This is a genomic window from Pseudonocardia sp. HH130630-07, assembly GCF_001698125.1.
Taxonomy (GTDB): Bacteria; Actinomycetota; Actinomycetes; order Mycobacteriales; family Pseudonocardiaceae; genus Pseudonocardia.
The window spans coordinates 4,496,106-4,553,325 of sequence record NZ_CP013854.1 but is presented as its reverse complement, the minus strand read 5'-3'; the positions used below and the strand labels follow the sequence as shown (position 1 = coordinate 4,553,325).

Here is a 57,220-nt window from a genome sequence, read left to right as displayed (position 1 = left end):
GGCGGCGATCGCGCACCAGGCGCCGATCCCCAGCACGACGATCGTGATGAGCACGACCGGCCAGGGATCGCCGCCGGTGGCGATGAGCAGCGAGGTCGCGAGGTAGGGCCAGACGCCGACGACCATGCTCGGCAGCTGCGCGGCCAGGGACAGGCCGGTGTAGCGGGTGGTCGTGCCGAACAGCTCGGAGAACATCGCTGGCTGCACGCCGTAGAGAGCGCCGATCCCGATGGCGTAGGCGACGATCATCATCGCGATCACCAGCGGCACCGAGTTCGTGTCCAGGATCAGGAAGATCGGCCAGGTCATCACCGCCCCGACGGCGGCGCCGATGAGGTAGACCGGCCGTCGTCCGATGCGGTCGGACAGGCGTCCCATCCCGTAGTAGGTCCCGATCGCGACGCCGGCGGCGATGCAGCTGGCCCACAGCACGTCCGAGCGGTCCAGGTCGGTGTAGTTCTCGGCGTAGGTCAGGACGAAGGTCAGCAGGATGTAGCCGTAGATCGCCTCGCCGAGCCGCAGGCCCATCGCGATGAGCAGCGGGCGGCGCTCGGTGCGCAGCAGCGTGCGCAGCGGGACCTGCTGCTCGACCGGTGTGGCGCCGTCGGCCTTCGCGGCCTCGGCCGCCTCCTGCGCCGCGACGAACGCGGGTGTCTCGGTCAGCCGCATCCGGATGAACAGCCCGACGAGCACCAGGACGATGCTGGCCAGGAACGGGATCCGCCAGCCCCAGCTGAACAGCTGCTCGTCGGGCAGCAACGTGACCAGGCCGAAGACGCCGGTCGCGGCGACGAGCCCGACCGCGTTGCCGATCTGCGGCGCGCTGCCGTAGGCCCCGCGCCGCCCCTCGGGGGCGTACTCCACCGCGACCAGTGCCGCGCCGCCCCACTCACCGCCGACCCCGAAGCCCTGCACGATGCGCAGCAGCACCAGCAGGATCGGGGCGAGGACGCCGATCTGGGCCGTGGTGGGCAGCAGCCCCATCAGGAAGGTGGCGACGCCCATCATCATCAGCGTCGTGACCAGGGCACCCTTGCGGCCGAGCCGGTCCCCGATGTGGCCGAAGACCAGACCGCCGACGGGACGGGCGAAGAACCCCACACCGAACACGGCGAACGCGGACAGCGTTCCGGCCAGCGGGTCCTCGCTCGGGAAGAACAGGGTCCCGAAGACCAGCACCGACGCGGTGCCGAAGATGAAGTAGTCGTACCACTCGATCGCCGTGCCGATCAGGCTGGCGAGTGCCGCCCGGCGGGCGACGGCGGTGCGTTCCGCCGTCGTCTCCGGGGGCCGCGCGGCCGCAGGTGTGGTGCTCACGAGGACTCCGTTGTCGAGCGTGGACGGGTGGACGTGCCGGACGGATCCGACCAGTTGTCTAGTTCGCTAGACTCATCGAGTCTGACCACAGGACCCGGCGGGCGTCAAGGCGCACCCCGGGGCCTTGACGGCGCGACCGGTGCCGTGCCTGAATCGAGTTGAGTAGACGTCTAGCTTTTTGCGACGAGGAGGTCGCCGTGCCAGAGGATGACCCACTCCCCGGTGCCCTCGAGGGCCTGCGGGTCCTGGACCTCTCCCGCTTCATCGCCGGGCCGCTGTGCTGCCAGATCCTGGGCGACATGGGCGCGGAGGTCGTGAAGGTCGAACGCCCCGGCGGCGAGGACGGCCGGCGGCACCGGCCGTTCGTCGACGGGCACAGCCTCTACACGATGATGTTCAACCGGAACAAGCACGGGATCACGCTGGACACCCGGCATCCGGAGGCCACCGCGATCCTGGAGGGCCTCGTCGCGCGCAGCGACGTCGTCGTCGAGAACTTCCGGCCCGGCACGCTCGACGCGATGGGCATCGGCTGGGAGCGCATCCACGAGCTCAACCCGCGCACCGTGCTGGTGTCGATCTCCGGCTACGGCCAGACCGGTCCGAACCGGGACCGGGCGCTGTTCGACGCGATCGCGCAGGCCGGCTCCGGTCTCATGAGCATGACCGGTTCCGCGGACGGCGAGCCGACGATGGCCGGCGCGTTCCTGGCCGACCACACCGCCGGGTTCCACGGCGTGATCGGCGCGATGACGGCGCTCGCCGCCCGCGCTCGCACCGGTGCCGGCCAGCACGTCGACATCGCCTGCATGGACACGCTGTTCGCCTGCATGGGCACGCTGCCCAGCGCCTGGGCGATGCTGGGCGAGACCGGCGGGCGCACCGGCAACCGGGACCAGATCACCGTGCCCGCGAACACCTTCCCGACCCGCGACGGGCACGTCTACCTGCACGCCAGGACCGACGCCCTGTTCCCGCGGCTGGCGGCGGCGATGGGCGATCCCGCGCTCGCCGAGGACCCCCGGTTCCGCGGGCAGGCCGACCGGCTGGCCCACGTCGAGGCGCTGGAGGACATCGTGCGCGGCTGGACCCGGCGGGAGCCGACCGAGGAGATCTCCACCCGGCTGGCCGCGGCCGGGATCCCGTCGTCCGCGGTCGCGACGGTCGCCGAGGCCACCGACTCCGCGCAGGTCAGGGCCCGGGAGATGATGATCGAGGTCGAGCACCCCGAGCTCGGCACGCTCACCCTGCCCGGCATGCCGATCAAGCTCGGCGCCACCCCGGCGCGGGCCCGCAAGGCACCCCCGACGGTCGGGGAGGACAACACCGCGGTCTACGGCCGGTTGCTCGGGCTCTCCCCGAGCGGATCCGCGCACTGCAGGACGCCGGCGCGATCTGATCCCGGCCCGCCGCACCCGAACACGAGAGCGAGGAACACCGGACATGACCTGGCGCGATCTGACCGACCCCCGCGTGGTGGCCGACGGTGTCGATCCCGAGGCCGGGCTCAAGGAACCGGTCTTCGAGAACCTGGATATCCCCGAGGCGCTCGGCCCGGTCACCCTGGTCGTCGACGACCACAAGATCAAGCGCTACGCCTTCACCCAGGACGACCACCACCCGTGGCACCTGCACGACAGCCCGTTCGGCGGCCGGATCGCGCACGCCGGGCTGCTGTCCAACGACCTCGTCCAGCTGTTCACCACCCGCTACGCCGCGAGCCGCACGGTCGGTCTGCACACCGAGGAGCAGCTCTGGTTCGACAGCCCGGCGTTCCTCGGCGACGAGGTCACGCTGTCCGGCACCTACGTCGAGAGCTACACCCGGCGCGGGCAGGACTACGTGGTGATGGAGGCCGCGGCGACCGGACCGGACGGCCGGAGCGTCCTGCGCCACCGCGGCGTGGAGATCCTCCGGACCCGGCCCGGCGACGTCGCCGGCCGCGGGGCCACCGGGTCGTCCGGATCGGGGCGGGTGAGCGGCACCGCCGACCCCGGCCTCCCCACGGCCGTGCCCGGCACCCCGACGGTGCGGCCGGGCGCCGCGCTGCCCGGGCTGGAGGTCACGATCACCCAGGAGCAGGCGTCGGTGTTCTCGCGCACCGGCGAGTACGTGCGCAACGTGCACAGCGACCTCGACGTGGCCCGGGCCGGTGGCCTGCGCATCCCGATCGTCCAGGGTCAGCAGCAGTGCGGGCTGGTGACGGCCATGCTCACCCGGTTCTTCGGTACGGCGCTGTTCGGCGGCGGATGGCTGCGCGTCAAGTTCGTCGCCCCGGTCGAGGTCTTCGAACCGCTGCGGGTCGGTGGCGTCGTCACCGAGGTCACCCCGGCCGGTGACGGCGGCACCACGATCGCCGCCGAGGTGTGGGTACGCCGCGCCGACGGCCGGCTGTCCACCGTCGGCTGGGCGAGCGCCACCGTCCCCGCCGCCTGAACCGTCCTTCTCCCGACCCTTCCCGACGAGGAGCACACGCATGACGACCACCGCACAGCCCGCCACCGTCGGCGGCACCACGACGCCGTGGTGGACGGGCACCAAGCAGGCCCTGTTCGAGAACATCGAGATCGGCGAGCAGTTCGGCCCGTTCGAGATCACCGTCGACGACCGGCTGGTGAAGAACTACGTCTTCGCCCAGGACGACCCGGCCGCCGCGGCCCTCACCCACGAGGGCGCGCCCGCGGCACACCCCGCGCTGCTGTGCAACGAGCTGCTGTTCCTCTTCTACGCCGGCTACGACGGCAACACCGCCGAGGGCCTGCACACCCACGAGGACATCGCCTTCCACTCCGCCATCCGGATCGGGGAGACCGTCACGATCGGCGGCCGCTACGTCGAGACCTACGAGCGCCGGGGCCAGGGCTACGTGGTGATGGAGGCCGCGGCGCACGGCGCGGACGGACGCCCGCTGGTGACCCGCCGCGGCACCGAGATCATGCACACCCGGGCGGCCGACGTGGTCGGCGGTTCGCGGGCCCCCGCACCGGCCCGGATGGTGACCGGCGAGAGCCGCGACGCCGAGCCCGCCGCCCGGGCGTCGTTCGACCTCCCCGAGCGCACCCCGCTGGTCCCGGTCGCGACCCGGATCTCCCAGGAGCAGATGTACGTCTTCTCCTGGGGCGGGCGGGGCTTCTCCAACATCCACACCGACGCCGCGGGCGCCCGCAAGGTCGGGATGGACCGGACCGTCGCCCAGGCCATGCAGCAGGTCGGCTACCTGAGCCGGATGTGCACCGCCTTCTACGGTCCGTCCTTCGTGACCGGCGGGCACCTGTCGGTCAAGTTCGTCAACCCGTTCTACGTCGACGACCTGGTCACCGCCCGTGGGGCGGTGCTCGGCCCGGTCACCCACGACGGCGCGCGGCACCTGGAGAGCGAGGTCCGGGTGGAGAAGGAGGACGGCACGCGGACCGCCGTCGGATGGGCGCACGCGCCGGTCGACGGGGGCTGAACGATGTCGTCCGCACCGGAACGCGCCACCGGCGCGACCACCACCCACCCGGTCCGCCGGGTCGCCACCGCGAGCCTCGTCGGGACGATGGTCGAGTGGTACGACTACTTCATCTTCGGCACCGCGTCGGCGATCGTGTTCAACCGGATCTTCTTCCCCGAGCTCGATCCCGCGGTCGGGACGCTCGCCGCGTTCGCCACACTCGGCGTCGGGTTCCTGGCCCGCCCGCTCGGCGCCGTGGTCATCGGCCACTTCGGTGACCGGGTCGGCCGCAAGTCGATGCTCGTGCTCACGCTCACCGTGATGGGGCTGGCGACGTTCGCCATCGGCCTGCTCCCGACCTACGACACGATCGGCGTCTGGGCCGCGGTCCTGCTCGTGCTGTTGCGGCTGGTCCAGGGATTCGGCGTCGGCGGCGAATGGGGCGGCGCGGTGCTGATGGTCGTCGAGCACGCGCCACCGCGGCAACGCGGGTTCTGGGGCACGTTCCCGCAGATCGGCAACGCCCTCGGGCTGATCTCGGCGACCGGCATCTTCGCGCTGTTCGCGCTGTTGCCCGAGGAACAGTTCCTGTCCTGGGGCTGGCGGGTCCCGTTCCTGCTCAGCGCCGTGATGCTGGTGGTCGGGCTGTGGATCCGGCTCGCGGTGGCCGAGTCGCCGTCGTTCGAGCGGATGAAGCGCGAGCAGCAGGAGGTGAAGCTGCCGATCGTCGAGGTGTTCCGCACCCAGTGGCGCAGCATCCTGGTCACGATCGGGCTGCGCAGCTCCGAGGGGATCTTCTCCTACATCATCCTCACGTTCGCGCTGTCCTACGCCACCGGGAACCTGGACCTTCCCCGGACGCCGATCCTGCTGGCCACCACGGTGGCCGCCGCATGCATCGCGGTCGCGTACCCGCTGTTCGGACTGCTCTCGGACCGGGTCGGGCGCAGGCCGGTCTACCTGTTCGGCGCCGCGTTCACCCTGGTGTTCGCGTTCCCGTTCACGTGGATGCTGGAGAGCGGCTCGATGACGCTGCTGTGGCTGGCGATCATCGTCGGCTACGTCCTGGCGATCGGGTCCACCTACGCCGTGCAGCCGGCCCTGTTCTCCGAGCTGTTCACCACCCGGGTCCGCTACACCGGGATCTCGGTCGGGCAGCAGCTCGCCTCGGTCGTGACCAGCGGGCTCGCGCCGACCGTCGCCGCGGCGCTGACGCTGTGGGCCGGTGGGGCTCTGTGGCCGGTCGGGCTCTACGTCGTCGCCTCCGCGCTGATCACCCTCGGGACCGTCGCCGCGACCCGCGAGACCTACCGGCACGCGGTCTGACCGGCCCCCCGGTCCGGGGATGCGCGTCCGCGCACGCTGGGTCATGCTCTCGGGTCGTGACCGCCGACGCGCCCGGGGACCTGATCCCCGTCCGGGTCCGGATCGGGCTGCGGCCCGATCACATCCGATGGTTCCGGGCGGTGCCCCGGACCGGTGAGTGGGTCAACGTCGCCCCGCCCGGCATGACGCGGGACGACTACGAGGTCGAGTGGGTCCTGCACTGGGCCGTCGACCCCGACGACGACGAGGACCCCGCCGTGACGATCGAGGTCCAGCTCGTCGATCCGCAGGACTGAGGCACCGCGGTCGGCGGCGAGGGCCGGTACGGGATCGGTCGGGTACCGGCCGTCGCCGGTCGGCCCGTGGTGGCCCGATCCTCGGCTGCGTCCGGTGCCACCCGCGGCACCGGACGCAGCCCGGGATTCGATCACCACCGGTCACGGTCCGCCGGACGTGTTCGGTGCCCCGGCTCGGCGGCCGCGGCACCCCCCCGGCCGACCGTCACGACCGGGATGCCGGTGCGCCGGGCGATCAGTGGCCCGCGTCGTCGGCCGCGGCGAACCCGTGGCTGACGATCGGAACGATGCTCCCGGTGCGCAGGGCGTCGAGCACGAACCGCTCGTGCGGCACGGTCGGCGTCGGGAGTGCGGCGAGCGGGAACCAGTCCAGTCCCGCGGTCTTCCCGGACTCGGCCGCCCGCGGCTCCCCCGACCAGCGGCGGCAGGAGAGGAAGAAGTCGACCCGCTCGTCGACGGCCAGCCCGGTGCCCCCGGTCCGGTGCATGGCCGTCACAGCGACGAGATCGTCCCGGTCCACCACGACACCGAGCTCCTCGCGCGTCTCCCGGACGGCGGCCGCGAACACGTCCTCGCCCTGCTCGACGTGGCCTGCGGCGGCCGCCGCCCAGTACCCGTCGCGGTAGCCGGTGCCGGCACGCAGCTGCAGCAGGACCTCGGTCCGCGCACCGTCACCGCGCAGCAGCAGGACGTAGGCCGCGGGAACCACCTGGAATCGACCGGTCACCCGACCGACCCTAACCACGGGGCCACCCCGGCCCTACCGGCCCCGGCGCGGTCAGGCGTCGACGACGCCCAGCCAGCGGGCGGCGCAGTCCGGGCAGGCGCCGTACCCGGTGCCGGCCCGATGGGTCTGCCGCAGGCAGAACGCGCAGTGCACGAGCTGCCGGCGGGCCGTGCGCAGCAGCCGGTCGCGGACGGCCCGAACCCCGGTCGCGGCGGCGCCCTCCGGATCGGTGCAGCCGGTGAGGTCCGGGACCTGCTCGGCGTCGACCGGTCCGAGGACACGCACCACGCCGTCGTCCCGTTGCTCGTTGCGGGGCTCGGGCCGGGCCAGCCGGGGCCGGCCGGCCGGGTCGATCCCGAGCAGCAGCTGCGGGGGCTCCCCCGCGACGAACCACTCGACGTCGTCGCCGCCGGGCACCGGCAGGCCGGCCGCGCGCAGGTCGGCATCGGTCCAGCCACCGGCGCGCAGCTCGGCCGGGCTCAGCCCGAAGTGCCGCAGCCCGTCGGCCGGGAGGTCGAGCGCCGTCAGCTCCGCGGGGGACGGCACCCCGACGAACACCCGGCCGCGGACGGCATGCGCGGGGTCCCCCGCTCCGTCGCCGGGCCCGGCCGAGCCCGACATCCGGCGCCACGGGGCCCCGACGACGACGGCCAGCACCCGCGGATCGACGCCGAGCCGCCCGGCGACCGGCCCGGTCAGGTCCTCGGCCCCGTCCTGCGGACCCGCCGACGCGCCGCGGGGCGGCACCGGCGCACCGGTACCGCCCCGCGGAACGTCTCCGCCCGTGCTCAGCTGCATCCGCTGGTGGAGCCGCAGCCCTCGCAGAGGTAGCAGGACCCGGCGGGACGCATCTTCGTCCCGCAGGTCATGCACAGCGGGGCGTCCGCCGCCTTGCCCAGGCGCAGCTCCAGCAGTTCGGTGGAGCTGCCGACCTCGGCCGGGGCCGGCTCGACACCCGGCTCCTCCCTGGTACCCGCCGTCGGCACCGACGACCGGAACTCGTCGATGTCCAGCTTCTCGGTGCCCTGGCCGTAGTCGTTCTCGACCTGCGCGGACCGCTCGTCGGAGGAGAAGATCCCCAGCTGGACCCGCTTCTCGTAGGGCAGGTGGTCCAGCGCGAGCCGGCGGAACAGGTAGTCCAGCACCGAGGTCGCGATCCGGACGTCCGGGTCGTCGGTCATGCCCGCCGGCTCGAACCGCAGGTTCGAGAACTTCGAGACGTAGAACTCCAGCGGGATGCCGTACTGCAGCCCCACCGAGATCGACATCGAGAAGGCGTCCATGACACCGGCGAGCGTCGAGCCCTGCTTGCCGAGCTTGACGAAGATCTCGCCCAGCCCGTCGTCCGGGTAGGACCCGGCCGTGAGGTAACCCTCCGCGCCGCCGACGGTGAACGAGACCGTCTCGCTCGGGCGCTTCTTCGGCAGCCGCTTGCGGATCGGCCGCTGCTCGACGACGACGGTCGGCGCGGCCTCGGCGGTCTTCGACGCCGAGTCACCCTTGCCCGCCGAGAGCGGCTGGCCGACCTTGCAGTTGTCCCGGTAGATGGCCAGGGCCTTGAGGCCGAGCCGCCACCCCTCCAGGTAGATCCGCTCGACGTCGGCGACGGTGGCCCGCTCGGGCATGTTCACCGTCTTGGAGATGGCACCGGACAGGAACGGCTGGGCCGCCGCCATCATCCGGACGTGACCCATCGGGGCGATGGTGCGGTCCCCCATGGCGCAGTCGAAGACCTCGTAGTGCTCGGGCCGGATGCCGGGCGCGTCGATGACGTGCCCGTGCTCGGCGACGTACTCGACGATCGCCTCGGCCTGCTCGGCCTGGTAGCCGAGGTTGTCCAGGGCCCGGCGCACGGTCTGGTTGACGATCTGCATGGAGCCGCCGCCGACCAGCTTCTTGAACTTGACCAGCGCCAGGTCCGGCTCGATGCCGGTCGTGTCGCAGTCCATCATCAGGCCGATCGTGCCGGTCGGAGCCAGCACCGAGGCCTGGGCGTTGCGCCAGCCGTTGGCCTCGCCGATCTCCTGGCACTGCTTCCAGACCCCGGAGGCCATCGTCTGGATCGCGTTCGACGCCGGGAAGCTGCGGATCTGGTCGTTCGCCGCCGCGTGCTTGCGGATCACCCGCTGGTGCGCCTCGGCGTTGCGGGCGTACCCCTCGTACGGGCCGACGATCCCGGCCAGCTCCGCGGACCGCTTGTAGGCGGCCCCGGTCATCAGCGAGGTGATCGCCCCGGCCAGTGCCCGGCCGCCCTCGGAGTCGTACGCGTGCCCGGTCGCCATGAGCAGCGCGCCGAGGTTCGCGTACCCGATGCCGAGCTGGCGGAACTTCCGGGTGGTGTCCGCGATCGGCTCGGTCGGGAAGTCCGCGAAGCAGATCGAGATGTCCATCGCGGTGATGATCAGCTCGACGGCCTTGGCGAAGGTCTCCGCGTCGAACCGGTCGTCGGTGTCGAGGAACTTCAGCAGGTTCAGCGACGCCAGGTTGCAGCTGGAGTTGTCCAGGTGCATGTACTCCGAGCACGGGTTCGACGCGGTGATCCGGCCCGACTCCGGGCAGGTGTGCCAGTCGTTGATCGTGCTGTCGTACTGGATGCCCGGGTCCGCACAGTTCCAGGCCGCCTCGGCGATGCCGTGGAAGAGCTTGCGGGCGTCGGTCCGGTCGATGATCTCGCCGGTCATCCGGGCACGCAGACCGAAGTCCGTGCCCTCCTCGACGGCCCGCATGAACTCGTCGTTGACCCGCACCGAGTTGTTCGCGTTCTGGTACTGCACCGACGTGATGTCGGAGCCGCCCAGGTCCATGTCGAACCCGGCGTCGCGCAGCACCCGGACCTTGGCCTCCTCCTTGGCCTTGGTCTCGACGAACTCCTCGATGTCGGGGTGGTCGACGTCGAGCACGACCATCTTCGCGGCCCGGCGGGTCGCCCCGCCGGACTTGATGGTGCCCGCGGAGGCGTCCGCACCGCGCATGAACGAGACCGGCCCGGAGGCGGTGCCGCCGGAGGACAGCAGTTCCTTCGACGAGCGGATGCGGGAGAGGTTCAGCCCGGCACCGGAGCCGCCCTTGAAGATCAGGCCCTCCTCCCGGTACCAGTTCAGGATCGACTCCATCGTGTCGTCGACCGAGAGGATGAAGCACGCGCTGACCTGCTGCGGGCTGGGCGTGCCGACGTTGAACCAGACCGGCGAGTTGAAGCTGAACACCTGGTGCAGCAGCATCCAGGTCAGCTCGTGGTCGAAGATCTCGGCGTCGGCGTCCGTGGCGAAGTACCCGTGCTCGACGCCGGCCCGCCGGTAGGTGCCGACGACCCGGTCGATCAGCTGCCGCAGGCTGGACTCACGCGTCGCGCTGCCCACCGCACCCCGGAAGTACTTGCTGGTGACGATGTTGGTGGCGTTCAGCGACCAGGCGGTCGGGAACTCCACGCCGCGCTGCTCGAAGTTGACCGTGCCGTCGCGCCAGTTCGTCATGACGACGTCCCGGCGCTCCCACTCCACCTGCTCGTAGGGGTGCACGCCCTCGGTGGTGAACACCCGCTGCACGGCCAGGCCGCGCCGCTTGGCACCGGCCTTGCCCCGGCCGCGTGCGACCTTCGCAGCCGCAGTGGTGTCTGTCGTCGGGCCCCCGACGGTCTCGGTCATGAACTGCCTCCGCACATCCGAAATCTGACCGTTCCTTCCTCACCCGCGCGCTGGGGAGCGCGGGCCCCGGCGGTGCTCAGACGAGCTGCACCGCCGGTCCACCCGGTACGACGACCCGTGACCGCCGGCCCGGCACCGCGCCCCCTGCGCCCGTGCCGACCCGTACGACGGGACCCCGGTCAGCCGTCCGGGTCACCGGCCCGGTCGTCGGCTGCTTCCCCGGCAGCCGCCGAACGCAGGTCGGCGATCTCCTTCTCGAAGTCCTCGATCGAGGAGAACGAGCGGTAGACGCTCGCGAACCGCAGGTAGGCGACCTCGTCGAGGTCGCGCAGCGGACCCAGGATCGCCAGCCCCACCTCGTGGCTGGGGATCTCGGCCGCTCCGCGGGCGCGCACCGTCTCCTCCACCTTGTGGGCGAGCTGCTGCAGGTCGTCCTCGTCGACCGGACGGCCCTGACACGCCCGCCGCACCCCGCCGACGACCTTCTGCCGGCTGAAGGGCTCGCTCACACCGCTGCGCTTGACCACGGCGAGAACCGTCTCCTCGACCGTGGTGAACCGTCTCCCGCACGCGGTGCAGGACCGGCGACGGCGGGTGCACGTCCCGTCGTCGGCGGTCCGGGAATCGATCACCCGCGAGTCCGGGTGACGACAGAAGGGGCAACGCACGACGTGTCCCACCCCTCTCCCGTGGCCTACCGGAGACGCTGCGTAATGATCCGAACCCCCAACCAGTGGGAGAACGACGTCAATGTAACCCCTACATCTTGGGGTCCGCCATCCCAGGGGGTGCGTGTCGCGCAGCTTCGCCCGATCGGGACCGGAAGCCTCGCACACCGGCCCTCCGCGTCGTCGGCACCGGTACCGACGCCCATCGGGGCCGATACCCGCAGTTCAGGCACACGGACCGGCGCGCGGGCACCGGCCGGGCACCGGGCACGCGCACGGCAGGCGGTGTCGGCGGTCCGTGACACGCCGATCGCCCGCGGCAGACGGCACCCGTCGACAGGCGCCGCCGACGTGGTGACGGAGGACACGGGTGGCGACAGCAGCCACCGGGCGATGCGGGCACCGGCAGTACGAGCACCGGGCCGCACGGATCACCACGCCGTGCAGGTGAACGGACCGCACAGACAACCGAGCCGTGCCGGCGGCGGGCCGTGCAGCCGTGCCGGCGGCGGGCCGTGCGCATGGCAGGTCGCGGGGACGACCGGACCGCCGGGGATGGCCGGGCCGGGCGACTACCGGAGGCCGGCCTGCACGGTCACCCCGGCGCCGGACTCCGCTCCGGCGTTCCACCCGGCCGAGACGTCGGCGAGGAGCCCCAGAGCCAGCACGACCGTGGCCGAGCAGAGCACGGTCGCCACCGCCGTCAGTGCGCGACCCGTACGGCCGGTCGCACGCGCCCGGGACCGGCGACGCGGCGACACCACGCACGGGCGGCGCATCGGACGGACCGTGCGCGGCGCCGGGACCGCCGGCTGCGACTCCTGCAGCACCGGCTCGGCACCGGATCCGGTGACCACCGCCCGCGACCGCACCCGCACGCCGCCCGGTGCCCCACCCGGCACGTCACCCTCCGCCCGGCGCCCGGCACGGGCCCGGCCGGCCGGGTGCCGGGCCAGCGCGGCGCGCAGCCCGGCAGCGTCCGCTCCGGCCACCACACCGCCACCGGACCAGCGCGCGGCGGCCCGCTCCGCCGCGGACGGCCGGACCGCACCGTCCACCGGGGTGACCGCCGAACGGGACCGGACACCCTCGGCGGCCGCACGGGACCGGACCGGGCAGGCCGACCCGGCCGGACCACGCCCCCGGCCGGTGGCCCCGGTGCGCGGGGCCGCGACCGGCGCCGCCTGCCGCGTCGCCCGCCCGGCCCGGGCCGACCGAGCCGTCTCCGCCGACCGCACGGTCTGGGCCGACCCGGCCGTCAGCGGCGCGTCGCACACGTCGAGCTCTCGCATGGATCCTCCTGCTCGTCGAGGATCACCCCGCCCTGTCGCGAGGTGATCGCCGTCGGCGGCGGCCACACCCGGCCGCGCCCTGCTCGCTCCCCCGACCGGCCCTTCCCCGGGACCGGTCGAACGGGCGTACGAACTGTGTAACACCGGGCACCGACAAGAACTGCGGACCGACCGGCCGCGGTTCGAATCGATGTTCGATCGAACACCTGTGCGATGTTGTACCGCCGCCGACCGACGGATTCCACGACACGCCCGTGGCCGACTTCGAACGCATGTTTGGCGGACGGCCCGGTGTTGGCTACTGTTCGACGCGGTAGATCCTCGAGGAGGCGAGTGCGATGGCAGCGGACGAGTCCGACGGCGGTGCGTCCGCCGGGCCGGGTTCCGCGAACGTGCGGGAGTTCCCCGAGCCCCCGGCCGACGCCCGCGGGCTGACCCCGCGACAGCGGAAGGTCCTGACGGTGATCCGGGACTGGGTGGACCGGTACGGGTACCCCCCGAGCGTGCGCGAGATCGGCGACGCGGTGGGGCTGACCTCCACGTCGTCGGTGCACCACCAACTGCGCACACTGGAGCGCAAGGGGTTCCTGCGGCGCGACCCGAACCGCACCCGCGCGGTCGACGTGCGGAGCCCGGAGCAGTCGGCCGCCGGGGACGGCACCGACGCCGACACCGAGGCCGCCCGCTCGGAGCGACCCGCACCGGCGTTCGTGCCGCTGATCGGCGACATCGCCGCGGGCGGGCCGATCCTGGCCGAGCAGGCCGTTCAGGACGTGTTCCCGTTGCCACGGGAGATCGTCGGTGAGGGCACGTTGTTCCTGCTCAACGTCAAGGGCGACTCGATGGTGGACGCCGCCATCACCGACGGGGACTGGGTCGTCGTCCGGCAGCAGCCGGTCGCGGAGCAGGGCGAGGTCGTGGCGGCGATGATCGACGGCGAGGCCACGGTGAAGACGTTCCGCCGCAGGGACGGGCACATCTGGCTGATGCCGGCGAACGACGCCTACGACCCCATCCCCGGTGACGACGCGTCGATCCTCGGCCGGGTCGTGGCCGTACTGCGGCGGCTCTGACGCCGGGCCGCGGCCGGGCGGCGACAGTTCCGGAGCCGGGCCGCGGCGACGTCAGGACGGGGTCGTGGGCGAGCGCCGGCTCCGGAGCCGGGCCCGTTCAGCGGCGCCGGCGGCCGTGCAGGGCCATCGCGCCGACCCCGGCCACCAGCAGGACACCGACCACGCCGGCCCCGGCGGCCGCGGGCAACCAGTCCGGGAACGTCCGGACCGGGGGCGCCTGCGCCGGTGGGGCGACGACCGGGGCGTCCGGTGCGGTCGCCGCCGCCACCGCCCCGGCGGCCGTCCGGATCCCGGCGGGCGCCGTGCCCCGGGCCTCGGTGCCCGACAGCAGCGTTCCGCCCCGGTCCAGCGCGAGTGCCTCACCCTGCGCCTCGTCCGGCAGGGGTACCGGCAACGGGGACGTCTGCAGGGCCGCCACGAGATCGTCGCCGGTGACGCGGCCCGCGGGCAGCGGGAACAGCCAGGCGTCGGTGTAGGTGCGCAGGGCCGCGGCCCGGCCGTCCGGCGCGTCGGCCGGGCTCACCGCGCCCCCGGTGACCGTCCGTGTCCCGCCGCGGCCGAGCGGACCGCCACCGGTGGCCGAATACGGCAGGACGACCTCGGCGACGCGCTCCAGTACGACCGGTCCCGGACCGCCGTCGAGCGGCCGATCGGGGCGGAACACCCCGGCGGCCCCGGTCCGTTTCTCGACGATCAGCGGGACCCCGTCGTCGGCGACGAGGACGGCCTCGGCGTCGCGCGGGCCGTCGGCGTAGCGCAGATCGTGTGCCCGCGCGGGCCCGGTGGACGGCACCTCCACCAGCCGGACGGTGTCCCGCTCACCGCGGTTGTCCCCGGTGTCGGCCAGCCAGAGCGTGCCGTCCGGCGCCAGACCCAGGTCCTCGACGTCGGTGACCGCGATCCCGGTGTCGCGGACCTCCAGCGGTGCACAGCTCACCGGGTCGACGGTCACGACCTCTCCCGTGCCCCCGCCGTCGACGATGATCCGCAGCCGGGCCGGGCCGTCGGCGGGTCCGTCCACGACCAGCCCGGACAGCTCGGCGACCTGCGGATCGGTCGTGCTGCACAGCGGCTGCGGCGCGTCCACGGCACTCGCGGCCGCACCGGAGACCGCGACGGTGGCCGCCACGAGCCCGGTGCGCAACCGCGGGCGGTGACGGGTCAGTGGCCCGCGGCGGTCGCCGGGAGATCGGACCCGGGCACCGCGCTGCCGCCGACGGCGTAGGGCAGCACCGCGGTCCCGAGTTCGGGAGCGACCCTGGCCCAGATCCGGGTGCCGTCCCCCGTGTGCTCCTCGGCGAGGACCTCACCCTCGTCGTGCAGGCGGGCGACCACGGCCCCCTCGGTGTACGGGATCAGTAGGTCGACCTCGTACTCCGGACGGGGCAGCAGCCCGGCGATCCGGTCCCGGAGCTCGGCGATCCCCGCCCCGGACTGCGCCGAGACGAACACCGCCTCCGGCAGCGCGTGCCGCAGACGGGCCAGCGCGAGCTCCGGCGCGGCGTCGGTCTTGTTCACCACGAGCAGCTCGTGCGGCATGGCGCCGCCGCCCTGTTCCTCGCCGACCTCCACCAGCACTTGGCGGACGGCGGCGATCTGGTCGTCCGGCAACGGGTCGGAACCGTCGACCACGTGCACCAGGAGATCGGCGCCCGCCGCCTCCTCCAGCGTGGAGCGGAACGCCTCGACCAGCTGGTGCGGCAGATGCCGGACGAAGCCGACCGTGTCGGTGAGCGTGTACCCGTGCCCGTCCGGCGTCTCGGCCCGGCGCGTGGTGGGGTCCAGGGTGGCGAACAGGGCGTCCTGCACCAGCACCCCGGCGTCGGTGAGCTGGTTGAGCAGGCTCGACTTGCCGGCGTTGGTGTACCCGACGATCGCGACCGACGGGATCTCGTTGCGCCGCCGGCTGCCCCGCTGGGTGTCCCGGACCCGGCGCATCGCACCGATCTCGCGACGCAGCTTGGACATGCGCGCGCGGATCCGGCGGCGGTCCAGCTCGATCTTGGTCTCACCGGGACCACGGCCACCGATACCGACACCACCGGCGGCCCGGCCACCGACCTGCCGGGACAGCGCCTCACCCCAGCCGCGCAGCCGCGGCAGCAGGTAGGACAGCTGGGCGAGCTCGACCTGGGCCTTGCCGTCCCGGGAGCGGGCGTGCTGGGCGAAGATGTCGAGGATCAGCGCCGTCCGGTCGATCACCTTGACCTTCAGCCGCTCCTCCAGCTGGCGGAGCTGGCCCGGCGAGAGCTCGCCGTCGCAGATCACGGTGTCGGCGCCGGTCGATCGGACGGTCGCGAGCAGCTCCTCGACCTTGCCGGAGCCGATGAACGTGGCCGGGTCGGGGCTCGAACGCCGCTGGACCAGCCCGTCGAGCACCTCGGATCCCGCCGTCTCGGCGAGCCGGGCCAGCTCGGTGAGCGAGGCGTCGGCCTGCTCGGCGGTGCCCTCGGTCCACACCCCGACGAGCACGACGCGCTCGAGCTGCAGCTGCCGGTACTCGACCTCGGTGATGTCGGTGAGCTCGGTGGACAGCCCGTGGATGCGGCGCAGCGACGCGCGCTCCTCGAGATCCAGCTCGCCGGCCGACGGTGCCACGGACGCTGCGGGCCGGGGCGTGGTGTGTTCTGCAGGGGTACGGGCTTCAGTCATCGTGCGCGCCAGTGTCCCACGTCGGGCGGCCGCTGTCCGCCCGGATTCGGGCCGGTCAGGCGGGCGCGTCCCACCAGCCTCGGTCGATCTCGCCCGTGGCGAGCAGCACCGCCGGACCGTGCAGCACGGTGCGCCCGGTCCGCTCGTCGTCACCCGCCTCGACGGTGACCCGCAGCCGGCCGCCGGGGGCCTGCACCTCCACGTCGCCCGCGGTGTGCCCGGCGGCCCGCAGCGCGGCGACGACGGCCGCGACGGTCCCGGTGCCGCACGCCCTGGTCTCCCCCACACCCCGCTCGTGCACCCGCATCCGGACCGACCCGCCCGCGGCGGGTCCCGCCAGGGGGGTCACGAACTCGACGTTCACCCCGTGCGGGAAGACCTGCGGGTCGAACCGCGGCGCGACGGAGAGGTCCAGCCCCGCCGGGTCCGCCTGCACCACACAGGCGAGGTGCGGGTTGCCGACGTCGAGGGCGAGCCCGTCGAACCGGGCGGTGCCCAGGGTGGCGACCGACGCCGGCCCGATGTCGACCGGACCCATGTCGACCGCCACGCCGCCGCCCCCGGACGGGCCGGTCCCGGTGCCGCCGCCGACGGTCGCCGACCGCACCCCGGCCCGGGTGCCGATCAAGCCCCCGCCGGGCGCCCAGCCGCGCTCGTGCAGGTAGCGGGCGAAGACCCGCACCCCGTTGCCGCACATCTCGGCGACCGATCCGTCGCCGTTGCGGTAGTCCATGAACCACTCGACGCCGGGGACCGGCTCGGGGACCGACGCGTCACCGGCCAGCTTCGCCCAGCGCACGACCCGCAGCACCCCGTCGGCCCCGAGCCCGCGACGCCGGTCGCACAGCGCGGCGACCCGCTCGGGGGTCAGGTCCAGCGCGGCATCCGGATCGGGCAGTACGACGAAGTCGTTCTCGGTGCCGTGCCCCTTGGTGAACGCGATGCCGCTCATGCCACGAGCTTACGAGCGAGCACCGACAACGCGTCCGGCACCAGGCCGGGCGCGGCGCCGTCGAGCCAGTGGATCCGCCGGTCCCGGCGGAACCAGGACCGCTGGCGGCGTACGAACCGGCGGGTCGCGCGCACCGTCTCGGCGCGGACCGTCTCCAGGTCCGGGGCGTCCGGGTCGCGGTCGAGCGCGTCGAGCACCTGCCGGTACCCGAGCGCCCGGGACGCCGTGCGGCCCTGCGCGAGACCGTGCGGCAGCAGGTTCCGCGTCTCCTCGACCAACCCGTCGCCGAGCATCCGGTCCACCCGGACGGCGACCCGCTCGTCCAGCTCCGCGACGTCCCGGTCGACGCCCAGGAGGACCGCGCCGTAGCGCGGCGTGCCGGTGGTGGGCAGCGTGGCCCGGAACGGACGGCCGGTCAGCGCGACGACCTCCAGCGCCCGCACGATCCGCCGCCCGTTCGACGGCAGCACCTCGGCGGCGGCCGCCGGATCGACGTCGGCGAGCCTGCGGTGCAGCGCCGCCGCCCCGTCGCGCTCCAGCTCCGCCTGCAGCCCGGCGCGCAGGTCCGGGTCGGTGCCGGGGAACTCCAGCTCGTCGAGCACCGCCTGCACGTACAGGCCGGACCCACCGACCAGGACGGGTGTGCGCCCGGCGGCCCGCAGCCGTTCGACGACCGCGCGGGCGTCGCGCTGGTAGGCCGCGACCGACGCGGCGTCCCGCACGTCGAGGACGTCGAGCAGATGATGCGCGATCCCCCGGCGCTCCTCCGGGCGCAGCTTCGCGGTGCCCACGTCGAGCCCCCGGTAGAGCTGCATCGCGTCGGCGTTGACGACCTCGCCGCCGAGCCGCTCGGCGATGGCCAGCCCGAGATCGGACTTGCCGGTCGCGGTGGGCCCGACCACGGCGACCAGCGCCGGCCCGGCCGCAGCGGCCCCGGAGTCGTCGTCGCTCACGCCGGTTCCCACAGCGCCACGTGGTAGGCGACGCCGTAGGGCATCGAGGTGTGCCGGTGCGTGGCCCGCCACGACCGCCCGGCCGCGGCGCCGGCGAGCACCTGCCACGGGGCGCGCCCACCGGCCCGCAGCTCCCCCGCGGCGACCGGGTCGAGCTCCGCCAGCGCAGCGGGGTCCGGCACGTCCAGCGCGGTGGCGACGACGGCGTCGAACGCCTCGGCCCGCTCGTCGAACCCGCCGGGTGCGGTGGGGGTGTGCATCGCGGCGCCGTCGCCGAGCACGAGCAGGCCCACCCGGGCCGTGCCGTCGGTGCCGTCGGTGCCACCCAGCTCCCGGCCGAGCGCGGCGCAGTCGGCGGGGGCGGTGTCCGGCGCGAGGAGCTCGCCACGCACCGAGCCCGCTCCGGCCCCGGCCGCCGCCCAGGCCGCCACCAGCAGCGGCAACGGGAGCCCGGGTCCCTCGTCCCCGGTTACCGGGCCGGGCAGGGCCACCGGGACGTCGCGGCCGTAGCCGGCGAACGTCCCGCGGGTGCCGGGGGGCACCGTGCGCCGGCCCGCCGGATCCGCACCGACCGCGATCCACACCGGGGCGAGGGCGGCGAGCCGGTCGGCGACACCCCGGACGGCGGCGCGCACCGCCTCGGTCTCGATCGCGGCGTCACCGCTCAGCTCGGGGACGAGCAGCGGCGGATGGGGCAGGACGGCGATCGCGGCGGGCACGGGGCCCGAGGGTAGCCAGCGGGTACGGCCGCCGTCCGCACGACCGCCCCCGCCGGGCCCGATCACCCGGCGGGCGCGCCCGGACGGGGGCTCAGTGAGGTGTTCTCAGTAGCGTGGTGATCATGTTGTGCGGTCGTATTCGGTGTGGAGTAACACGAGCGCGGCGGCGGTGATCGCGCCGGTGCGCCAGGGACAGAGGGTGACTCGCTGTAGCGTTGCGAAGGTGGTCTTGAGCAGGGCGTTTGCTCGTTCGGCGAGTGCTCGGGTGGCTGAGTGCAGGCTGTTGACGGTGCGCTGATCGACTGTTCGGCCGCCGGCGGGGATGGGTTTGATCGGCACGGTGAGTCGGTGGGCCTCACCTTCGTAGCCGAGATCGCCCAGCGCGGCGTGGTCATCATCGATCCAGTGATCGAGGTCTTCGAGCAGACCGGGGTGGGCTCGGGCACAGGTCACGTCGTGTTCGCGCCCGGGTCTTCCCGGGGATGTCCATAGCGGCCATCCATCCGGGGCGGACACGACCTGGACGTTCCCGCCGTGGCGGTGGTGTTTACCCGACCACCACAGGTCGACCCCCGCGGTGGGGCCGAGCGCGCGGCAGCGGTCGGTGGCGATCAGGGTGCCGTCCAGGTGAACGTGGGTGTGTCCGGCGAGGCGGGCGGCGAGCAGGGCACCGTGCAGCCCGGGTGCGGCGCTGGCGAGGACGTCGATGCCTTCGTGCAGGTAGCGATAGGTGGTCGCGGTACTGATCGCGTTGTCGCGGGCCAGGTGCCGGACCCGGGTGGCGTCGCAGAACCAGCGGATCACCAGCACTGCCTGGGCGAACGGGGTCAACGCCCGCCGCCGGGGGCGGGTACCGCGGCGACAGCGTTGAGCGGCCAGAAGCCGAGCCAGGTAGGCCACGGTGTGCTCCCCGATCGGGAGGACAGCGGTGTAGGTGACAGGATCGGACATGCGGGGCCTCGGAGAGTTCGTTGATCTTGGTCGACCAACTGCTCTACCGGGGCCCTGCCCCATGTCCTAGACATCTCCACTCCCTCGGCGTGTCGCAGCGGAACGACCACCACTACTGAGAACACCTCAGTGGTTCCCCCGGAGGTGGTCCACCTGCTTGAATCGCGGTCCCGACCTCCTCGCCGCGGCGAGGGGGCTCGGCGCGCGCAGGGCCCCGGACGGATCTCCGGACGGGGCGCCCGCCGGCGATCCGGTGGGCCGAACGAGGAGGACGTACCGGTGCCCGAGACCAACCCCGCCACCCCCGGCGCAGGATCGACCACGCCGGCCCCCGGCGCCGTGCCCGCCCCGGGGCCCACACCGGGGCCGACACCGGGGCCGACACCGGGGCCCAGGCCGGGGCCGCGTCCCGGGCCGCCGCCGGGTGCCCGCCCGGGGCCGCCGCCCGGGGCCCGGCCGGCCGGGCGGGCGCCCGCCGCACCGGTGCCCCCGGCCGCACAGCCGTCGCCGGTGCCCTCGGCACTGGCGACCCCGGAGAAGTGGGGCCGGGCCGACGCCGACGGCACCATCACGCTGCTCGGGCCGGACGGCGAGCGGGTCGTCGGCTCCTACCAGGCCGGGCCGCCCGCCGAGGGGCTGGAGCACTTCGCCCGCCGGTTCGACGCGCTCGTCACCGAGACCGAGGTGCTGGCCGCGCGGATCGCCGGCGGCGGGGACCCGAAGGCGTCGCTGCAGGCGCTGCAGGAGGGGCTCGCGGAGCCGGCCGTCGTCGGGGACGTCGCGGCGTTGCGCGCCCGGCTGACCGAGCTGACCGACCGCGCCGAGGAGGGCGTCCGTACCGCCCGCGCGGAACGGGACCGGGCCCGCGGCGACGCCGTCGCCCGCAAGGAGGCGCTCACCGCCGAGGCCGAGGCCCTGGCCGGCGAGTCCACCCAGTGGAAGCCCGCCGGAGACCGGTTCAAGGCGATCCTCGACGAGTGGCGCTCGATCAAGGGCGTCGACCGCAAGACCGACGAGCAGCTCTGGAAGCGGTTCTCCAAGGCCCGGGAGTCGTTCAACCGGCGGCGCGGCTCGCACTTCGCGGACCTGGACCGGCAGCGGGTCTCGGCGAAGGACCGCAAGGAGGAACTGGCCGCCCGGGCCGAGGCCCTGTCCGACTCCGAGGACTGGGCGTCCACCGCGTCCGCCTACCGCGACCTGATGACCGAGTGGAAGGCCGCCGGCCGGGCCCACCGCGACGCCGACGACGCGCTGTGGGCGCGTTTCCGCAGCGCCCAGGACCGCTTCTTCGGCCGGCGCAACGAGCACTTCGCCGCCCGCGACGCCGAGTTCGCGGAGAACGCCGAGGCCAAGCGCGCGCTGCTGGCCGAGGCCGAGCGGATCGACCTGTCCGATCCCGACGCCGCCCGGGCCGCCCTGCGCGCGGTGCAGGAACGCTGGGAGGACATCGGCAAGGTGCCGCGCGAGGAGATCCGCACCCTGGAGAACCGCCTGCGCGGTGTCGAGGAGCGGGTCGCCGAGGCGGCCGACGCCCAGTGGCGCCGGACCGACCCGGAGGCCGAGGCCCGGGTGGCCCAGTTCCGCAGCCGGGTCGAGCAGTTCGAGGCGCAGGCGGAGAAGGCCGAGACCGCGGGCGATCGCAGGCGCGCCGAGCAGGCCCGCGCCCAGGCCGCGCAGTGGCGCGAGTGGCTGGAGGCGGCCGAGCAGTCGGTCAGCGACCGCTGAGCGCGGCGGCCCGGCCGGCACCTGGCCGCTCGCCCGGCGGCGGGGCCGGTCCGGTACGGCGGTCAGTCGCGGCGCAGCGCGGCGCCGGCCCAGACGAAGGTCAGCAGCACCACCGCGATCACGCCCAGCACGAGGCCGAACCCGGGCCCGCGGCCGGAGTCGGTCTGCTGCGACCAGATCGCCCAGACCCCGTTCACCGAGGAGATGCCGCAGCCGTAGGCGGCGAGCCAGGCCAGCACCCACAACCGGCTCAGCAGCCCGGCCGCGGACACGACGATCGCGAACACGGTGAGCGTGACCGAGAACAGCGACGGCAGCGGGCCCGCGTCACCGCCGGCGAGGACCTGCCAGCCCGGGGTGCCCGCCACCCAGGGCAGCAGCAGCGAGGCCACCGCGGCGACGACGGCGCCCGCGATCAGCATCGCGCGGGGCCCCGGGTCGATCCGCCGGGTCACGGCCCGGCCGGCCCGGTCGATCTCGGCGCGGGTCTGCGGTGAGACGTCGTTCTCGCTCATGGGACAGCTCGTTTCAGGTGGCGGGGACGGCACAGGGCGAGAGCGGCGCCGGCTCCTCGGCCGGACGCCCGAACGCCGGCAGCCCCAGGGTGGTGGGCGCGCCGTCCGGACGGGTACCGGCCTCGCCGGCGTCCCCGGCCCGGGTACGGCGGTGGGTCAGCACCCCGCCGTCGGCGACGAGATGGTGCGGGGCGCCGTAGTCGACCCGCACCGTCACCAGGTCGCCGGGCCGGATGCCGGTCGCCTCGCCCGGGGCGAAGTGCACCAGGCGGCCGTCCCGCGCCCGGCCGGTGAGCCGGCGGGTCGCGTCGTCCTTGCGGCCCTCGCCGCTGGACACCAGCAGCTCGACCTCCCGGCCCTCCTGCGCCCGGTTCTCCGCCCAGGAGATCTCCTCCTGCAGCGCGACCAGCCGCTCGTAACGCTCCTGGACGACCTGCTTGGGCAGCTGGTCCGGCAGGTCCGCGGCGGGCGTCCCGGGCCGCTTGGAGTACTGGAAGGTGAACGCGCTCGCGAACCGGGCCTGCGCGACGACGTCGAGGGTGGCCTGGAAGTCCTGCTCGGTCTCGCCGGGGAAGCCCACGATGATGTCGGTGGTGATCGCCGCGTCCGGGATCGACGCCCGCACGTCGGACAGGATCCGCAGGAAGCGCTCGGACCGGTAGGAGCGGCGCATCCGGCGGAGCACGTCGTCCGAGCCGGACTGCAGCGGCATGTGCAGCTGCGGGCAGACGTTCGGCGTCTCGGCCATCGCCGCGATGACGTCGGAGGTGAAGTCGCGCGGGTGCGGGCTCGTGAAGCGCACCCGCTCCAGCCCCTCGACCCCGCCGCAGGCCCGCAGGAGCTTCGAGAACGCCTCGCGGTCGCCGAAGTCCGAGCCGTAGGCGTTCACGTTCTGGCCGAGCAGCGTCACCTCGAGCACGCCGTCCGCGGCCAGCGTCTGCACCTCGGCGAGCACGTCACCGGGACGCCGGTCGCGCTCCTTGCCGCGCAGCGACGGCACGATGCAGAACGTGCAGGTGTTGTTGCAGCCGACCGAGATCGACACCCAGCCGGCGTAGGCGGACTCCCGGCGGGCGGGCAGCGTCGAGGGGAACACCTCGAGCGCCTCGGCGATCTCCACCTGCGCGGTCTCGTTGTGCCGGGCCCGCTCCAGCAGGGTGGGCAGCGCGTGCACGTTGTGCGTGCCGAACACGACGTCGACCCACGGCGCCCGGCGGGTGATCGTGTCGCGGTCCTTCTGGGCGAGGCAGCCGCCGACGGCGATCTGCATGTCCGGGTTCGCCTGCTTGCGCGGCCGCAGGTGCCCGAGGTTCCCGTAGAGCTTGTTGTCCGCGTTCTCCCGCACGGCGCAGGTGTTGAACACGACGACGTCGGCGGACTCCGGGTCGGCGGCCCGGCGGTAGCCCGCCTCCTCCAGCAGACCGGCCATCCGCTCCGTGTCGTGCACGTTCATCTGGCACCCGTAGGTGCGCACGGTGTAGCTGCGGCTCACCCCTGCGAGGGTAGGCGCCGGTCGGGCGGGGTGCCGCACCCGGTCCGCCCGGCACGGCGCTGCGCTGCGCGGCGGCGGGTCGGGGAGGATGGCGGGATGACGGGATCGGCGGGCCGCGCACCGGGTACGACCGCGTTCCCCCGGCGGTTGCTGCTGCGGACCGCACTCGCGGCCGGCACCGTGCTCGGCGCGGCCGCGTGCACCGGTCCGGCGCCGCCGGCCCGGCTCGTGCTCGCCGGCGGGGTGCAGCCGGGCGTCTACATCTCGCTCGGCCGGGCGCTCGCCGAGGTGTGGCGGGACCGGCTGGGCACGGCGTTCGCCCCCGAGGTGCTGACGACCGCGGGCAGCACCCAGAACATGCAGCTGCTGACCAGCGGCGCCGCCACGCTCGCGATCAGCCAGGTCGACGTGGCCGCCGACGTCGCGGGGGGTGTCACCGGCCCGAACGAGCCGATGGCGCTGGCCCGGCTCTACGACGACGTCACCCATCTCGTGGTCCGCCGGGACTCCCGGTTCTCCACCCTGGACGACCTGCGCGGCGCCCGGGTCTCGATCGGCCCGGCGGGCAGCGGGTACCAGCCGATCGCCCGGCGGCTGCTGGAGGTGGCCGGGATCGGCGTCGACGGACTCGGGGAGCGGGCCGAGCTGGGTCTGCCCGACGCCGTCGCGGCCCTGCGTGCGGACCGGATCGACGCGTTCTTCTGGTCCGGCGGCGTCCCCACCGACGGGGTCCGGGCACTGGCCGCGGAGCTCCCGATCCGGTTGCTCGACCTCGGCGCACAGCTCGACCGGATGCGCGAGCGGTTCCCGGTGTACTCGGTCGGCACCGTCCCGGCCACCACCTACGGCCTGCCCGGGCCGGTGTCCTGCCTGTCGGTGCGCAACGTCCTGCTCGCGACGGCGGCGCTGGACGACACGACGGCGCGCTCGCTGGTCGAGGCCGCCTTCACCGAGCAGCCCCGGCTGGCCCAGGCGAGCCCGGCCGCGGTGACCATCGACTCCCGTTCGGCGATCGGCACCCAGCCGCTGCCGCTGCACCCGGGGGCCGTGGACTTCTACCGGTCGAGCAAGGGCTACTGATCCGCCGGCCGCAGCCACAACGTGACCCGCAGACCGCCGCCCGGTGCCGGGTCCAGCGACAGGGATCCGCCCGCGGCGGCCGCGGTGCGCGCGGCGATCGCCAGGCCGAGACCGCTGCCCTCGACGTTCGTCTGCCCCGGTGCCCGCCAGAACCGGTCGGTCGCCCGCGCCCGGTCCTCCGCGGACATGCCGGGGCCGCCGTCGACGACGCTGACCCCGATCCAGGCCGCGGTCCGCAGCGTCGCGACCCGGATCCGGCGGTCCGCCGGGGTGTACTTCAGCGCGTTGTCGATCGCCGCGTCCAGCACCCCCTCCAGCCCGGCCGGGCCGATCCGGGCCCGCAGCCCGCGCGGGCCGCTGCGCCGGAGCTCGACGCCGTTGTGTTCGGCGAGCGGCAGCCAGTTCTCCACCCGGTCGTCGAGGACGTCGTCGATCACGGTGACGGTGCCGCCCGGCCCCGCCACGACGGCCTGCTCGGCCCGGGCGAGCGCGAGCAGCCCGTCGAGCACGCCGGAGAGACGCTCGGCCTCCTCCATCGCCGCGAGGTGCTCGTCGGTCGCACCGGGGTCCACCCGGCCGACGAGGTTGGACAGCCGCAGGCGCAGCGCGGTGAGCGGGTTGCGCAGCTGGTGCGAGGCGTCGGCGACGAAGTCGCCCTGGGCGGCGAGCGTGTCCTGCACGGTCGCGGTCATGCGGTCGAAGGACCCGGCGAGCAGGCGGAGCTCGGGCGGGCCGGTGCGCTGCATCGGCGGCCCCGGTGACCGGCCGGCCACGACCGCGCCGCCGACCCGGCTCATCGCCTCGTCCAGCCGGCGGACCGGCCGCAGGATCCACTCGGTCAGCGGGAGCGCGACGAGCGTCCCGGCCAGCAGCGCCGCCAGCGCGGCCCCGGCGACGAGGGACCAGGACCGCAGCTCCTGGGCCCGCAGCGCGTCCGTGGGTGAGACCGTGACGGCGGCGCCGACCACCTCGCCGTCGACCAGTACCGGCTCGGCCAGCACGATCGGGGCCGCGTTCCACGGCATCAGCAGCGGGTAGGTCGCCGAGCGGCGACCGGCGAGCGCCACGTCGATCCGGCCCGCCGGGTCACCGGCGAGGTCGGGCAGCAGGTGCGTCGGCCGGGACGCGACGAGGAGCTCGCCGGACCGGTCGAACACGGCGACGGCGACGTCGTAGACCTCGTCGTAGCGGGTGATCTCGGCGGCGAACGCCGTCGTCGCCCCCGTGCGCTCCGGCGGGTCGATCACCGGGCGCTGCGCCGCGGAGGCGAACGAGATGGTGTCGGTGAGCCGGTCGGTGAAGACCTCCTCCTGGCTGCGCTCGGAGGCGGTCAGCGCCAGCGGCAGCCCGAGCCCGACGGCGAGCAGGCCGACGAGCACCAGGATGACCAGCAGCAACCGGCTCCGCATCGCGCCCGCTCAGGTCCGGTCGTCGTCGGTGGCGGTGAACCGGTAGCCGACGCCGCGGACCGTGCGGACCAGCTCGGGCCGGCCGAGCTTGGTCCGCAGCGTCGCGACGTGCACGTCGAGGGTCCGGTTCGCACCGGCCCAGCCCCGCCCCCACACCTCCGCGACGATCTGCGCCCTGGTGCAGACCGCGCCGTCGGCCCGGGCGAGCAGGGCGAGCACCTGGAACTCCTTGCGGGTGAGGACGACCTCGGAACCGGCGACGGTCACCGAGTACCGGTCCGGGTCCACCCGCACGTCCCCGACCGTCACCGGGCCGGCACCGGCCGGCGCCGCCGTCCCCGCCTCGCCGACCTTGCGCCGCCGTTGCACGGCGTGCACCCGGGCCACCAGCTCGCCGATGTCGTACGGCTTGACCAGGTAGTCGTCGGCGCCAGTGTGCAGGCCGGCGATCCGGTCGGTGATCTCGCCGCGCGCGGTCACCATGAGCACCGGCACCTCGCTGACCGCGCGGATCTCCCGGCAGACGTCGAGGCCGTCGGAGTCCGGGAGCCCCAGGTCGAGCAGCACGACGTCGACGCCGTCGAGGTGCTCGACGACGCCGCGGCCGTGGTCCAGCCGGGTGGTGGTCATGCCGTGCCGGTGCAGTGCCGGACGCAGCGCCGCCGCGACGCGGTCGTCGTCCTCGATCAGCAGGATGTGCACCCGCACCGCCCTTCCGTTATGTGACGGAGACCCTAAGGCTTCCTCAAGGTGGTGGACTGCGTTGTCCGATCCGTCCAGGCTCTCGCCATGTCCGGAGGCAGCATGACCAGCCCACCCGAGTCCCGCACCCCCATGGTCCGGATGACCGGGGTCCAGAAGCACTTCGGCGATCTTCACGTACTCCGCGACATCGAGATCGAGGTCGCCAAGGGTGAGGTCGTCGTCGTCCTCGGCCCGTCCGGTTCCGGTAAGTCGACACTCTGCCGGACGATCAACCGGCTGGAGCCCATCGACACCGGAACCATCGAGATCGACGGAACTCCCCTCGCGGCCGAGGGCAAGGCGCTCGCCGCGCTCCGTGCCGACGTCGGCATGGTCTTCCAGTCGTTCAACCTGTTCGCCCACAAGACGATCCTCGAGAACGTCACGCTCGCGCCGATCAAGGTCCGCGGGGTCTCCAAGGCCGAGGCCGAGAAGACCGGACTGCAGCTGCTCGAGCGGGTCGGCATCGCCAACCAGCGGGACAAGTACCCGGCCCAGCTCTCCGGCGGCCAGCAGCAGCGCGCCGCCATCGCCCGTGCGCTGGCCATGCGCCCGAAGGTGATGCTCTTCGACGAGCCCACCTCGGCGCTGGACCCGGAGATGGTCAACGAGGTCCTCGACACGATGACCTCGCTGGCCGCCGAGGGCATGACGATGGTCGTCGTGACCCACGAGATGGGCTTCGCCCGGCGCGCCGCGCACCGCGTGGTGTTCATGAGCGACGGCGAGATCGTCGAGGACTCCACCCCCGACGAGTTCTTCACCAGCCCGCGCAGCGACCGCGCGAAGGACTTCCTCGGCAAGATCCTGTCCCACTGACGGGTAGGCGACGCAGCGCCGCGCCGCCCGGCACATCTTCCGGTCCGCACTCGGTGGACCGATTCCCGGAAGGGGTACCCGAACCATGCGCCTGTCCCGGTTGTGGAGGACCGCCACCCTCACCGCCGTCGCCGCGCTCACGCTGAGCGCCTGCGGCGGCGGAGGGGGCGGTGCCGACGACGCACCGTTGCCCGAACGCGCACAGAGCGAGCAGCGCCTGACCGTCGGCATCAAGTTCGACCAGCCCGCGCTCGGCCTGCGCCAGCCGGACGGCAGCTACGCCGGCTTCGACGTCGACGTGGCCAAGTACGTCGCCAAGGAGCTCGGCGTCCCGGAGGACGGCATCGAGTTCGTCGAGGCCCAGTCCGCCGAGCGGGAGAACCTGATCGACCGCGGTGAGGTGGACTTCATCGTCGCCACGTACTCCATCACCCCCGCCCGTGAGGAGCGCGTGTCGTTCGGCGGCCCGTACTTCATCGCGAAGCAGGACCTGCTCGTCCGCTCGGACGCGAGCGACATCACCGGCCCGCAGTCGCTGAACAACAACAAGAAGCTGTGCTCGGTGCGCGGCTCGACCCCGGCCCAGAAGGTCAAGGACGAGTACGCCCAGAACGTGCAGCTCCAGGAGTTCGGCAAGTACTCCGACTGCATCACCGCGCTGCTCAACGGCACCGTCGACGCCGTCACCACCGACGACGTCATCCTGGCCGGTTACGCCGCGCAGAACCCCGGCAAGCTCAAGGTCGTCGGCCAGGGCTTCAGCGAGGAGAAGTACGGCGTCGGCCTGCGCAAGGACGACACGGCCGGCCGCTCGGCCGTCAACGCCGCCCTCCAGAAGATGATCGACGACGGCAGCTGGGAGCGCTCCCTGCAGGCCAACGTCGGCCCGTCCGGCTACACGATCCCGGCTCCGCCGCAGATTCCGGCCGGCTGACACCTGTCCCCGGCGGCGGGCGGGTTCCACCCCGCCCGCCGCCCCCGGAAGGCCGTGAGCTGCGAGAGACGGGCAAGAGATGGACCTGTTCAGCAAGTACGACATCCTGGGCGCGTTCTGGACGACGATCCAGCTGACGCTGCTCTCCGCCGTCGGAGCCCTCGTGTGGGGCACGATCCTGGCCGCGATGCGGGTCGGCCCGGTGCCGGTCATGCGCGGTTTCGCGACGGCCTACGTCAACGTCATCCGCAACACGCCCCTGACGATCCTGGTGCTGTTCGCCTCGCTCGGCCTGGCGTCCTCGCTGGGGATCACCCTGGTCGACGCCGACTCGCCGACGTCGCTGGCCGACTCCGCGTTCCGGCTCGCCGTGCTCGCCTTCATCGTCTACACGGCGACCTTCGTCTGTGAGGCGGTCCGGTCCGGGATCAACACCGTCCCGGTCGGTCAGGCCGAGGCGGCGCGGGCGCTCGGCATGGGCTTCCTGCAGGTCCTGGTGCTCATCGTGCTCCCGCAGGCCCTGCGCAGCACCATCGGGCCGCTCGCCAGCGTGCTGATCGCGCTCACCAAGAACACCACCGTCGCGGCGGTCATCGGCGTCGGCGAGGCCGCACTGCTGATGTCGGAGATGGTCGAGAACGAGTCCGACGTCCTGTTGCTCGTCTTCCTCGTCTTCGCCTTCGGCTTCATCGTGCTGACCCTGCCCACCGGCCTGCTGCTCGGCCGCCTCGCCCGTCGCCTGGAGGTGCGCCGATGAGCGCCCTGGTCCTGTTCGACACGCCGGGCCCGCAGGCACGCCGGCGCAACACGATCTACACCGTGGTGTTCGCCCTCGCGCTCGCCGTGATCGCCTGGGCGGTGGTCACCGGTCTCGGGGACAAGGGCCAGTGGGCCCCCGAGCTGTGGACACCGTTCCTGAGCTGGTCGACGTGGTCGCAGTTCCTGCTCCCCGGTCTGCTCAACACGATCATCGCCGCCGTGCTCGCCGTGGTGATCGCGCTGCCGTTCGGACTGCTCCTCGGCGTCGGGCGGCTGTCCACGAGCCGGTGGGTGTCGCGGGTGAGCGGCTTCGTCGTCGAGTTCTTCCGGGCGATCCCGGTGCTGCTGCTGATGGTGTTCGCCGCGGAGTTCTACTTCAGCTACACCGACGTCCCCACCAGCTACCGGCCGCTGCTGTCGGTCGTCACCGGTCTCGTGCTCTACAACGGCTCGGTGATCGCCGAGATCGTGCGGGCGGGTGTGCTGTCCCTGCCCGCCGGGCAGCGCGAGGCCGCCGAGGCGCTGGGACTGCGGCCCGGTCAGGCCATGCGCCTGATCCTGCTCCCCCAGGCCGTGACGCTGATGCTCCCCGCACTGGTCAGCCAGCTCGTCGTCGTGCTGAAGGACACCGCCCTGGGCGGGCAGCTGACCGTCGGCTACACCGAGCTGGTCCGGACCTCCGGGACGATCACCGGTAACTTCGCGAACACCATCCCGACGCTCATCGTCGTCGCGGCGCTGTTCATCGTCCTGAACGGTATCCTGACCGCAGCGGCCAACGCCCTGCAGCGACGGCTGTCCCGGTCGACGAAGCTGCCGGAGGGGACGGACACGGCGCACCCGCCGACGGCTGACATCTCCGGTCGCATCGACTGACCCGCTACGTCGTGCACGCGTGGTGATTCGCCCGGCCGGCTGACCGGGCGGATCACCACGCGTGCACAACAACACGAACGGCTCCGAATCGTCAGCTCACAGACACGTGGTGAATACGTCCCCGAGGTACGTCCCCTTGCGCCACTTGAGCTGGAACTCGTCGATCGGCGTGGCGACATCCTCGTACACACGCAGCCGAGCGTCCTGATAACCCTGAGGATCAGTCACGCGCCCCTGGTAGACGTACACTCGGCTCACGCCGTTCCGATTCTGCATGCCATAGCCGGCTTGCCCCTGATCCTCCAGCTTCCTGCAGAATCCCTTAGGGTTGTCGAATACATCGTCATTGGCAGGGAACTCGCCGAGCGGGAGATTTTGAGGGTCGGCCGCCACGGAGGTGAGTATTGACCCCCTTTCGACAGCAGCGACCGAGGACGGCGCCGTCCCTGCCCCGGAAACGGCGAGTACCGACAGCAGCACCGCCACTGACAGACCAGTAGCTCGAACTCCATGACGCCTCATCAGGGCGATCCCCTTTGCAGCAGCCTGTCATGCGGACGCTTGCGATAGTTCCGAGTCATCACTATCACAGTCGGGCGTCGGTAACGTCAAAAATTCGCATGTGCAAACGCTCGCGTCGGTCGCGGTTTCCCGCAACACCGCGGCCGGAGACCCAGCCACATACTGCGCGTGGCATCACCGGTCGAGGTGCCCCGCGTCAGAGGTTCTCGATCGGCACCGGCTCGATGCCCTCGCCCTCCGGCAGCGCGAAACCGAAGACCCGGGCGTAGAACGCCAGCTCGGCGTCCAGGGCCCGCCTGATGTTCACGGCCTGGCGGAACCCGTGCTGCTCCCCCGCGAACAGCAGGTAGGCGACCGGCACGCCGCGGGCCCGCAACGCCTCCACGATCATCTCGGACTGGTTCGGCGGGACGACCGCGTCCTCGTCGCCCTGCAGCACGATCAGCGGCGTCGAGAACTGCTCGACGTGGGTCAGCGGCGACCGCTCGGTGTAGGTGTCGCGGGCCGCGGGCCACGGGCCCACGAGGCCGTCGAGGTAGCGGGACTCGAACTTGTGCGTCTCGGCGGCGAGCGCCGCGAGATCGGCGACGCCGAAGTGGTCGGCACCGGCCGAGAACGGGGTGTCGGCGCGGGCGAGGGCCGCCAGTGTGGTGAACCCGCCCGCCGAGCCGCCGCGGATCGCCATCCGGGCCGGGTCGACCCGGCCGGACTCGGCGAGGGTGCGGGCGGCGGCGATGCAGTCCGCGACGTCGACGACACCCCAGGCACCGGCGAGCTGTTCGCGGTACGCGCGCCCGTAACCGGTCGAGCCCGCGTAGTCGACGTCGACGACGCCGAAGCCGCGGCTCGTCCAGTACTGCACGCCGACGTCGAGCACCGGCACGGCCGCACCGGTCGGCCCGCCGTGGATGACGACCAGCAGCGGCGGCAGCTCGCCGTCCGCGGCCTCGCCCATGCCCAGCGGCGGGTAGTAGAGGGCGTACCCGGTCCGCGGGTTGCCCGCGAGATCGCCGGACAGGAACTGGATCGGCTCCGGCACCGAGATCGTCTCCGGGTGCAGGCCGAGGTTGCGCGGCGGGCGCAGCGTCTGCACCCCGGCGGCGCCCGGTTCGCCCGCGGTGGCCGGTGCGGGGACGACGCGGTGCACGCCCGGCTCGGCGGTGGGGCTCCCGGCGACGCAGACGACGGAGTTCGGCCCGTCCCCGCGAACCGACCGGATCACCGAGAACGGCGTGTCCAGGACGGTGACCGACCCGTCGAGCTCGCGGACGACGAGCGCGTCGAAACCGTGCGAGGACCGGGCCGCGACGACCCGGCCGTCGTCGAGGACGGCGTAGCGGGAGCCCCCCAGCGTCCATCCCGGTACGCCGATCTCGGCGTCCATCCGGATCAACGACTCGATGTCCTCCCCCGGCATCCAGCGGTAGAGGTTCCACCACCCGGTGCGGTCGGAGAGGAAGGTGAGCGCCCCGTCGGGCTGCCACTGCGGCTCGGTGACCGACTCGTCCGGACCGCCCGCGACGACCGTGTCGACCCCGGAGGAGAGGTCGCGAACGGTCAGCTCGACGTCGTCCCACGGCATCGACGGGTGGTTCCAGGACAGCCAGGCCAGCGCCGCGCCGTCCGGGGAGATCCGGGGCGCGGCGACGAAGTCCGTCCCGGTCACGACGACCTCGGGCTCCGACGGGGTCCTGGCGTCGAGCCGGACCACCTCGTTGACGACGTCGGTCGCCGGGCAGCCGGCCGCCGGGTGGTGCTCGCGGACCGCGACCAGCCAGGAGCCGTCCGGGGCGACGTCGCCGTCGGCGTAGCGGTCCCCGCGCGGCACCGACGGCTCCGGGGTCAGCGCCACCGGGGCGCCGCCGGGCTCCGAGCGGTACAGCCGCTGGTCGGCCCACTCGGCGTACCAGACGACACCCGGGCTCCCCGGGTGCAGCCACCAGGACCCGCCGCCGTACTCGTGCACGGCGGTGCGGGCGTTCGCGCCGTCGGGCAGCAGGTCGGTGCGGGAACCGTCGTCGGTGCGGCGGACCAGCTGGGTTCGCCCGCCCTCGGTGGCGCGCCCCTCGGCCCAGATCACACCGGTGCCCTCGGCGCCGGGGGCCCCGTCCGGCCGGACGTCACCGAGCCGGACCGCCGCGGTCACCACCAGCTCCGACGTGACCGGTGTCGGCCAGGACCCGTACCCCGAGAGCGTCACGGCCCCCACGCTAGTCACCGCTCCGGTGGCCCGCCCCGCCCGGCGCACGTGATCCCGGACGCCCGGCCGTCGGCCCGGCCGGCACCGGCGCCGGGGCGTCAACGCGCCAGCAGCGTCCCGGCCAGCTGCGCGGGGTGGGAGAGCATCGGGTGGTGCGCACCGGGGATCGCCTCGGGCACCACCCCGCGCAGCCGCCCGGCCAGCATCGTGCGCACGAACGCCGACGGGAACAGCTTGTCGTCGCGGCACAGCAGGTAGCGGGTCGGGACGTCCGGCCAGGCGTCCCGCGGCCACGGCTGCTCCCAGGGCGTCGTGGACTGCTCGCGCTCGTGGCGCAGCGCCTCGGCGGCGACCGCGTCCGGCACGTCGTGGAAGAACAGGGCGACGACGTCGTCGGGGTCCCGGCCGTCGCGCGCGTCCTGCTCGGCGAGCGCGGCGGCGGCCCCGGTGGCCTCGCCCCACTGCGCCGCGGACTCCCCCGCCACCGGGACCATCGCGGTCACGAGCACGAGTTCCCGGACCGGGAGCCGGTCGCACACCAGCGGCGCGCTGAACCCGCCGAACGAGTGCGCGACGACGACGAGGTCGTCCGGTTCCTCCGCCCCGCCGGACGTCACGGCCCGGACCACGGCCTCGGCGTAGTCCTCCAGCCGGGCGGTGTCGTCGTCGCAGGGCAGGTCGACGGCGACCGCACGATGGCCGCGGCCGGTCAGCTCCCAGATCAGCGGGCCCCAGTACCAGGTGTCGGTCCCTGCTCCGGGGACCAGCGCGAACGTCGTCACGTTCTTCCGACCGCCGGCGACGGCGATTCTCATCGGTGCCGGTCCGGGCGCGACGCCGGTAGGCTCGGTGCCCCGTCCGTCAGGAGTACCGATGAGCGAGCCCACCCCGAACCCGCCCGCGGTCCCCGAACCCGGCGCGGCCCCCGGCCTGCCGGCCACCGACGCGGAGCAGGTCCACCCGACCGGCTACACCGACGACGGGGTCCCGACCTTCGACCACGTCCGCGACCGGATCGAGAGCCGCGCGGCGACGGCGAACGCCCTCGAGGAACTCGCCGGTGGCGACACCCGCGCCCGCGACGCCGAGGACGCCTTCGCCGAGCGGGAGCGCAAGGGGGCCGACCGGCTGGCGGAGATCCGCCGTTCGATGGGGCGCTGACCGCCCCGGGTCCTCGCTCCCCACCGGGAGGTAACCCGGTCCGCAGCTCCGGCCGCTCTCGCCCGGGGCGCCACAGCGGGCGGCGACCCCGGGCGGGCGGTCACAGCTGCACGGTCACGACCCCGAGCGCCGGAAGATCTTGTCGCCCAGCCAGACCAGCGGGTCGTACTTCCGGTCCACCGCACGCTCCTTCATCGGGATCAGCGCGTTGTCGGTGATCTTGATGTGCTCCGGGCAGACCTCGGTGCAGCACTTGGTGATGTTGCAGAAACCGAGGCCGTGCTCCTCCTGGGCGTCCACGGCACGGTTGCCGTGCGCGTCGAGCGGGTGCATGTCCAGCTCGGCGGTACGCATCAGGTAGCGCGGCCCGGCGAACGCCTGCTTGTTCTCCTCGTGGTCACGGACCACGTGGCAGGTGTTCTGGCACAGGTAGCACTCGATGCACTTGCGGAACTCCTGGCTCCGCTCGACGTCGACCTGCTGCATCCGGTACTCCCCCGGCGCGACGCCCTCCGGCGGCGCGAACGACGGGATCTCGCGGGCCTTCTCGTAGTTGAACGACACGTCGGTCACCAGGTCGCGGACCACCGGGAACGACCGCAGCGGCGTCACCGTGACGACCTCGTCGTCGTCGAAGGTGTTCATCCGGGTCATGCACATCAGCCGCGGCCTGCCGTTGATCTCCGCGGAACAGGACCCGCACTTGCCGGCCTTGCAGTTCCAGCGGACGGCGAGATCGTTCGCCTCGGTCGCCTGCAGCCGGTGGATGATGTCGAGGACGACCTCGCCCTCGTTCACCTCGACCGGGTAGTCGACGAGCTCGCCCGCCGTGTCGTCACCGCGCCACACCCGGAAGTGGTGCAGGTGGGTGCCCTTCTCGGTGCTGTTCTCGGTGCTCGTCATCGGGTGCCCTCCGCGGAGTCCGAGCGGTGCCCGCCCAGCTCGTCGCCCGTGTAGTACTTCTTGAGTTCGTCGAGTTCGAAGAGGTCGAACAGGTCCGGACGCATCGCGAGCTGCTCCTGGCGGGTCAGCTCGATGCCGTCCTCACCCAGCGCGGTGCACACCAGCAGGAGGTGGCGCCAGTCGGAGTCCATGACCGGGAAGTCGTCGCGGGTGTGCCCGCCGCGCGACTCCTGGCGCTCCAGCGCGGCCTTCCCGACGCACAGCGAGACCAGCAGCATGTTCCGCAGGTCCAGCGCCAGGTGCCAGCCGGGGTTGAACCGCCGGTGCCCCTCGACCGAGACCGTCCGCGTACGGGTGGCGATGTCCTCCAGCTTCTTGAGGGCCATCTCCATCTCGTCCTCCTTGCGGATGATGCCGACGAGCTCGTGCATCGTCTTCTGCAGCTCCTGCTGGACGACGAACGGGTTCTCACCCCCCTCCGCAGAGGTCGAGAACGGCAGCAGCGCGCGGTCCAGCGCGGCGGCGACGTCGGTCTCGACGACGGCCGGGCGCCCCCGGGCGGAGTGCTGCGCCGCGTGCAGGCCGGCCCGGCGGCCGAACACCAGCAGGTCCGACAACGAGTTCCCGCCGAGGCGGTTCGAGCCGTGCATGCCGCCCGCGACCTCGCCCGCGGCGAACAGGCCCGGCACCCGCGACATCGCCGAGTCCGGGTCGACCTCGACCCCGCCCATCACGTAGTGACAGGTCGGGCCGACCTCCATCGGCTCCTTGGTGATGTCGACGTCGGCCAGCTCCTTGAACTGGTGGTGCATCGACGGGAGCCGCTTGAGGATCTCCTCGGCCTTGAGCCGGGTCGAGACGTCCAGGTAGACCCCGCCGTGCGGGGTGCCGCGACCGGCCTTGACCTCGGAGTTGATCGCCCTGGCCACCTCGTCACGGGGCAGCAGCTCCGGCGGGCGCCGGTTGTTGTCCGGGTCGGTGTACCAGCGGTCGCCCTCCTCCTCGGAGGTGGCGTACTGCTCCCGGAAGACCTCCGGGATGTAGTCGAACATGAACCGCTCGCCGTCGGAGTTGCGCAGCACCCCGCCGTCCCCGCGGACCGACTCGGTGACCAGGATCCCCTTCACCGACGGCGGCCAGACCATCCCGGTGGGGTGGAACTGCAGGAACTCCATGTTGATCAACGTCGCGCCGGCGCGCAGGGCCAGCGCGTGGCCGTCGCCGGTGTACTCCCAGGAGTTCGACGTGACCGAGTAGCTCTTGCCGACCCCACCGGTCGCCAGGACGATCGCCGGGGCGTCGAACCGGACGAAACCGCCGTCACCGCGGAAGTAGCCGAAGCAGCCGGAGATGGCGCCGTCGGTGGTGAACAGCTCGGTGATCGTGCACTCGTGGAACACCCGGATCCGGGACTCGTAGTCACCGGTCTCGGCGAAGTCCTCCTGCTGCAGCGACACCACCTTCTGCTGCAGCGTGCGGATCAGCTCCAGGCCGGTCCGGTCACCGACGTGCGCCAGCCGCGGGTAGGTGTGCCCGCCGAAGTTCCGCTGGCTGATCTTCCCCTCGGGCGTGCGGTCGAACAGCGCGCCGTAGGTCTCCAGCTCCCAGACCCGGTCCGGGGCCTCCGTGGCGTGCAGCTCGGCCATCCGCCAGTTGTTGAGGAACTTCCCGCCCCGCATGGTGTCGCGGAAGTGGACCTGCCAGTTGTCGTTCGGGTTCGCGTTGCCCATCGACGCCGCGCATCCGCCCTCGGCCATGACGGTGTGCGCCTTGCCGAACAGCGACTTTGAGATGATCGCGGTGCGCTTGCCCTGCATGCGGGCCTCGATCGCCGCCCGCAGGCCCGCACCCCCGGCCCCGATGACCACGACGTCGTAGTCGTGCCGCTCGATCTGCTCGCGCGTCCCGGTGTTGTCGGTCATTGCACTCACCCCACGATCCGCAGGTCGGAGATCCAGCCGGCGGAGACGGCCATGACGTAGAAGTCGGTGACGGCCAGGCTCACCAGGGTCGCCCAGGCGAACTGGTTGTGCCGGGTGTTCAGCTTCGAGACCTGGGTCCACAGCTTGTAGCGGACCGGGTGCTTCGAGAAGTGGTTGAGCCGGCCACCGACGGCACTGCGGCACGAGTGGCAGGACAGCGTGTAGCCGAACAGCAGCACGACGTTCGCGACCAGGATGATGTTGCCCAGCCCCAGCCCGAAGCCACCGCCGGGCTTGGCGAAGGAGATCACCGCGTCGTAGGCGTTGATCAGCGTGATCAGGCCCGCGATGTAGAAGAAGTAGCGGTGCGCGTTCTGCAGGACCAGCGGGAAGCGCGTCTCACCGGTGTAGCGCCGGTGCGGCTCGGCGACCCCGCAGGCCGGGGGCGAGAGCCAGAACGCCCGGTAGTACGCCTTGCGGTAGTAGTAGCAGGTCAGCCGGAACAGCAGCAGGAACGGCAGCGACACCGCGGCGTAGGGCAGCCACCAGACGTCCGGGAGGAACTGACCGAAGTGCGACGCCTCGGGCACACACCCGGTCGACACGCACGGCGAGTAGAACGGCGTCAGGTAGCCGTACTCCGGCACGTAGTAGTAGTCCTGCATGAACGCGCGCACCGTCGCGTAGGCGACCCAGGCGACGAACGCGACGAACGTCGCCAGCGGTGGAAGCCACCATCTGTCGGTGCGCAGGGTGCGAGCGGCGATCGTGGCCCGGCCCGAGCCGGTCGTGGCGCCGGTGTCAGTGGTGGATGACACGCGCGGGGCTCCTGTCGTCTCACCGGCACCTCGACCCAGGACCGCGCCCGGACACGGCGCCGTGTCCTGTCTGTAATCACGTGACTACGTGGTTCGCCAGACACTACGGCGCACGTCACATGTGATCCACGTCGGCCTCCGATCGCCCGCCGGATCGAGACACGGGTCACAACGAACGACGGCGGCCCGGCCACCACGTGGGTGACCGGGCCGCCGTCGGGACCGGGGTCAGCTCTTCTTCTTGCCGCCCACCGTCGCCGCGAGGTAGTCGCGGTTCAGCTGGGAGATCACGTCGAGCGGGATCTCCTTCGGGCAGGCGGTGGCGCAGGCGCCGGTGTTGGTGCAGCCGCCGAAGCCGGCGTCCTCGTGGGTCTGCACCATGTTCACCACGCGCTCCCAGCGCTCCGGCTGGCCCTGCGGCAGCTCGCCAAGGTGGGTCAGCTTCGCACCCAGGAACAGCGACGCCGAGCCGTTCGGGCAGGCCGCGACGCAGGCACCGCAGCCGATGCAGTTCGCCGCCGCGAACGCGCGGTCGGCCTGGGCCTTCGGCACCGCGTTGGCGTTGGCCTCCGGGGCCGAGCCGGTGTTCGCCGAGACGTACCCGCCGGACTGGATGATCTTGTCGAACGCACCGCGGTCGACGACCAGGTCCTTGATCACCGGGAACGAACCGGAGCGGAACGGCTCGATGACGATGGTGTCGCCGTCGGAGTAGTGCCGCATGTGCAGCTGGCAGGTCGTCGTCGCCCGCTGCGGGCCGTGCGGCTGGCCGTCGATGACCATGCTGCAGGCACCGCAGATGCCCTCACGGCAGTCGTGGTCGAACGCGACCGGCTCGTCACCGGAGAGGATCAGCCGCTCGTTGAGCACGTCGAGCATCTCGAGGAACGACATGTCCTCGTCCGCCTCGACCTGGTAGGTCGCGAGGTGGCCCTTGTCGACCGCGTCGCGCTGGCGCCACACCTTCAGAGTCAGTTTCACGTCTGCTCGCCTTACTTGTAGCTGCGCTGGGTCGGGTGCACGTACTCGAAGACGAGGTCCTCCTTGTGCAGGACGGGAGCCTGCCCGCGGCCGGTGTACTCCCAGGCCGAGGTGAAGGAGAAGTTCTCGTCGTCGCGCTGCGCCTCGCCGTCCGCGGTCTGGCTCTCCCCGCGGAAGTGGCCGCCGCAGGACTCACGGCGCACCAGCGCGTCCAGGCACATGAGCTCGCCGAGCTCGAGGAAGTCGGCCACCCGGCCGGCCTTCTCCAGGCTCTGGTTCAGCTCCGTACCGGTACCCGGCACCTTGACGTTGTTCCAGAACTCGCGGCGCAGCTCGGGGATCCGGTCCAGCGCCTTGCGCAGGCCCTCCTCGGTCCGCTCCATGCCGCAGTAGTCCCACATGATCTGGCCCAGCTCGCGGTGGAACGAGTCCACCGTGCGGGTGCCGTTGATCGACAGGAACTGGTCGATCCGGTCGGTCACGGCCGTCACCGCCTCGACGACCTCGGGAGCGTCGTGCGGGACGTCGTCGAGGTTGTTCGTGGCGATGTAGTCGCCGATCGTGACCGGGAGCACGAAGTAGCCGTCGGCCAGGCCCTGCATCAGCGCCGAGGCGCCGAGCCGGTTCGCGCCGTGGTCGGAGAAGTTCGCCTCGCCACCGATGTAGAGGCCGGGGACGGTCGACTGCAGGTCGTAGTCGACCCACAGGCCACCCATCGTGTAGTGCACGGCGGGGTAGATCCGCATCGGGACCTCGTACGGGTTCTCGCCCGTGATCCGCTCGTACATCTCGAAGAGGTTGCCGTACTTGGCCTCGACGGCCTTGCGCCCGAGCCGCTGGATGGCGTCGTCGAAGTCCAGGTAGACGCCGAGCCCGCCGGGGCCGACGCCGCGCTTCTCGTCGCAGACCTCCTTGGCGGCCCGGGACGCGATGTCGCGGGGCACCAGGTTGCCGAACGCCGGGTACTTGCGCTCCAGGAAGTAGTCCCGGTCGTCGTGCGGGATCTCGTTCGGGCCGCGGTCGTCGCCGAGCTTCTTCGGGACCCACACCCGGCCGTCGTTGCGCAGCGACTCCGACATCAGGGTCAGCTTCGACTGGTGGTCACCCGAGACCGGGATGCAGGTCGGGTGGATCTGGGTGAAGCACGGGTTCGCGAACAGCGCGCCCTTGCGGTGCGCCCGCCAGGACGCGGTGACGTTGCAGCCCTTGGCGTTCGTCGAGAGGTAGAAGACGTTGCCGTAGCCACCGGTGCAGAGCACGACCGCGTCCGCGGTGTGCACCTCGATCTCGCCGGACACCATGTCCCGGGCGACGATGCCGCGGGCCCGTCCCTCGACCATGATCAGCTCGAGCATCTCGTGCCGGGTGAACATCTCGACCGTGCCGGCCTGCACCTGGCGCTCCAGGGCCTGGTAGGCGCCGAGCAGCAGCTGCTGGCCGGTCTGGCCGCGGGCGTAGAACGTCCGGGAGACCTGCACACCACCGAACGAGCGGGTGTCGAGCAGGCCGCCGTAGTCGCGGGCGAACGGGACACCCTGCGCGACGCACTGGTCGATGATCTGACGGCTGATCTCGGCGAGCCGGTGGACGTTCGACTCCCGGGCGCGGAAGTCGCCACCCTTCACCGTGTCGTAGAACAGCCGGTAGACGCTGTCGCCGTCGTTGCGGTAGTTCTTCGCGCCGTTGATGCCGCCCTGCGCGGCGATGGAGTGCGCGCGCCGCGGGCTGTCCTGGTAGCAGAAGTTCTTGACCTGGTACCCGGCCTCGCCGAGCGTCGCCGCGGCGGCGCCACCGGCCAGCCCGGACCCGACGACGATGATCTTCTTCGAGCGCTTGTTCGCCGGGTTGACCAGCTTCACGCCGAACCGGCGGCGCTCCCAGCGGGTCTCGATCGGCCCCGACGGCACGGCCTTGTCGACGACCGGCTCGCCGGTCGCGTAGTCGCTGTAGGACACGTGGTGGGTGTTGGCGTCAGTCATGGGATCAGACCACTCCGAACGTGACGGCGAGGGGCACCGAGACGAACCCCAGGGTGAGCACGACGGCGAACACCGTGGCCACCGTCTTGATGGTGCGCTCGCGGCTGTTCGACGACCACCCGAGGGTCTGGATGCCGGAGAAGATGCCGTGCTGGACGTGGAAGCCCAGCGCGACCACGGACAGCAGGTAGAACAGGGTCACGTACCAGCGGTCGAGGGTGAAGTCGGCCGCGAGGTTGTTGTACGCCTCCAGGTGCACGCCGTTCGGGTTGAGCGTGCCCGCGGTGAGGTCGAGCAGGTGGTAGATCACGAACAGCACGATGATGACGCCGCCCCAGCGCATGGTGCGCGCCGCGTAGCTGCCCTTGACCTTGTAGGAACCACCCGCGTACTTGATCGGGCGGGCGCGCTTCGCGCGCAGCGCCAGCACGGTCGCCGACCAGATGTGCGCGATCACCGACACGAGCAGGACCACGCGGACGATCCACAGCATGCCGCCGTAGGGCAGTGCGGGTTCGAGGATCGTGCGCAGCCAGGCCGCGTAGTGATCGATCGACTCCGGCCCGAAGAAGATCTTCAGGTTCCCGATCATGTGCAGGACGACGTAGAGCAGGAGGAAGACGCCGCTCACCGCCATCACGAGCTTCAGGAACGCGCTCGGTGTGCGCGGACGCCGGGGCTTGGCGGCGGCCTTGGCCGCACCGCCGTCCCGGGACTTCTCGGACATCGTGACCACGTCGTCCAGTGGACATACCAACGGGCGGGGCAGTCCAATGCATCGGACGGTCATCTGTCATAGCCGTAAGCTATGCCGGTGACACTTCAGCAGCTCATGTACTTCGTGGCGGTGGCCGACGTGCGCAGCTTCACTCGGGCGGCCGACCAGGTGGGTGTTGCCCAGCCCACGCTCAGCCGCTCGTTGCGCTCGCTGGAGGACGAGCTCGGGGCCCCGTTGATCAACCGCGGCTCGGCGGTGACGCTGACCCCGGCCGGTGAGACCGTGCTCCCGCTGGCCCGGCGGATGCTCGCCGACGCCGACATGGTCCGCACCACCGTGGCCGAGATGGTCGGTCTGCGCAGCGGCCGGGTCCGGGTCGGGGCCACCCCGTCGCTGTGCATCGGCGTGCTGTCCGACGTGCTGCGGGTCTTCCACGCCCGGCACCCGGAGATCGCCGTGGAGCTCGCCGAGGACGGCTCCCAGCCACTGGTGACCGCACTGGTCCGCAACGAGCTCGACATCGCACTGGTCATCGTGCCGCCGGACGGTGTCGACCCGGCCCTGCACTCCGCCCCGTTGCTGCGGGAACGGCTCTCGGTCGCCTCCCCACGGGCCCGCCGACCGCTGTCGCCGCGGGGCTCCATCTCGGTGCCCGAGCTGGCGAAGCACGACCTGGTCATGGTGCGCAAGGGCTACGACCTGCGCGAGGTGACGCTGCGGGCCTACGCGGTCGCCGGCGTGACCCCGCGGATCGCGGTCGAGGGCGGCCAGATGGACGCGGTGCTGCGGATGGTCGAGGCGGGCACCGGCGTCGCGGTGGTCCCGGACCTGGTGTTCAGCGGCCGCCCGCGGCTGCGGCGCACGGTGCTCACCCCCGCCCTGCACCGCACCGTGGCGCTGGCCCGGCGGGCGGACGTCGCCCCGGCGCCCGCGGTCATCGCGTTCGCCGACACCCTGCTGGAGCACATGTCCGACACCTCGGCGTCGCTGCGCGAGGGGGCGAGCGACGTGCAGGTGCTGCACCGGCACCGCAGCGGGCGGGAACTGCTCGGCTGAGCCGGACCGGCTCAGCCCGACCGGGGCAGCTTCTCCCGGTTGGTGGCGAACCGGACCCGGTCCGGGTCGAGCATGTCGATCAGGTCGATGAGGTCGTGCTGCATCACGGTCAGCCGGTCCAGGTCCGCCGGCTGCAGATCGGCGACCCGGTCCTGCAGGCGCCTCAGCCAGCGCGTGTAGCGCAGCTCGGCGATGCGTTCGGCGAACTCGGCGAGGCCGAGGCAGGTGGAGCGGACGCCGGTGTGCATCGGGTCGTCCAGGGTGACGATCATCAGCTCGCCGATCGCGCGCTGCTCGCCCCGGTAGAGGTAGAGCTGCCCCGCCCGGCGGCGGGAGGTCGAGGCGAGCGTGCCCTGGATCAGGTCGAGCTGCGCCTTCAACCGGCCGCTGGCCGCCGCCTCGCCGAGATCGAGGAACTGGGTCTCCCGGCGGATGATCTCCAGCCAGCCGAGGAACTCGGCGATGACGTAGACGGTGGAGACCGTGAAGTACTCGGGATCGCGGGAGCCCCGGAACCCGCCGTGGATGTTGTAGATCCGGCTCTGCAGGTCGTACGCGGCCCGCAGCAACGGGTTGCGGTACGCCGCCACCAGGTCGGCGATGCGGTCGCGCCGGTCGCGCTCGGCCTGCTGCCGGGCGAACCGTTCCTTCAGCTCCTCCAGCTCCCGCCCCGCCCGCCGCCGCCCGCGCTCGACGAGCAGGGCCGACACGAGCGCCACGACCGCCGACACGACGGCGACGACGACCGGGATCCAGGGGAGCACGCATCCATCCTCTCGCGTCCCGCACCGGAGCGGAGCCGATCGCCGCCGGTGACACGCGCGCCGCGGGCCGCGGGCCGCGGTTCACTCGTCCGGTGGGGGCTCGCCCATCTCGTCGGCGTCGGCACCGGCGGCGGCGATCTCCTCCTTCACGACGCCGTAGGCGACGCCGGGGCCGTATCCCTTGCGGGCGAGCATCCCGACGAGCTTGCGGGCCGAGGACTGGCGCTCCTCGCGCGACCCGATCGGCAACGAGCGCAGGCGCCGCGTGACGAGTTCGCGGGCGCGCTCACGCTCGGAGTCGTCGTCGACCTCGGCCAGCGCCTCGTCGGCGGTCTCCCTGGCGACGCCCTTGCGCTGCAGCTCCTGGGCGATGGCCCGCTTGCCGAGTCCGCGGTGGCGGTGCCGGGAGCGCACCCACTGCTCGGCGAAGGCCTGGTCGTCGAGCAGGCCGACCTCGTCGAACCGGCCGAGGACACGGTCGGCCACGTCCTCGGGGATCTCCTTGCGCAACAGCGCGTCGCGGAGCTCCTTCACGGTGCGGGCCCGGTCGGTGAGCAGGCGCAGGCAGGTCTCCTTGGCCCGGGCCTCCTGCTCGGCGGGGGTCTCGTCGGCGGGCACGGCCCGACCACGGCGACCGCCACCACGCCCGGCACCCGCCCGCGTCGACCCACCGCGCGCGGACCCGCGACGTGCGGGCTCGGCGACATCGGGCTCGGCGACACCGGGCCCGGCGGCATCCGGCCCGGGGCTCGCGGAGCCGACGGTCCCGGCACTGTCGCCGCCGGACCGCCGGGTGCGCCGGGCGCCACCGCGCGGACGGGTGGCGCGCGCGGGCGGACCGTCGAACGACACCGCCCGGGGGCCGTCCCCGTCGGGCACGGGGGCGCCGGAACCCAGCTCGTCGACCGTGAGCCCGCGCACGCCGTCGTCCGGTCGCCCGGCGGGCTCGGCCAGGAACTCGTCGATGCCCAGCACCCGCGGGCCGGCGGTCGGGTCACCGCCCCCGCCGGTCCGGTCCTCGCCGGTGCCGAGCCCGGTCGCGCCGGACCCGGTCGCGACGTACCCGGCGGTGCCGGACCCGGTCACGGACCCGGCTTCCGCACCGGAGCCGGCCGCAGCCGGCCCGGCATCGGCCCCGGCCCGGCCGGCACCGGTCTCCCGATGCTCGCCCGGCTCCCGGGCCGCGCCGAAGAGTTCGTCCAGCGAGACGGCCGACGCCGGCTCGCCGGACCCGTCCGTCGGCACGCTCAGAAGTCGACCGGAGCCGGCAGCGGCTCGACCGGAGCGGTCTCCTCGGCATCGACGACGGCGCCGATCCCGAGCTTCTCCTTGATCCGCTTCTCGACCTCGGCCGCGACGTCGGGGTTCTCCTTCAGGAACTTGCGGGTGTTCTCCTTGCCCTGTCCCATCTGGTCGCCCTCGTAGGTGTACCAGGCACCGGACTTCCGGATGATCCCCTGCTCGACACCCACGTCGATCAGCGAACCCTCCTTGCTGATCCCGACGCCGTAGAGCACGTCGAACTCGGCCTGCTTGAACGGCGGGGCCACCTTGTTCTTCACGACCTTGACCCGGGTCCGGCTGCCGACCATGTCGGTGCCGTCCTTCAGGGTCTCGATCCGGCGGATGTCCATCCGGACCGAGGCGTAGAACTTCAGCGCCTTACCACCGGTCGTGGTCTCCGGGGACCCGAACATCACGCCGATCTTCTCGCGCAGCTGGTTGATGAAGATGGCGGTGGTGCCCGACGTGCTCAGCGCACCGGTGATCTTCCGCAGTGCCTGGCTCATCAGCCGGGCCTGCAGACCGACGTGGCTGTCACCCATCTCGCCCTCGATCTCGGCGCGCGGCACGAGCGCGGCCACCGAGTCGATGACGATGATGTCGAGCGCGCCGGAGCGGATCAGCATGTCCGCGATCTCCAGCGCCTGCTCACCGGTGTCGGGCTGGGAGACCAGCAGCTCGTCGGTGTCGACGCCGAGGGCCTTCGCGTACTCCGGGTCGAGCGCGTGCTCGGCGTCGACGAACGCGGCCACGCCACCGGCGGCCTGGGCGCTCGCGACCGCGTGCAGCGCGACCGTGGTCTTACCGCTGGACTCCGGGCCGTAGATCTCGACGACGCGGCCGCGCGGGATACCGCCGACGCCGAGCGCGACGTCGAGCGCGATCGACCCGGTGGAGATGGCACTGATCGGGACCCGCGTCTGGTCGCCCAGGCGCATCACCGATCCCTTGCCGTGGTTCTTCTCGATCTGGGCGAGGGCGAGTTCCAGCGCCTTGCCGCGGTCCGGACTGGACATCTCTTGACTCCTCGCTGATCGGCGGTCGGGGTCTGCTGCTGTCTTTCGGGGAGGCACACCGCAACGGTATGGGGTACCCCTGACAGTTCCGGCAGTCGGACCGGTGGCCGTGGACGACCGTCGGGCCGTGTCGCGTCGTGTCCCGGGGTGGACCATAGGACGAACAGGCGTTCGATGCGCGCGGGGACACGCCGACCGGACACCCCGGGGAGCCGAACGGTCACCCGCGGCGGCACCCCGGCCGTGCGGCCCGCACCCCGGCCGGGTCAGCGGCGGGTCGGCGGCACCTCGTAGGCCTGGCACACGGCACGCCAGATCCGGCGCAGCTCGACCCCGGACTCGATCGCCTGCTCGACGGTCTGCCCGCCCAGCTCGGCGAACACGTGGTCACGGGACAGCGACGCCGCCCGCACCGGGCCGAACTCGCCCTCCATCAGTTCGCGGAAGTGGCTCAGTCGCACGCCGGCGAGGGTAGACCGCCGCCACGATCCGCGTACGGGGCGCCCGTGATCGTCCGGTCGCCGCTACGATGGGAGATATGTCCGAACTGCTGGCCGCCGTGCCCGTCGACGTCGCCGACGAGGTCCTCGCCACGACCGGCATCGGTTCGCCCCTGGCCTGGCAGATCGTGTCCCTGCTGGGCCTGCTCGCCGCGCTCGCGGTGCTGCTGCGCTGGTGGATCCAGCAGCGCAAGCGCTGACCGCCGGGCCCGGCCGGGCGGGCGGTGCCCGCGGCTAGGCTCCCCCGGTCCGGAGCACGAACGACGACCGGGAGGCCGGGTAACCGATGGCACGAGCACGGCAGGACACCGACATCGAGGACGCCTACCGGCTCGTCTCCGACGTCCTGGCGGGTGCGGTCCGGGAGACCCTCGCCGCCCCGGGGCCCGATCCGGCCCGCTTCGCCGTCCGGCAGCTGACGGCGAACGACGAGGAGACCTCCGACGACAGCCCGCCGCCCGGCTGGTCACTGGCCTTCCTGGTCCTGGCCGACTGGTACGACGCGGCCCGCGAGACGCTCGCCGACCGTCCGGACCGCGGTGAGCGGGCGCTGGGCTGGGTGGAGCAGCAGCTCGGCCGCCGGTTCGCCGCCCGGGCCCGCTACACCGTCACCCCGCTGGTCGACCCGGCCAGTGCGCTGGAGACCTCGCACTACGTCGACGCACTCGGTCCCGACTTCCTGCCCACGATGGTGTGGACCGTGGCCGGCCTGGTCGCCGAGTTCCCCGCCGACGACGATCCCCTGGAGATCTGGCCGCGCACCCGGGCCGACGCCCGCCGCTGACCCGATCGCGCCCCGGGCTCGCGGTCGGCACGACTCGGCACGACACTGTCGGTGCCCACCCGCATGATGGTCGGGTGAGCGCACTCGACGGCTTCTCCCCCGCCACCCGCCAGTGGTTCGAGGGGGCGTTCGCCGCGCCCACCCCGGCCCAGGAGGGCGCGTGGGCGGCGGCGCAGCAGGGGCGCAACGCGCTCGTCGTCGCGCCCACCGGTTCCGGCAAGACGCTGGCGGCGTTCCTGTGGGCGCTGGACCGGCTGGCCGCGGCGCCGGTGCCCGAGGAGCCGCGGCGCCGCTGCCGCGTCCTGTACGTCTCCCCGCTGAAGGCGCTCGCCGTCGACGTGCAGCGCAACCTGCGCTCGCCGCTGACCGGCATCCGGCAGTCGGCACAGCGGCTCGGGGCCCCGGTGCCGGACGTGACCGTCGGGATGCGCACCGGCGACACCCCCGCCGACGAGCGGCGGCAGTTCCAGCGCACCCCGCCGGACGTGCTGGTGACCACCCCGGAGTCGCTGTTCCTGCTGCTCACCTCGGCCGCGCGGGAGTCGCTGCGCGGGATCACCACGATCATCCTCGACGAGGTGCACGCGGTGGCGGGCACCAAACGGGGCGCCCATCTCGCGCTCTCCCTGGAGCGCCTGGAGGAGATCACCGAGGCCGCGCCGCAACGGATCGGGTTGTCGGCGACGGTGCGCCCGGTCGACGAGGTCTCCACGTTCCTGTCCGGCACCCGCCCGGTGGAGGTGGTGCAGCCGAGCACCCCCAAGACGATCACCGTCGAGGTGCAGGTGCCGGTCCCGGACCTCGCCGCGCTCGACGAGCGGCCCGCGCCGGGCAGCACCGACGAGGAGGTCGTCGGCTCCGCGGCCGGGACGGCACAGCGTCCCTCGATCTGGCCCGCCGTCGAGGAGCGGCTGCTCGGCCTGGTCCGCGAGCACCGGTCGACGATCGTGTTCACGAACTCCCGGCGGCTCGCGGAGCGATTGACCTCCCGGCTGAACGAGCTGGCTGCCGAACAGGCCGAACAGGCCGCCGAGGCGGCCGGCGAGGCGGGGGACGGCGGCCCCGGGGAGCCGCCGGAGCGCACCGCCTTCCCCGCCGAGGCGGCCGGTCAGTCCGGCGTCGGCGGCGGTGCGCTCCCGTCGGTCGCGAAGGCGCACCACGGCTCGATGTCGCGCGACCAGCGGACCCTGGTCGAGGAGGAGCTGAAGTCGGGGGTGCTGCCGTGCGTGGTCGCCACCTCCAGCCTGGAGCTGGGGATCGACATGGGTGCGGTTGACCTGGTGGTGCAGGTGGAGGCGCCGCCGTCGGTCGCCTCCGGCCTGCAGCGGGTCGGCCGGGCCGGGCACCAGGTGGGGGCGGTCTCCGAGGGCGTCGTGTTCCCGAAGTACCGGGGTGACCTGGTGTCCTGCGCGGTCGTCGCCGAACGGATGACGTCCGGGTCCATCGAGTCGACCCGGTACCCGCGCAACCCGCTCGACGTCCTCGCCCAGCAGATCGTCGCGATGGTCGCGATGGAGCCGTGGTCGCTGCCGGACCTGGCGGCGACCGTCCGCCGGGCGGCGCCGTTCGCGGCCATGCCGGACTCGGCGCTGCACTCGGTGCTGGACATGCTGGCCGGGCGTTACCCGTCGGAGGAGTTCGGCGAGCTGCGGGCCCGGATCACCTGGGACCGGGTGACCGACGAGCTGCGTGGCCGGCCGGGCGCCCAGCGGCTCGCCGTCACCTCCGGCGGCACGATCCCGGACCGTGGTCTGTTCAGCGTGATGACCCCGGGCGGGGCCGACGGTGCCGGGTCCCGGGTCGGCGAGCTCGACGAGGAGATGGTCTACGAGTCCCGGGTCGGCGACACCTTCCTGCTCGGGACGTCGTCGTGGCGGGTCGAGGACATCACGCACGACCGGGTGATCGTCACCCCGGCACCGGGTGTCCCGGCCCGGATGCCGTTCTGGAAGGGCGAGTCGATCGGCCGGCCGCTGGAGCTGGGCCGGGCGGTCGGAGCGTTCGTCCGCGAGATGTCCGGGCTGGCCGACGGTGCGGCCCGCGAGCGCGCCGCCGCGGCCGGGCTCGACGAGTGGGCGAGCGACAACCTGCTCTCCTACCTGCGCGAACAGCGGGAGTCGACCCGGCACGTCCCCAGCGACCGCACGATCCTGGTCGAGCGGTTCCGCGACGAGCTGGGCGACTGGCGGCTCGTCGTGCACTCCCCGTTCGGGGCCCAGGTCAACGGGCCGTGGGCACTGGCGATCGCTGCGCGGATGCGGGAGCGCCGGGGCGTCGAGGTGAGCGCCTCGGGTGCCGACGACGGGATCGTGCTGCGCCTGCCGGACGCGGTGGACGACGCCGGGACCGAGGTCGTCCCGAGCGCGGAGGACGTCCTGCTGGAGCCGGGCGAGATCGAGCAGATCGTGGTCGCCGAGCTGGGGAACTCGGCGCTGTACGCGTCGCGGTTCCGGGAGTGCGCCGCACGGGCGCTGCTGCTCCCGCGGCGGGACCCGCGGCGGCGCAGCCCGCTGTGGCAGCAGCGGCAGCGCTCGGCGCAGCTGCTCGCCGTGGCCGGCAAGTTCGAGCAGTTCCCGATCACCCTGGAGGCGATGCGGGAGTGCGTGCAGGACGTCTACGACCTGCCGGGCCTGCGCGAGCTGATGGGCGACGTCGGGTCCCGCCGGGTCAAGGTCGCCGAGGTCGAGACGGCACAGCCGTCGCCGTTCGCGCGCAGCCTGCTGTTCGGCTACGTCGGCATGTTCCTCTACGAGGCCGACGCGCCGCTCGCGGAACGGCGGGCCGCGGCGCTGTCGCTGGACTCGACGCTGCTGGCCGAGCTGCTGGGGTCCGAGGCGATCCGGGAGCTGCTCGATCCGGAGGTGCTCGCCGAGGTCGAGGCCCAGCTGCAGCGCACCGACCCGGAGCGGCACGCCCGCGACGCCGAGGGCGCCGCCGACCTGCTCCGGTTCCTCGGCGACCTGTCCGAGGCCGACGGGCGCGCCCGCGGCGTCGACCCGGCGTGGTTCGCCGAGCTGGAGCGCACCCGGCGGGCGCTGCGGGTGCGGATCGCCGGGACGGAGCGGTTCGTCGCGGTCGAGGACGCCGGGCGGATCCGGGACGCGCTGGGGGCGGCGCTGCCGGTCGGGGTGCCCGAGGTCTTCACCGAGCCGGTGCCGGACCCGCTGGGTGACCTGGTGCTGCGGCACGCCCGGACGCACGGGCCGTTCACCCCGGCCGAGTGCGCGGCCCGGTTCGGGCTCGGGGTGGCGGTGGTGGCCGGGGTGCTCGACCGGCTCACCGGGACCGGCCGGCTGGTGAAGGGCGAGCTGCGTCCGCAGGCCGCGGTGCCGGCCGGGTCGCGCACCGAGACCGAGTACTGCGACGCCGAGGTCCTGCGCCGGTTGCGCCGCGCGTCGCTGGCGAAGCTGCGCCACGAGGTCGAGCCGGTCGAGCAGCGGGCGCTGGGGCGTTTCCTCCCGGCGTGGCAGGGCGTGCAGGTGCGGTCCGGGACCGACCGGCGCGGCCGGGTCCGCCGCGCGCCCGGCGCGGAGGACGTGCTCGGTGTCGTCGAGCAGCTGGCCGGGGCACCGCTGCCGGCCAGCGCGGTGGAGTCGCTGGTCCTGCCGGCCCGGCTGCCGGGCTACACCCCGGCCCTGCTCGACGAGCTGACGGCGTCGGGCGAGGTCACCTGGGTGGGCTGCGGGGCGCTCGCCGGTCAGGACGGCTGGCTGGCGCTGGCCCCGGCCGACGTCGCGGACCTGCTGCTGCCCGCACCCGATCTCGACACCGCGGGCACCCCGCTGCACACCGCGGTCCTGGCCGCGCTGGGGCTGACCGACCCGGCCGCCCTCACCGATCCGGATGCGGGCGCCGACCAGGCCGGCGGTGCCCTGTTCTTCCGCGAGCTCGCCACCCGCGCCGGGATGCTGCTGACCGAGCAGGAGGAACCGGCCCCGTCCGACGACGAGGTGGTGGCCGCGGTCTGGGACCTGGTGTGGGCGGGCGCGCTCACCAACGACACCCTCGGGCCGCTGCGGGCGCGGTTGTCCGGCAGCGGCAACCGGCGCGGCGGCGCCGGCCGCCAGGGTGGTGCGCACCGGACGGCCCGGCGCGCGCCGCGCGGCCGGTACGCGCAGCTCCGCGCCGGGCGCCCGGCGATGCCGAGCCGGGGCGGGCCGCCGTCGGTCGGGGGGCGCTGGTCGGTCACGGTGCCCCGGGAGCCGGACCCGACCCGCCGGGCGCACGCGGCGGCGGAGGCGTTCCTGGAGCGGCACGGCGTGCTGACCAGGGGTGCGCTCGGCACCGAGCGGGTGACCGGCGGGTTCGCCGCGGTGTACAAGGTGCTGCGCGCGATGGAGGAGTCCGGCCGCTGCCGCCGCGGCTACATCGTGGAGGGCCTGGGTGCCGCCCAGTTCGCCGTCCCCGGGGCGATCGACCGGGTGCGTGCACTCGCCGGCCCGGACGCCGCGTCGGCGGGAACCGACCGGCCGGCCCCGACGCACGGCGGACCGGGCGGATCCGGAGTGGGTTCCGCGCCGCACGATCCCGCAGCCACCGGTCCGGAGGAGTACGGGTCCGGCACCGGCGACGAGATCGACGGGGACGCCGACGGTGCGGCTCCGGCGAGGTGGGCGCCGGACGACGGGGTTCCCGACGATCTGCGCCGGCCGGGCATGTTCGGCGGCTCCCCCGGGGCGGGCGGGCCGCCGCGGGCACCCCGCGAGGCGTGGCGGTCGCTGTCGCGGGTGGTGCTCGCCGCGGCCGATCCGGCGCAGCCCTACGGGGCGGCGCTGCCGTGGCCGGAGACCGTCGGCGGGACCCGGCACCGCCCGGGGCGCAAGGCCGGTGCGCTGGTCGCGCTCGTGGACGGGGCCCCCGCGCTCTACGTCGAGCGGGGCGGCAAGTCGTTGCTGTCGTTCACCACCGAGCACGACGAGCTGCGGGCCGGGGCCGAGACCCTCGCCGGAGCCGTGCACGAGGGCTGGCTCGGGGCGCTGGCCGTGGAACGCGCCGACGGGCAGGACTCGCTGGCCTCCGAGCTGTCCGAGGTGCTCACCGAAGCCGGTTTCCGGGTCACACCGAAGGGACTGCGGCTGCGTGCGTGAGCAGCGGTGGCAGCGGCCCGCGCCGACCTGCGACGATCGGCCGATGATCACGCGCTCTGCTGCCCGCCGGTCCTCGAACCGGGCGGCGCTCGGCCTGGCGGGGCTGCTGGGCACCGCCGCGGTCCTGCACGCCGTCCGCCCGGCGGTGTTCGACTCGATCGTGCCCCGGTCGCTGCCGGGCGAACCGCGGACCTGGACCTACCTGTCCGGTGTCGCCGAGGGCGCGGTCGCCGCGGCGGTCGCGTACCCGCCGACCCGCCGGACCGGCGGTTACGCGGCCGCCGCGTTGTTCGTCGCCGTCTTCCCGGCGAACGTGTCGATGGCGTTGCAGTGGAACCGGCGCTCGCCCCGGGAGCGGGCGATCGCCTGGGGCCGGCTGCCGCTGCAGGTCCCGCTCGTCCTGTGGGCGCTGCGGGTCGCACGGCCGGGCCGGGAGGTCACGGGCCGCCGGCCGTAGGTCGGGGGCGGGCCCCGCCGAGGACACCCGACGGTCGACGAAAGTCACCCGGCCGTCCACGATCTCGGGCAGCGCCGGACTCCCGGTCACGGTGCAATGAGCGCGTTGCGGCGCGAACGGCCCGCGACGTCGTGCTCAGGGGGTTCCATGACGACGACCGTTCCGGACCGGGAGGCTCCGGCCGGTTCCGTGCCACAGCTCGCCCGGGTCGCGGTGGGGGTGGTCGCCGTCGTCGCCGGGGCGGGGCACCTCGTCCTGGCGGTGCTCGGCCGCGGCCTGTACTTCGACGAGGCGCTGATGCTCGCGATCGGCCGGCACCACCTGGACTGGGGGTCGGCCGACCAGCCGCCGATGGCGCCGCTGATCGCGCTGCTGGCGGACACCGTCGCCCCCGGGGTGAACGGGGTGCTGCGGCTGGTCCCGACCCTCGGGCTGGCGGCGTCGGTCGTCGTGGCCGCCCTGATCGCCCGGGAGCTGGGCGGTGACCGGCGCGCCCAGGTGCTCGCCGCGCTGGCCCAGGCCACCGGCTGGTGGACGACACTGGTCGGGCACCTGCTCACGCCGTACTCGCTGGAGCCGCTGCAGTGGCTGCTGATCGTGTGGCTGCTCGTGCGGTGGATCCGGGTCCGCGAGGACCGGCTGCTGCTCGTCCTCGGTCCGGTCCTCGGCCTCGCCGCGCTCACGAAGTTCCAGGTGATGCTCTTCGCCGCGGTGCTGGTCCTGGCCGTACTCGTCGCCGGGCCCCGGGACCTGCTGCGGCGGCCCGCGTTCTGGGTGGCCGCGGTCGTCGGGGCGCTGATCGCGGCGCCCACGCTCGTCTGGCAGGCGGTGCACGACTGGCCGCAGCTGCGGATGGGCGCGATCACGGCGGGCGAGGCGATCCTGTTCGGCGGGCCGGTGCCGAACGCGGTCTTCATGGTGGTGTTCGCCGGGCTGACCGGGACGGTGCTGCTGGTCGCCGGGGTCGCCGGCACCGTCACCGACCCGCGGTTGCGGCCGTACCGGTTCCTCGCCGTCACCCTCGTGGTGCTGTGGGTGTTCTTCGCGGTCACGGTTGGGCGGGCCTACTACCTCGTCCCGTTGCACGGCGCGCTCGCCGCGGTGGGGGCGGTCTGGTTCCAGCACCGCCGGGAGGCCGGGCACCGGCGGCTGTCCTGGGCCGCCTGGCCGGGCGGGGTGCTGAGCGTGGGGCTCGCGCTCGCCGTCGTCCCGTTGAGCCTCGCGTTCACCGCACCCGGGGTCCCGGACCACATCGTCGGCACCGTCGCCCGGGTGTACCAGGGACTCCCGCCCGAGCAGCGCGAACGGACCGTGCTCTACGGGCAGTCCTACATCTACTCGTCGATGCTCGACACGGCCGGGGCGGCGTACGGCCTGCCGCCCGCGTACGGCGGCAACCGGTCCTACGGCTACTTCGATCCGCCGCCGGACGACCACGACACCGTCGTCTTCGTGGGGAACGACCCGGCGACGCTCGGCCCGGCCGGGATCACCCTGCGTCCGGTGGCCGACCTCGGCGACGGCAACGCCGTCTTCCTCGGCGAGGGGGCACGGCGGCCGTGGTCGAAGGTGTGGCCGGAGCTCCGGAGCCTGACCGTCGGCTGAGCCGGGCCGGCGGGACGAGGCCGTGCGCGACGGCGGGCGCCCGGCGGCGCAGGCCGGTAGCGTCGCCGCCGTGCCCGAAGGCGACACCGTCTACCTGGCCGGCAAGCGCCTGCACGCCGCGCTGGCCGGGCACGAACTCGTCCGCGGGGAGCTGCGCCATCCGCGTCTGGCCGAGCAGGATCTCAGCGGCCTGACCGTCGAGGGGGTCGCGTCGGTCGGCAAACACCTGTTCACCCGGTTCGACGACGGCCGCAGCCTGCACAGCCACTTCCGGATGGACGGCGCGTGGCACCTCTACCGCCCGGGGATGCGGTGGCGGCGCTTGGCGCACGAGGCCCGGGCGGTGCTGGAGACGGCCGAGCGGGTCGCCGTCGGGTTCGCCCTGCACGACCTGGAGCTGCTGCCGACGTCCGACGAGCACACCCTGGTCGGGCACCTCGGCCCGGATCTGCTGGACCCGGACTGGGGCCCGGAGCACGACGCCGAGGCGCTGCGCAGGCTGACCGCCCGCGGGGCGCACGAGCTGGGCCTGGCGTTGCTGGAGCAGCGGGTGATGGCCGGGCTCGGGAACCTCTACCGCAACGACATCTGCTTCCTGCTCGGCCTCACGCCGTGGGTCCCGGTACGGGAGGCCGGGGACCTGGCCGCGGTGATCGCGCTGTCGCGCTCGCTGCTGTCGTCGAACAAGGACCGTCCGGAACAGACGACGACCGGCTCGCTGGCCGCCGGTGAGGCGCACTGGGTCTTCGAGCGGCCGGGGCGTCCGTGCCGCCGCTGCGGCACCCGGATCCGGACCGCCGACCAGGGGCGGGCGCCCTACGCCCGGGTCACGTACTGGTGCCCGCGCTGCCAGCGGGGCCCGGCCCCGCGCCCGGCCCGTCGCAACACCGGACCGCGCCGGGGTGCCCCGGGCCGTCCGCCGCCGGGGGCGCGCACCCGCTGAGCCGGCCCCGGCGCGAACGCGCGAACGCCGCGCCCCGGGTGGCGGGACGCGGCGTCCGACGAGCGGGATCGGGCGGTGCTCAGGCGGTCCCGGGCTGCTGCTGACCCTGCTGGGTGTTCTGCTGGGTCGGCGCCGGGTTCGACGGCAGCGCCTGCGTCTGCTGCTCGCCCTGGCCGACCTGCGGGGCCTGCTGACCGCCGGCGATCGGGGCTCCGGACATCGACGCCCGGATCTGCTCCAGCCGGGACACACCGGCCATGTCCGTGGTCGACTGCTGGACCTCCAGCATGCGGCCCTGGACCGAGTTCTGTGCCAGCTCGGCCGAGCCGAGCGCCGTCGCGTACCGCTTCTCGATCTTGTCGCGGACCTCGTCGAGCGACGGGGCGTTGCGCGGCGCGGACAGCTCGCTCATCTGCTGCAGCGACTTGGCGGCCTGCTCCTGCATCTTCGCCTGCTCCAGCTGGCTGAGCAGCTTGGTGCGCTCGGCGATCTTCTGCTGCAGCACCATCGAGTTCCGCTCGACGGCCTGCTTGGCCTGCTCGGCGGCACCGATCGACTGGTCGTGCAGCGTCTTGAGGTCCTCGACGCCCTGCTCGGCCGTCACCAGCTGGGTGGCGAACGACTGGGCGGACTGCTCGTACTGCTGGGCCTTCTGCTCGTCGCCCTGGGACCGCGCCTGGTCGGCGAGGACCAGCGCCTGCCGGGCCGAGGACTGCAGCTTCTCGATCTCACCGAGCTGGCGGTTCAGCTTCATCTCCAGCTGACGCTGGTTGCCGATCACCGCCGCCGCCTGCTGGGACAGCTGCTGGTGCTGACGCTGCGCGTCCTCGATGGCCTGCTGGATCTGCACCTTCGGGTCGGCGTGCTCGTCGACCTTCGACGAGAACAGGGCCGACAGATAACTGAAGAACTTGGTGAATCCGTTGGCCATCTCTTCGCGTCCTCCGCCTGCGTTCGCTCGCCATTGCGCCCACCCGCGCGGCGGACGCTCCGGGACGGGTGCGACCCCGCATTCCCCCCGCGGTCGGCACCGGGGCCCCGGTCCCTCCATCCTGGCACTGCTGCCAGTACGCGCGCACCCTACCGTGACGATCGGCGCCGGGATCGGGGAGCGTCAGGCCGCGGACGCGACCGGGCCACCGGCCGAGGCCGGCACCGCCACCGGCGAGCCGGGGCGGCCGGCCAGACGCAGCTCGGCGTGCCGCTGGCCGATCGGGACGAGCACGTCGTCGCGGCGCAGCTCGCCCGCCATGTGCACGACCATCTCGGCCGCCACCGCGGTGAGCAGTTCGGGCACGGTGATGCCCAGTGCCTCGCAGATCGCGGCGAGGAGCTCGCTGGAGGGCTCCTTGCGGCCGCGCTCGACCTCGGAGAGGTAGCCGAGGCTGACCCGGGCGGCCCGGGAGATGTCGCGCAGCGTGCGCCGGCGCTCGGTGCGCGCCGTCCGCAGCCCGCTGCCGATCGCTTCCCGCAGCAGCATGTGCCCTCCTCGGTTCATCTCCCCGGGACGGGCGCGGTGCCCGGGTCCGGTGTGACTCACCGTACCGACTCCGCACCCCGAGCGGCGTGCTCCATCGCCGGGCACCGTGTCCGCCCACGGCGAACACTGCAACGCCGCGCAGGGCCCGGTAAGTCCCCGCAGCTCAGGACGCCTGCGGGCGGACCGCCTTGCGCACGTAGTCGGCCCCGGTCAGCACGGTGAGGACGAGCGCGACCGCCATCACCGCCCACTGCAGGACCAGGACGGCGACCAGCAGGTCCGGCAGCAGCAGCGGGAGGGGGAACAGGAACAGGCTGATCGCGACGGTCTGCGCGACCGTCTTCGCCTTGCCGCCGCGGCTGGCCGGGATGACCCCCCGCCGGATCACCACGAACCGCAGCACGGTGATCCCGAGCTCGCGCACGACGATGACGATCGTCACCCACCACGGCAGCAGCCCGAGCAGCGACAGCCCGATGAGGGCGGCCCCGGTGAGCGCCTTGTCCGCGATCGGGTCGACCAGCGCGCCGAACCAGGTGACGAGGCCACGGCTGCGGGCGAGCTGACCGTCCAGCCGGTCGGTGAGCGCGGCCACGACGAAGATCGCGAACGCGATCAGCCGCCACACCGTGTCCTCGCCGCCCCCGGTGAACAGGGCCACGACGAAGACCGGTACGAGCAGCA

51 protein-coding genes and 1 pseudogene (2 of these 52 only partly in view) are annotated in these 57,220 nt (G+C 73.3%); 20 read left to right on the top strand and 32 right to left on the bottom strand.

Annotation, left to right across the window (positions count from 1 at the left end; all coding sequences use genetic code 11):
* On the bottom strand, positions 1-1,317 hold the 5' portion of the coding sequence (locus tag AFB00_RS21575; RefSeq protein ID WP_068798703.1) for an MFS transporter. It extends 81 nt beyond the left edge of the window; 1,317 of the gene's 1,398 nt are visible here — the first part of the coding sequence; its start codon is at positions 1,315-1,317; the stop codon falls past the left edge of the window.
* Positions 1,318-1,514: 197 nt separating this feature from the next.
* Here AFB00_RS21575 and AFB00_RS32225 point away from each other — a divergent pair.
* From AFB00_RS32225 to AFB00_RS21535, 5 genes and pseudogenes are all read left to right on the top strand, one after another.
* A pseudogene (locus AFB00_RS32225) lies at positions 1,515-2,582 on the top strand (CaiB/BaiF CoA transferase family protein); the annotation flags it as partial.
* Positions 2,583-2,760: 178 nt separating this feature from the next.
* Entirely contained in the window at positions 2,761-3,753 is a 993-nt protein-coding gene (locus AFB00_RS21550; protein WP_068798698.1) for a MaoC family dehydratase, read from the top strand.
* A gap of 40 nt (positions 3,754-3,793) precedes the next feature.
* Positions 3,794-4,768: a MaoC family dehydratase gene (locus tag AFB00_RS21545; protein ID WP_083275732.1), complete on the top strand. Its 975-nt coding sequence runs from the start codon at positions 3,794-3,796 to the stop codon at positions 4,766-4,768.
* Between the two features lie 3 nt (positions 4,769-4,771).
* On the top strand, positions 4,772-6,076 hold the full coding sequence (locus AFB00_RS21540; protein ID WP_068798697.1) for an MFS transporter: 1,305 nt from the start codon (positions 4,772-4,774) through the stop codon (positions 6,074-6,076).
* Between the two features lie 56 nt (positions 6,077-6,132).
* Positions 6,133-6,372, top strand: a complete 240-nt coding sequence (locus tag AFB00_RS21535) for a hypothetical protein (RefSeq protein WP_068798696.1) — start codon at positions 6,133-6,135, stop codon at positions 6,370-6,372.
* A 235-nt stretch (positions 6,373-6,607) separates the two neighbouring features.
* On the opposite strand, the gene AFB00_RS21530 is transcribed toward AFB00_RS21535, so the two are convergent.
* From AFB00_RS21530 to AFB00_RS21510, 5 genes are all read right to left on the bottom strand, one after another.
* Positions 6,608-7,099 (bottom strand): NUDIX hydrolase, encoded by a 492-nt coding sequence (locus AFB00_RS21530; protein WP_068798695.1) that lies wholly within the window; start codon positions 7,097-7,099, stop codon positions 6,608-6,610.
* Between the two features lie 51 nt (positions 7,100-7,150).
* Complete coding sequence (locus AFB00_RS21525) at positions 7,151-7,846, bottom strand: hypothetical protein (RefSeq protein WP_068798694.1); 696 nt, start codon at positions 7,844-7,846, stop codon at positions 7,151-7,153.
* Between the two features lie 41 nt (positions 7,847-7,887).
* Positions 7,888-10,743, bottom strand: a complete 2,856-nt coding sequence (locus AFB00_RS21520; RefSeq protein ID WP_068798693.1) for a vitamin B12-dependent ribonucleotide reductase — start codon at positions 10,741-10,743, stop codon at positions 7,888-7,890.
* A 179-nt stretch (positions 10,744-10,922) separates the two neighbouring features.
* Positions 10,923-11,411 carry a transcriptional regulator NrdR gene (nrdR, locus tag AFB00_RS21515; RefSeq protein ID WP_068798692.1) on the bottom strand — a complete coding sequence of 163 codons (489 nt, stop codon included), beginning with the start codon at positions 11,409-11,411 and terminating at the stop codon, positions 10,923-10,925.
* Between the two features lie 572 nt (positions 11,412-11,983).
* The gene (locus tag AFB00_RS21510; protein WP_068798691.1) at positions 11,984-12,703 is read right to left on the bottom strand and encodes a hypothetical protein; all 720 of its coding nucleotides are present in this window, start codon (positions 12,701-12,703) and stop codon (positions 11,984-11,986) included.
* Between the two features lie 338 nt (positions 12,704-13,041).
* On the opposite strand from AFB00_RS21510, the gene lexA reads away from it, so the two are divergent.
* Entirely contained in the window at positions 13,042-13,776 is a 735-nt protein-coding gene (gene lexA / locus AFB00_RS21505; RefSeq protein ID WP_156819671.1) for a transcriptional repressor LexA, read from the top strand.
* Positions 13,777-13,873: 97 nt separating this feature from the next.
* On the opposite strand, the gene AFB00_RS21500 is transcribed toward lexA, so the two are convergent.
* From AFB00_RS21500 to AFB00_RS21475, 6 genes are all read right to left on the bottom strand, one after another.
* The gene (locus tag AFB00_RS21500; RefSeq protein WP_068798690.1) at positions 13,874-14,920 is read right to left on the bottom strand and encodes a hypothetical protein; all 1,047 of its coding nucleotides are present in this window, start codon (positions 14,918-14,920) and stop codon (positions 13,874-13,876) included.
* A 17-nt stretch (positions 14,921-14,937) separates the two neighbouring features.
* Entirely contained in the window at positions 14,938-16,428 is a 1,491-nt protein-coding gene (gene hflX / locus AFB00_RS21495) for a GTPase HflX (RefSeq protein ID WP_068798689.1), read from the bottom strand.
* Between the two features lie 55 nt (positions 16,429-16,483).
* On the bottom strand, positions 16,484-17,380 hold the full coding sequence (gene dapF, locus AFB00_RS21490) for a diaminopimelate epimerase (protein WP_083275731.1): 897 nt from the start codon (positions 17,378-17,380) through the stop codon (positions 16,484-16,486).
* Positions 17,377-18,333, bottom strand: coding sequence for a tRNA (adenosine(37)-N6)-dimethylallyltransferase MiaA (gene miaA / locus AFB00_RS21485; protein ID WP_068800539.1), 957 nt, complete (start codon positions 18,331-18,333; stop codon positions 17,377-17,379). The genes dapF and miaA overlap by 4 nt, the downstream gene beginning before the upstream one ends.
* On the bottom strand, positions 18,330-19,052 hold the full coding sequence (locus AFB00_RS21480; RefSeq protein WP_068798688.1) for a hypothetical protein: 723 nt from the start codon (positions 19,050-19,052) through the stop codon (positions 18,330-18,332). The genes miaA and AFB00_RS21480 overlap by 4 nt, the downstream gene beginning before the upstream one ends.
* Positions 19,053-19,172: 120 nt before the next feature.
* On the bottom strand, positions 19,173-20,003 hold the full coding sequence (locus AFB00_RS21475) for an HARBI1 family protein (protein ID WP_068796054.1): 831 nt from the start codon (positions 20,001-20,003) through the stop codon (positions 19,173-19,175).
* Positions 20,004-20,513: 510 nt separating this feature from the next.
* Here AFB00_RS21475 and AFB00_RS21470 point away from each other — a divergent pair.
* Positions 20,514-21,728, top strand: coding sequence for a DUF349 domain-containing protein (locus tag AFB00_RS21470; protein ID WP_442965822.1), 1,215 nt, complete (start codon positions 20,514-20,516; stop codon positions 21,726-21,728).
* A gap of 62 nt (positions 21,729-21,790) precedes the next feature.
* Here the strand turns inward: AFB00_RS21470 and AFB00_RS21465 are convergent, their stop codons facing one another.
* Both AFB00_RS21465 and miaB read right to left on the bottom strand, forming a co-directional pair.
* Positions 21,791-22,243 (bottom strand): Rv2732c family membrane protein, encoded by a 453-nt coding sequence (locus AFB00_RS21465; protein WP_068798687.1) that lies wholly within the window; start codon positions 22,241-22,243, stop codon positions 21,791-21,793.
* A gap of 13 nt (positions 22,244-22,256) precedes the next feature.
* A complete protein-coding gene (gene miaB, locus AFB00_RS21460; protein WP_068800537.1) occupies positions 22,257-23,696 on the bottom strand; it encodes a tRNA (N6-isopentenyl adenosine(37)-C2)-methylthiotransferase MiaB in 1,440 nt (479 codons plus the stop codon).
* Between the two features lie 135 nt (positions 23,697-23,831).
* Between miaB and AFB00_RS21455 the strand changes: the two genes are divergently transcribed.
* Positions 23,832-24,815 carry a TAXI family TRAP transporter solute-binding subunit gene (locus tag AFB00_RS21455; RefSeq protein ID WP_083275728.1) on the top strand — a complete coding sequence of 328 codons (984 nt, stop codon included), beginning with the start codon at positions 23,832-23,834 and terminating at the stop codon, positions 24,813-24,815.
* Here the strand turns inward: AFB00_RS21455 and AFB00_RS21450 are convergent.
* Positions 24,809-26,224 (bottom strand): sensor histidine kinase, encoded by a 1,416-nt coding sequence (locus tag AFB00_RS21450; RefSeq protein ID WP_068798686.1) that lies wholly within the window; start codon positions 26,222-26,224, stop codon positions 24,809-24,811. The two genes, AFB00_RS21455 and AFB00_RS21450, sit on opposite strands and share 7 nt — an antisense overlap.
* A 9-nt stretch (positions 26,225-26,233) precedes the next feature.
* Positions 26,234-26,926, bottom strand: a complete 693-nt coding sequence (locus tag AFB00_RS21445) for a response regulator transcription factor (protein ID WP_068800535.1) — start codon at positions 26,924-26,926, stop codon at positions 26,234-26,236.
* A 132-nt stretch (positions 26,927-27,058) separates the two neighbouring features.
* On the opposite strand from AFB00_RS21445, the gene AFB00_RS21440 reads away from it, so the two are divergent.
* The 4 genes from AFB00_RS21440 (at position 27,059) to AFB00_RS21425 (ending at position 30,356) form a co-directional block, all read left to right on the top strand.
* The gene (locus AFB00_RS21440; RefSeq protein WP_068798685.1) at positions 27,059-27,787 is read left to right on the top strand and encodes an amino acid ABC transporter ATP-binding protein; all 729 of its coding nucleotides are present in this window, start codon (positions 27,059-27,061) and stop codon (positions 27,785-27,787) included.
* A gap of 85 nt (positions 27,788-27,872) precedes the next feature.
* Positions 27,873-28,721 (top strand): glutamate ABC transporter substrate-binding protein, encoded by an 849-nt coding sequence (locus AFB00_RS21435; protein ID WP_068798684.1) that lies wholly within the window; start codon positions 27,873-27,875, stop codon positions 28,719-28,721.
* Positions 28,722-28,800: 79 nt separating this feature from the next.
* A complete protein-coding gene (locus AFB00_RS21430; protein WP_068798683.1) occupies positions 28,801-29,478 on the top strand; it encodes an amino acid ABC transporter permease in 678 nt (225 codons plus the stop codon).
* Positions 29,475-30,356 (top strand): amino acid ABC transporter permease, encoded by an 882-nt coding sequence (locus tag AFB00_RS21425; RefSeq protein ID WP_068798682.1) that lies wholly within the window; start codon positions 29,475-29,477, stop codon positions 30,354-30,356. The genes AFB00_RS21430 and AFB00_RS21425 overlap by 4 nt, the downstream gene beginning before the upstream one ends.
* A 96-nt stretch (positions 30,357-30,452) precedes the next feature.
* On the opposite strand, the gene AFB00_RS33500 is transcribed toward AFB00_RS21425, so the two are convergent.
* The 3 genes from AFB00_RS33500 to AFB00_RS21410 all read right to left on the bottom strand — a co-directional run bounded on the left by AFB00_RS33500 (position 30,453) and on the right by AFB00_RS21410 (position 33,893).
* A complete protein-coding gene (locus AFB00_RS33500; protein ID WP_156819670.1) occupies positions 30,453-30,842 on the bottom strand; it encodes a hypothetical protein in 390 nt (129 codons plus the stop codon).
* A 232-nt stretch (positions 30,843-31,074) separates the two neighbouring features.
* On the bottom strand, positions 31,075-33,078 hold the full coding sequence (locus tag AFB00_RS21415) for a S9 family peptidase (RefSeq protein WP_231974013.1): 2,004 nt from the start codon (positions 33,076-33,078) through the stop codon (positions 31,075-31,077).
* Positions 33,079-33,176: 98 nt separating this feature from the next.
* Positions 33,177-33,893, bottom strand: a complete 717-nt coding sequence (locus AFB00_RS21410) for an alpha/beta fold hydrolase (protein ID WP_231974012.1) — start codon at positions 33,891-33,893, stop codon at positions 33,177-33,179.
* A gap of 58 nt (positions 33,894-33,951) precedes the next feature.
* On the opposite strand from AFB00_RS21410, the gene AFB00_RS21405 reads away from it, so the two are divergent.
* Positions 33,952-34,239: a PspA/IM30 family protein gene (locus tag AFB00_RS21405; RefSeq protein ID WP_083275727.1), complete on the top strand. Its 288-nt coding sequence runs from the start codon at positions 33,952-33,954 to the stop codon at positions 34,237-34,239.
* Between the two features lie 114 nt (positions 34,240-34,353).
* Here AFB00_RS21405 and AFB00_RS21400 read toward each other — a convergent pair whose 3' ends face one another.
* The 6 genes from AFB00_RS21400 to AFB00_RS21375 form a co-directional block, all read right to left on the bottom strand.
* On the bottom strand, positions 34,354-35,142 hold the full coding sequence (locus AFB00_RS21400; RefSeq protein WP_068798679.1) for a succinate dehydrogenase/fumarate reductase iron-sulfur subunit: 789 nt from the start codon (positions 35,140-35,142) through the stop codon (positions 34,354-34,356).
* On the bottom strand, positions 35,139-37,064 hold the full coding sequence (locus AFB00_RS21395; RefSeq protein ID WP_068798678.1) for a fumarate reductase/succinate dehydrogenase flavoprotein subunit: 1,926 nt from the start codon (positions 37,062-37,064) through the stop codon (positions 35,139-35,141). Before AFB00_RS21395 ends, AFB00_RS21400 begins: the two co-directional genes overlap by 4 nt.
* Positions 37,065-37,069: 5 nt before the next feature.
* Positions 37,070-37,882: a hypothetical protein gene (locus AFB00_RS21390; protein ID WP_068798677.1), complete on the bottom strand. Its 813-nt coding sequence runs from the start codon at positions 37,880-37,882 to the stop codon at positions 37,070-37,072.
* Positions 37,883-38,110: 228 nt separating this feature from the next.
* Positions 38,111-38,863 (bottom strand): succinate dehydrogenase/fumarate reductase iron-sulfur subunit, encoded by a 753-nt coding sequence (locus AFB00_RS21385; protein WP_068798676.1) that lies wholly within the window; start codon positions 38,861-38,863, stop codon positions 38,111-38,113.
* Between the two features lie 11 nt (positions 38,864-38,874).
* Positions 38,875-40,842 carry a fumarate reductase/succinate dehydrogenase flavoprotein subunit gene (locus tag AFB00_RS21380; RefSeq protein ID WP_197519616.1) on the bottom strand — a complete coding sequence of 656 codons (1,968 nt, stop codon included), beginning with the start codon at positions 40,840-40,842 and terminating at the stop codon, positions 38,875-38,877.
* 4 nt (positions 40,843-40,846) lie between these two features.
* Positions 40,847-41,569 (bottom strand): succinate dehydrogenase cytochrome b subunit, encoded by a 723-nt coding sequence (locus AFB00_RS21375; RefSeq protein WP_068800531.1) that lies wholly within the window; start codon positions 41,567-41,569, stop codon positions 40,847-40,849.
* An 87-nt stretch (positions 41,570-41,656) separates the two neighbouring features.
* On the opposite strand from AFB00_RS21375, the gene AFB00_RS21370 reads away from it, so the two are divergent.
* Positions 41,657-42,616, top strand: a complete 960-nt coding sequence (locus AFB00_RS21370) for a LysR family transcriptional regulator (protein ID WP_156819669.1) — start codon at positions 41,657-41,659, stop codon at positions 42,614-42,616.
* An 11-nt stretch (positions 42,617-42,627) separates the two neighbouring features.
* On the opposite strand, the gene AFB00_RS21365 is transcribed toward AFB00_RS21370, so the two are convergent.
* The 4 genes from AFB00_RS21365 to AFB00_RS21350 form a co-directional block, all read right to left on the bottom strand.
* Positions 42,628-43,380: a hypothetical protein gene (locus AFB00_RS21365; protein WP_068798674.1), complete on the bottom strand. Its 753-nt coding sequence runs from the start codon at positions 43,378-43,380 to the stop codon at positions 42,628-42,630.
* An 81-nt stretch (positions 43,381-43,461) separates the two neighbouring features.
* A complete protein-coding gene (locus AFB00_RS35840) occupies positions 43,462-44,625 on the bottom strand; it encodes a RecX family transcriptional regulator (protein WP_335726541.1) in 1,164 nt (387 codons plus the stop codon).
* Positions 44,626-44,627: 2 nt separating this feature from the next.
* Entirely contained in the window at positions 44,628-45,680 is a 1,053-nt protein-coding gene (gene recA / locus AFB00_RS21355) for a recombinase RecA (RefSeq protein WP_068798673.1), read from the bottom strand.
* Positions 45,681-45,946: 266 nt separating this feature from the next.
* The gene (locus AFB00_RS21350; protein WP_068798672.1) at positions 45,947-46,141 is read right to left on the bottom strand and encodes a DUF3046 domain-containing protein; all 195 of its coding nucleotides are present in this window, start codon (positions 46,139-46,141) and stop codon (positions 45,947-45,949) included.
* Between the two features lie 77 nt (positions 46,142-46,218).
* On the opposite strand from AFB00_RS21350, the gene AFB00_RS33495 reads away from it, so the two are divergent.
* The 6 genes from AFB00_RS33495 (at position 46,219) to AFB00_RS21325 (ending at position 55,056) form a co-directional block, all read left to right on the top strand.
* Positions 46,219-46,380 (top strand): hypothetical protein, encoded by a 162-nt coding sequence (locus AFB00_RS33495; protein WP_156819668.1) that lies wholly within the window; start codon positions 46,219-46,221, stop codon positions 46,378-46,380.
* A gap of 86 nt (positions 46,381-46,466) precedes the next feature.
* The gene (locus AFB00_RS21345; RefSeq protein ID WP_068798671.1) at positions 46,467-46,964 is read left to right on the top strand and encodes a hypothetical protein; all 498 of its coding nucleotides are present in this window, start codon (positions 46,467-46,469) and stop codon (positions 46,962-46,964) included.
* A 74-nt stretch (positions 46,965-47,038) separates the two neighbouring features.
* A complete protein-coding gene (locus tag AFB00_RS21340; protein WP_068798670.1) occupies positions 47,039-52,051 on the top strand; it encodes an ATP-dependent helicase in 5,013 nt (1,670 codons plus the stop codon).
* Positions 52,052-52,094: 43 nt separating this feature from the next.
* Positions 52,095-52,508, top strand: coding sequence for a hypothetical protein (locus AFB00_RS21335; protein WP_068800529.1), 414 nt, complete (start codon positions 52,095-52,097; stop codon positions 52,506-52,508).
* A gap of 147 nt (positions 52,509-52,655) precedes the next feature.
* Positions 52,656-54,113, top strand: coding sequence for a glycosyltransferase family 39 protein (locus AFB00_RS21330; RefSeq protein WP_068798669.1), 1,458 nt, complete (start codon positions 52,656-52,658; stop codon positions 54,111-54,113).
* 70 nt (positions 54,114-54,183) lie between these two features.
* Positions 54,184-55,056 (top strand): DNA-formamidopyrimidine glycosylase family protein, encoded by an 873-nt coding sequence (locus tag AFB00_RS21325; RefSeq protein ID WP_068800528.1) that lies wholly within the window; start codon positions 54,184-54,186, stop codon positions 55,054-55,056.
* 79 nt (positions 55,057-55,135) lie between these two features.
* On the opposite strand, the gene AFB00_RS21320 is transcribed toward AFB00_RS21325, so the two are convergent.
* The 3 genes from AFB00_RS21320 to pgsA all read right to left on the bottom strand — a co-directional run.
* Positions 55,136-55,987, bottom strand: a complete 852-nt coding sequence (locus AFB00_RS21320; protein ID WP_068798668.1) for a PspA/IM30 family protein — start codon at positions 55,985-55,987, stop codon at positions 55,136-55,138.
* A gap of 183 nt (positions 55,988-56,170) precedes the next feature.
* On the bottom strand, positions 56,171-56,536 hold the full coding sequence (locus AFB00_RS21315; protein ID WP_068798667.1) for a helix-turn-helix domain-containing protein: 366 nt from the start codon (positions 56,534-56,536) through the stop codon (positions 56,171-56,173).
* A gap of 163 nt (positions 56,537-56,699) precedes the next feature.
* A protein-coding gene (gene pgsA / locus AFB00_RS21310; protein ID WP_068798666.1) for a CDP-diacylglycerol--glycerol-3-phosphate 3-phosphatidyltransferase crosses the window boundary here: on the bottom strand, positions 56,700-57,220 show its 3' portion. It continues 91 nt past the right edge of the window; only the last 521 of its 612 coding nucleotides appear in the window; its start codon lies beyond the right edge, outside the window; its stop codon occupies positions 56,700-56,702.

What these genes read in the sequence shown, in the direction of transcription:
- AFB00_RS21550 (WP_068798698.1), top strand. Translation starts at nt 2,761, where the DNA reads ATGACCTGGCGCGATCTGACCGACCCCCGCGTGGTGGCCGACGGTGTC.
- AFB00_RS21545 (WP_083275732.1), top strand. Translation starts at nt 3,794, where the DNA reads ATGACGACCACCGCACAGCCCGCCACCGTCGGCGGCACCACGACGCCG.
- AFB00_RS21540 (WP_068798697.1), top strand. Translation starts at nt 4,772, where the DNA reads ATGTCGTCCGCACCGGAACGCGCCACCGGCGCGACCACCACCCACCCG.
- AFB00_RS21520 (WP_068798693.1), bottom strand. Translation starts at nt 10,743, where the DNA reads ATGACCGAGACCGTCGGGGGCCCGACGACAGACACCACTGCGGCTGCG.
- AFB00_RS21510 (WP_068798691.1), bottom strand. Translation starts at nt 12,703, where the DNA reads ATGCGAGAGCTCGACGTGTGCGACGCGCCGCTGACGGCCGGGTCGGCC.
- lexA (WP_156819671.1), top strand. Translation starts at nt 13,042, where the DNA reads ATGGCAGCGGACGAGTCCGACGGCGGTGCGTCCGCCGGGCCGGGTTCC.
- hflX (WP_068798689.1), bottom strand. Translation starts at nt 16,428, where the DNA reads ATGACTGAAGCCCGTACCCCTGCAGAACACACCACGCCCCGGCCCGCA.
- dapF (WP_083275731.1), bottom strand. Translation starts at nt 17,380, where the DNA reads ATGAGCGGCATCGCGTTCACCAAGGGGCACGGCACCGAGAACGACTTC.
- AFB00_RS21475 (WP_068796054.1), bottom strand. Translation starts at nt 20,003, where the DNA reads ATGTCCGATCCTGTCACCTACACCGCTGTCCTCCCGATCGGGGAGCAC.
- AFB00_RS21465 (WP_068798687.1), bottom strand. Translation starts at nt 22,243, where the DNA reads ATGAGCGAGAACGACGTCTCACCGCAGACCCGCGCCGAGATCGACCGG.
- miaB (WP_068800537.1), bottom strand. Translation starts at nt 23,696, where the DNA reads ATGAACGTGCACGACACGGAGCGGATGGCCGGTCTGCTGGAGGAGGCG.
- AFB00_RS21455 (WP_083275728.1), top strand. Translation starts at nt 23,832, where the DNA reads ATGACGGGATCGGCGGGCCGCGCACCGGGTACGACCGCGTTCCCCCGG.
- AFB00_RS21450 (WP_068798686.1), bottom strand. Translation starts at nt 26,224, where the DNA reads ATGCGGAGCCGGTTGCTGCTGGTCATCCTGGTGCTCGTCGGCCTGCTC.
- AFB00_RS21440 (WP_068798685.1), top strand. Translation starts at nt 27,059, where the DNA reads ATGGTCCGGATGACCGGGGTCCAGAAGCACTTCGGCGATCTTCACGTA.
- AFB00_RS21435 (WP_068798684.1), top strand. Translation starts at nt 27,873, where the DNA reads ATGCGCCTGTCCCGGTTGTGGAGGACCGCCACCCTCACCGCCGTCGCC.
- AFB00_RS21430 (WP_068798683.1), top strand. Translation starts at nt 28,801, where the DNA reads ATGGACCTGTTCAGCAAGTACGACATCCTGGGCGCGTTCTGGACGACG.
- AFB00_RS21425 (WP_068798682.1), top strand. Translation starts at nt 29,475, where the DNA reads ATGAGCGCCCTGGTCCTGTTCGACACGCCGGGCCCGCAGGCACGCCGG.
- AFB00_RS21410 (WP_231974012.1), bottom strand. Translation starts at nt 33,893, where the DNA reads ATGAGAATCGCCGTCGCCGGCGGTCGGAAGAACGTGACGACGTTCGCG.
- AFB00_RS21405 (WP_083275727.1), top strand. Translation starts at nt 33,952, where the DNA reads ATGAGCGAGCCCACCCCGAACCCGCCCGCGGTCCCCGAACCCGGCGCG.
- AFB00_RS21400 (WP_068798679.1), bottom strand. Translation starts at nt 35,142, where the DNA reads ATGACGAGCACCGAGAACAGCACCGAGAAGGGCACCCACCTGCACCAC.
- AFB00_RS21395 (WP_068798678.1), bottom strand. Translation starts at nt 37,064, where the DNA reads ATGACCGACAACACCGGGACGCGCGAGCAGATCGAGCGGCACGACTAC.
- AFB00_RS21380 (WP_197519616.1), bottom strand. Translation starts at nt 40,842, where the DNA reads ATGACTGACGCCAACACCCACCACGTGTCCTACAGCGACTACGCGACC.
- AFB00_RS21375 (WP_068800531.1), bottom strand. Translation starts at nt 41,569, where the DNA reads ATGTCCGAGAAGTCCCGGGACGGCGGTGCGGCCAAGGCCGCCGCCAAG.
- recA (WP_068798673.1), bottom strand. Translation starts at nt 45,680, where the DNA reads ATGTCCAGTCCGGACCGCGGCAAGGCGCTGGAACTCGCCCTCGCCCAG.
- AFB00_RS33495 (WP_156819668.1), top strand. Translation starts at nt 46,219, where the DNA reads ATGTCCGAACTGCTGGCCGCCGTGCCCGTCGACGTCGCCGACGAGGTC.
- AFB00_RS21345 (WP_068798671.1), top strand. Translation starts at nt 46,467, where the DNA reads ATGGCACGAGCACGGCAGGACACCGACATCGAGGACGCCTACCGGCTC.
- AFB00_RS21335 (WP_068800529.1), top strand. Translation starts at nt 52,095, where the DNA reads ATGATCACGCGCTCTGCTGCCCGCCGGTCCTCGAACCGGGCGGCGCTC.
- AFB00_RS21330 (WP_068798669.1), top strand. Translation starts at nt 52,656, where the DNA reads ATGACGACGACCGTTCCGGACCGGGAGGCTCCGGCCGGTTCCGTGCCA.
- AFB00_RS21320 (WP_068798668.1), bottom strand. Translation starts at nt 55,987, where the DNA reads ATGGCCAACGGATTCACCAAGTTCTTCAGTTATCTGTCGGCCCTGTTC.
- AFB00_RS21315 (WP_068798667.1), bottom strand. Translation starts at nt 56,536, where the DNA reads ATGCTGCTGCGGGAAGCGATCGGCAGCGGGCTGCGGACGGCGCGCACC.